41 protein-coding genes (2 of these 41 cut by a window edge) are annotated in these 57,671 nt (G+C 65.6%); 15 read left to right on the top strand and 26 right to left on the bottom strand.

Features of this window, described 5'->3' with window-relative positions:
• The 4 genes from ACMGT0_RS22620 to acnA form a co-directional block, all read right to left on the bottom strand.
• On the bottom strand, window positions 1-1,327 hold the 5' portion of the coding sequence (locus tag ACMGT0_RS22620) for a hypothetical protein (protein WP_416769866.1). The gene continues 32 nt to the left of window position 1, outside the view; the window shows 1,327 of its 1,359 coding nt (coding positions 1-1,327); the start codon lies at window positions 1,325-1,327; its stop codon lies beyond the left edge, outside the window.
• Between the two features lie 834 nt (window positions 1,328-2,161).
• The gene (locus tag ACMGT0_RS22615; protein WP_054060390.1) at window positions 2,162-3,727 is read right to left on the bottom strand and encodes a methyl-accepting chemotaxis protein; all 1,566 of its coding nucleotides are present in this window, start codon (window positions 3,725-3,727) and stop codon (window positions 2,162-2,164) included.
• Window positions 3,728-3,941: 214 nt separating this feature from the next.
• A complete protein-coding gene (locus ACMGT0_RS22610; protein WP_416769865.1) occupies window positions 3,942-4,730 on the bottom strand; it encodes a CPBP family intramembrane glutamic endopeptidase in 789 nt (262 codons plus the stop codon).
• 119 nt (window positions 4,731-4,849) lie between these two features.
• Window positions 4,850-7,591, bottom strand: coding sequence for an aconitate hydratase AcnA (gene acnA, locus ACMGT0_RS22605; RefSeq protein ID WP_416769864.1), 2,742 nt, complete (start codon window positions 7,589-7,591; stop codon window positions 4,850-4,852).
• A gap of 220 nt (window positions 7,592-7,811) precedes the next feature.
• On the opposite strand from acnA, the gene rlmM reads away from it, so the two are divergent.
• Window positions 7,812-8,879: a 23S rRNA (cytidine(2498)-2'-O)-methyltransferase RlmM gene (gene rlmM, locus ACMGT0_RS22600; protein WP_273825440.1), complete on the top strand. Its 1,068-nt coding sequence runs from the start codon at window positions 7,812-7,814 to the stop codon at window positions 8,877-8,879.
• Between the two features lie 26 nt (window positions 8,880-8,905).
• A complete protein-coding gene (gene tusA / locus ACMGT0_RS22595) occupies window positions 8,906-9,157 on the top strand; it encodes a sulfurtransferase TusA (RefSeq protein WP_017905604.1) in 252 nt (83 codons plus the stop codon).
• 169 nt (window positions 9,158-9,326) lie between these two features.
• On the opposite strand, the gene ACMGT0_RS22590 is transcribed toward tusA, so the two are convergent.
• Window positions 9,327-10,721 (bottom strand): MATE family efflux transporter, encoded by a 1,395-nt coding sequence (locus ACMGT0_RS22590; protein WP_416769862.1) that lies wholly within the window; start codon window positions 10,719-10,721, stop codon window positions 9,327-9,329.
• Between the two features lie 192 nt (window positions 10,722-10,913).
• Here ACMGT0_RS22590 and pdxB point away from each other — a divergent pair, with 192 nt between their 5' ends.
• Window positions 10,914-12,056, top strand: a complete 1,143-nt coding sequence (pdxB, locus tag ACMGT0_RS22585) for a 4-phosphoerythronate dehydrogenase PdxB (protein ID WP_416769861.1) — start codon at window positions 10,914-10,916, stop codon at window positions 12,054-12,056.
• Between the two features lie 95 nt (window positions 12,057-12,151).
• Here the strand turns inward: pdxB and ACMGT0_RS22580 are convergent, their stop codons facing one another.
• Window positions 12,152-12,328, bottom strand: a complete 177-nt coding sequence (locus ACMGT0_RS22580; protein ID WP_054060385.1) for a PA1571 family protein — start codon at window positions 12,326-12,328, stop codon at window positions 12,152-12,154.
• Window positions 12,329-12,567: 239 nt separating this feature from the next.
• On the opposite strand from ACMGT0_RS22580, the gene ACMGT0_RS22575 reads away from it, so the two are divergent.
• A complete protein-coding gene (locus tag ACMGT0_RS22575; RefSeq protein ID WP_416773538.1) occupies window positions 12,568-14,361 on the top strand; it encodes an ABC transporter transmembrane domain-containing protein in 1,794 nt (597 codons plus the stop codon).
• A gap of 59 nt (window positions 14,362-14,420) precedes the next feature.
• Here ACMGT0_RS22575 and ACMGT0_RS22570 read toward each other — a convergent pair whose 3' ends face one another.
• The 8 genes from ACMGT0_RS22570 to ACMGT0_RS22535 all read right to left on the bottom strand — a co-directional run bounded on the left by ACMGT0_RS22570 (window position 14,421) and on the right by ACMGT0_RS22535 (window position 24,048).
• Window positions 14,421-14,702: a pyrimidine/purine nucleoside phosphorylase gene (locus ACMGT0_RS22570; protein WP_054058295.1), complete on the bottom strand. Its 282-nt coding sequence runs from the start codon at window positions 14,700-14,702 to the stop codon at window positions 14,421-14,423.
• A 234-nt stretch (window positions 14,703-14,936) separates the two neighbouring features.
• Entirely contained in the window at window positions 14,937-15,479 is a 543-nt protein-coding gene (locus ACMGT0_RS22565) for an exonuclease domain-containing protein (RefSeq protein ID WP_054058296.1), read from the bottom strand.
• A gap of 69 nt (window positions 15,480-15,548) precedes the next feature.
• Window positions 15,549-17,510 carry an acetyl/propionyl/methylcrotonyl-CoA carboxylase subunit alpha gene (locus tag ACMGT0_RS22560; protein ID WP_273825415.1) on the bottom strand — a complete coding sequence of 654 codons (1,962 nt, stop codon included), beginning with the start codon at window positions 17,508-17,510 and terminating at the stop codon, window positions 15,549-15,551.
• Between the two features lie 134 nt (window positions 17,511-17,644).
• On the bottom strand, window positions 17,645-18,436 hold the full coding sequence (locus ACMGT0_RS22555; protein ID WP_054062876.1) for an enoyl-CoA hydratase/isomerase family protein: 792 nt from the start codon (window positions 18,434-18,436) through the stop codon (window positions 17,645-17,647).
• The gene (gene atuD / locus ACMGT0_RS22550; RefSeq protein ID WP_054061497.1) at window positions 18,433-19,590 is read right to left on the bottom strand and encodes a citronellyl-CoA dehydrogenase; all 1,158 of its coding nucleotides are present in this window, start codon (window positions 19,588-19,590) and stop codon (window positions 18,433-18,435) included. Before atuD ends, ACMGT0_RS22555 begins: the two co-directional genes overlap by 4 nt.
• A 165-nt stretch (window positions 19,591-19,755) precedes the next feature.
• Window positions 19,756-21,372, bottom strand: coding sequence for a geranyl-CoA carboxylase subunit beta (gene atuC, locus ACMGT0_RS22545; protein WP_416769858.1), 1,617 nt, complete (start codon window positions 21,370-21,372; stop codon window positions 19,756-19,758).
• 3 nt (window positions 21,373-21,375) lie between these two features.
• The gene (locus ACMGT0_RS22540; protein ID WP_054063116.1) at window positions 21,376-22,245 is read right to left on the bottom strand and encodes an SDR family oxidoreductase; all 870 of its coding nucleotides are present in this window, start codon (window positions 22,243-22,245) and stop codon (window positions 21,376-21,378) included.
• A 12-nt stretch (window positions 22,246-22,257) separates the two neighbouring features.
• Window positions 22,258-24,048 carry an acyclic terpene utilization AtuA family protein gene (locus ACMGT0_RS22535; protein ID WP_416769856.1) on the bottom strand — a complete coding sequence of 597 codons (1,791 nt, stop codon included), beginning with the start codon at window positions 24,046-24,048 and terminating at the stop codon, window positions 22,258-22,260.
• Between the two features lie 166 nt (window positions 24,049-24,214).
• Here ACMGT0_RS22535 and ACMGT0_RS22530 point away from each other — a divergent pair, with 166 nt between their 5' ends.
• The gene (locus ACMGT0_RS22530) at window positions 24,215-24,838 is read left to right on the top strand and encodes a TetR/AcrR family transcriptional regulator (protein ID WP_054057585.1); all 624 of its coding nucleotides are present in this window, start codon (window positions 24,215-24,217) and stop codon (window positions 24,836-24,838) included.
• 163 nt (window positions 24,839-25,001) lie between these two features.
• The gene (locus tag ACMGT0_RS22525) at window positions 25,002-25,754 is read left to right on the top strand and encodes a substrate-binding periplasmic protein (protein WP_192842677.1); all 753 of its coding nucleotides are present in this window, start codon (window positions 25,002-25,004) and stop codon (window positions 25,752-25,754) included.
• A gap of 33 nt (window positions 25,755-25,787) precedes the next feature.
• Here the strand turns inward: ACMGT0_RS22525 and ACMGT0_RS22520 are convergent, their stop codons facing one another.
• Window positions 25,788-26,336, bottom strand: a complete 549-nt coding sequence (locus tag ACMGT0_RS22520; RefSeq protein ID WP_054057587.1) for an RNA polymerase factor sigma-70 — start codon at window positions 26,334-26,336, stop codon at window positions 25,788-25,790.
• 306 nt (window positions 26,337-26,642) lie between these two features.
• On the opposite strand from ACMGT0_RS22520, the gene ACMGT0_RS22515 reads away from it, so the two are divergent.
• The gene (locus ACMGT0_RS22515) at window positions 26,643-27,401 is read left to right on the top strand and encodes a thioesterase II family protein (protein ID WP_054062873.1); all 759 of its coding nucleotides are present in this window, start codon (window positions 26,643-26,645) and stop codon (window positions 27,399-27,401) included.
• 211 nt (window positions 27,402-27,612) lie between these two features.
• Window positions 27,613-40,626 carry a non-ribosomal peptide synthetase gene (locus ACMGT0_RS22510; protein ID WP_416769853.1) on the top strand — a complete coding sequence of 4,338 codons (13,014 nt, stop codon included), beginning with the start codon at window positions 27,613-27,615 and terminating at the stop codon, window positions 40,624-40,626.
• A gap of 209 nt (window positions 40,627-40,835) precedes the next feature.
• Here ACMGT0_RS22510 and dsbG read toward each other — a convergent pair whose 3' ends face one another.
• From dsbG to dsbD, 3 genes are read right to left on the bottom strand one after another with little or no spacing between them, the layout of a single operon-like run.
• Complete coding sequence (gene dsbG, locus ACMGT0_RS22505; protein ID WP_054060501.1) at window positions 40,836-41,612, bottom strand: thiol:disulfide interchange protein DsbG; 777 nt, start codon at window positions 41,610-41,612, stop codon at window positions 40,836-40,838.
• Window positions 41,588-42,457, bottom strand: coding sequence for a TlpA disulfide reductase family protein (locus tag ACMGT0_RS22500; protein WP_054062870.1), 870 nt, complete (start codon window positions 42,455-42,457; stop codon window positions 41,588-41,590). Before ACMGT0_RS22500 ends, dsbG begins: the two co-directional genes overlap by 25 nt.
• A complete protein-coding gene (gene dsbD / locus ACMGT0_RS22495; protein WP_416769851.1) occupies window positions 42,457-44,208 on the bottom strand; it encodes a protein-disulfide reductase DsbD in 1,752 nt (583 codons plus the stop codon). The genes ACMGT0_RS22500 and dsbD overlap by 1 nt, the downstream gene beginning before the upstream one ends.
• 180 nt (window positions 44,209-44,388) lie before the next feature.
• On the opposite strand from dsbD, the gene ACMGT0_RS22490 reads away from it, so the two are divergent.
• From ACMGT0_RS22490 to ACMGT0_RS22470, 5 genes are all read left to right on the top strand, one after another.
• Window positions 44,389-45,063: a response regulator transcription factor gene (locus tag ACMGT0_RS22490; protein WP_054060514.1), complete on the top strand. Its 675-nt coding sequence runs from the start codon at window positions 44,389-44,391 to the stop codon at window positions 45,061-45,063.
• The gene (locus ACMGT0_RS22485; RefSeq protein WP_192842781.1) at window positions 45,060-46,385 is read left to right on the top strand and encodes a sensor histidine kinase; all 1,326 of its coding nucleotides are present in this window, start codon (window positions 45,060-45,062) and stop codon (window positions 46,383-46,385) included. Before ACMGT0_RS22490 ends, ACMGT0_RS22485 begins: the two co-directional genes overlap by 4 nt.
• A 98-nt stretch (window positions 46,386-46,483) precedes the next feature.
• Window positions 46,484-46,960: a GNAT family N-acetyltransferase gene (locus ACMGT0_RS22480; RefSeq protein WP_054060512.1), complete on the top strand. Its 477-nt coding sequence runs from the start codon at window positions 46,484-46,486 to the stop codon at window positions 46,958-46,960.
• 212 nt (window positions 46,961-47,172) lie between these two features.
• Window positions 47,173-48,585, top strand: coding sequence for an aspartate aminotransferase family protein (locus tag ACMGT0_RS22475; protein ID WP_054060511.1), 1,413 nt, complete (start codon window positions 47,173-47,175; stop codon window positions 48,583-48,585).
• An 83-nt stretch (window positions 48,586-48,668) separates the two neighbouring features.
• On the top strand, window positions 48,669-48,887 hold the full coding sequence (locus ACMGT0_RS22470; protein ID WP_017905458.1) for an MbtH family protein: 219 nt from the start codon (window positions 48,669-48,671) through the stop codon (window positions 48,885-48,887).
• A 201-nt stretch (window positions 48,888-49,088) separates the two neighbouring features.
• Here the strand turns inward: ACMGT0_RS22470 and ACMGT0_RS22465 are convergent, their stop codons facing one another.
• The 8 genes from ACMGT0_RS22465 to ACMGT0_RS22430 are packed head-to-tail and all read right to left on the bottom strand — an operon-like array spanning window position 49,089 to window position 55,337.
• Complete coding sequence (locus ACMGT0_RS22465) at window positions 49,089-50,051, bottom strand: metal ABC transporter substrate-binding protein (RefSeq protein WP_054060510.1); 963 nt, start codon at window positions 50,049-50,051, stop codon at window positions 49,089-49,091.
• Entirely contained in the window at window positions 50,052-50,951 is a 900-nt protein-coding gene (locus ACMGT0_RS22460; protein WP_054060509.1) for a metal ABC transporter permease, read from the bottom strand.
• Window positions 50,948-51,700 (bottom strand): metal ABC transporter ATP-binding protein, encoded by a 753-nt coding sequence (locus tag ACMGT0_RS22455; protein ID WP_416769847.1) that lies wholly within the window; start codon window positions 51,698-51,700, stop codon window positions 50,948-50,950. Before ACMGT0_RS22455 ends, ACMGT0_RS22460 begins: the two co-directional genes overlap by 4 nt.
• Entirely contained in the window at window positions 51,697-52,626 is a 930-nt protein-coding gene (locus ACMGT0_RS22450; protein ID WP_054060507.1) for a metal ABC transporter substrate-binding protein, read from the bottom strand. The genes ACMGT0_RS22455 and ACMGT0_RS22450 overlap by 4 nt, the downstream gene beginning before the upstream one ends.
• A gap of 41 nt (window positions 52,627-52,667) precedes the next feature.
• Window positions 52,668-53,243, bottom strand: coding sequence for a DUF6162 family protein (locus ACMGT0_RS22445; RefSeq protein WP_054060506.1), 576 nt, complete (start codon window positions 53,241-53,243; stop codon window positions 52,668-52,670).
• Window positions 53,240-53,596, bottom strand: a complete 357-nt coding sequence (locus ACMGT0_RS22440) for a hypothetical protein (RefSeq protein WP_054060505.1) — start codon at window positions 53,594-53,596, stop codon at window positions 53,240-53,242. The genes ACMGT0_RS22445 and ACMGT0_RS22440 overlap by 4 nt, the downstream gene beginning before the upstream one ends.
• Window positions 53,593-54,132, bottom strand: a complete 540-nt coding sequence (locus ACMGT0_RS22435; protein ID WP_054060504.1) for a hypothetical protein — start codon at window positions 54,130-54,132, stop codon at window positions 53,593-53,595. Before ACMGT0_RS22435 ends, ACMGT0_RS22440 begins: the two co-directional genes overlap by 4 nt.
• Entirely contained in the window at window positions 54,129-55,337 is a 1,209-nt protein-coding gene (locus tag ACMGT0_RS22430) for a PepSY-associated TM helix domain-containing protein (protein WP_416769844.1), read from the bottom strand. Before ACMGT0_RS22430 ends, ACMGT0_RS22435 begins: the two co-directional genes overlap by 4 nt.
• A 288-nt stretch (window positions 55,338-55,625) precedes the next feature.
• Between ACMGT0_RS22430 and ACMGT0_RS22425 the strand changes: the two genes are divergently transcribed.
• Both ACMGT0_RS22425 and ACMGT0_RS22420 read left to right on the top strand, forming a co-directional pair.
• On the top strand, window positions 55,626-56,609 hold the full coding sequence (locus ACMGT0_RS22425) for a TauD/TfdA family dioxygenase (protein WP_416769842.1): 984 nt from the start codon (window positions 55,626-55,628) through the stop codon (window positions 56,607-56,609).
• Window positions 56,610-56,776: 167 nt separating this feature from the next.
• Window positions 56,777-57,671 carry the 5' end (the start) of an amino acid adenylation domain-containing protein gene (locus ACMGT0_RS22420; protein WP_416769840.1) on the top strand. Its footprint extends 2,519 nt past the window's final position, so only the first 895 of its 3,414 coding nucleotides appear in the window; its start codon is at window positions 56,777-56,779; its stop codon lies beyond the right edge, outside the window.

Raw genomic sequence — 57,671 nt, 5'->3', positions numbered from 1 at the left:
TATACACATCAGCCGGCAACGAGGTGGCTCGTCCCAGGCTGTTGCTCACCTCGTAATGGGCCCGGCCACGGCCGTGCTCCACGGCCATCAGGCGTGCCAGCGGCACCCGGAAGCGATAGCCGTAGCGCAGGTCGCGGCCGGTGACCACGTGTTCGCTGGTGTAGGTGGCCTTGTCGATCGGATTACCGCCCGTCAGGGCATCGAAACCGCAGAAACGCAGGAGGATACGGTCACCTTCCTTCATGTTGCGGTAGGGTGCGACGTGTACCACGGTGCCTTCCGGATCCTTGCGCGGGTCGACCACATTCAACACGCTGGCACCGCTGAACACCGGTTCCATCAGCCCCTCCTCACCGCCCGGCAACTGGATCTGGAAGATCACCGCCACCAACTGCTTGGGGGAATAGGAGGTATTCGGGTTGCCCTCGCGGGTCACGGTGTATTGCACACGGATATCCACCCCGCAGCCCTGCTCGACGATCAGGCTGTTCGGCACGTTGATCACCAGGTAGCAGCCGCTGTTGACGTCCTGCTGGGTGATGGGGCGAACCAGCGGATGTTCCGCCTTGCCCCAGAACAGGTTGATCCGGTCACCGGCCCGGAAGGCGTCGCGCCAGGCGATGACGACGTCGGCGGCCAAGTGTGCACTGTCTTCGTCCAGGTAGTTGTCCAGGGTCTGGGCGTCCGGATTCTTGCTCTTGACCACCGGTGCGGCCAGTGCCTCGTTGACCAGGGTCTTGGGCGTCGGGTCCTGGGGGCCGGGCAGTTGCAAAAAAACCTTGAGCTCCAGGTCCGGGGAGACGAAGGTCTCGCCATTGCGGCAGACCTGGTAGGTCACCCTGGCCGGACCATCGCCGTGGCGGGAAATGGACAGGTAGGTGACCATGACGTTGAGCAGCAACGGCTTGCCCAGCTCATGGACGCTGATTATCCGCTTGCCGCCGACCGGTTCGCCATTCCACAGCACGCGGATTTCGTCGCCGATGGCGACATGGTCATAGGTCGGCACGCCGATCTTCACCCCCAGGCGCGCATGCAGGTCGTGAATCTGGCCGTCCTCGATCTTCAGCGGTATGGGGGCCGCCAGGTTGGCCGGCAACTCTTGCAGTTGCAGCTTGAGCAGCGCCGATTGCGAACGTACCGAAACGTTCCCGGCCCGGTCGCGAACGCTGTAGCTGATGGCGAACTCGCCGTTGCCCAGTTGCTCGAGGAAGTTTCGCTCGACGGTGAGTTGAACTTTTCCGCTACCGAGTTCCTCGGGCTGGACCGTGTGGCTGGGACCGGCATGTTCGCCCCAATAGCTGTGTATGACATCTCCCCATTTCATATCGAAGTAGCCCGGGACAGTGGCGGTGAGTTGGTCGCCAAGTTCGATCAGTTCGCTGTTGGTCAAGCCATCGAGAGCGATACTGGGTAGGATGACTGATGCAAGAAGTTCACCTCCGGGCGGTGTGCGGTCTATAAGGATCGGAGTGATATGAGAGTCACTTGATAGCTCGCTATAAATATCATACGCCCTATACTGAAGCTCGTTTCTACCCTCTTCGGACAGGTATTCACTTGGTAATGCCAAGGTGAGTTTGTCGCCTGTCTGGTAACCGGGCAGAGGGGTAGGGGTTCCAACCAGCACCCCGTTCCAGATCAATTGGCAGGTTTCGTCGGCACTGACATCGTTCCAGAGAGTCACCGTGACCGCCAGCGGTTTGTCCAGGTCCGTTGCCTGCAAGAGTCCGTCTTCGGGGGCCGCGGCTCCCACGTATGGAGCTTGCAGAAAAATGGGTGAGCTTTGAGTCTCCAAGTCCTTCATTAGGATATTCCTTTTATCTGATTGAGTGTTGTCAGGCATTTCCCACGATCAGACGCGTTACAGATTGTTTTGAGAGTTCTGCGCCGATACGTGTGCTTTTGGCAAATAATGCATTCAGGTCTGAAACGCTATCAGTTGGTTATGCGATATAGTGCCAGGTACTCAACGAATATTAAGTCTTGGGTGTTGTCAAGGGTTTTGAATTTTTTGTTTGATATGTAGTTTTTCTGTAAGTGCCAAGTTTGTTTCTTTGAGGAAATTTCTTACTTATAAAAGAGAACTATTTAATGTTATTGCGGGCAATAAAAAACCCGATGCCTTTCGGTCATCGGGTCTTCTCTATTTTACTTGAAACTATCGGTTGAAACGCTCCACCAGCGAATATTGCGTATGGGCCGTGTGGGTCAGTTCCTCGCTCAGTTGCGCCGAGTTGTGCGCCTGCTCCGAAGTCTGGTCCGCCAGTTGCGCGATGGTGCTGATGTTGCGGCTGATCTCCTCGGCCACCGAGCTCTGCTCCTCGGTCGCGGCGGCGATCTGGGTGGTCATGTCGGTGATATTGGCCACCGCTTCGCTGATCCCCACCAGTGCCTCGTCAGCTTCCAGTACCCGTGCCACGCCTTCCTGGGCCTGGCGATGGCCGGCGTCCATGGTCTGCACGGCGGTGTTGGCGGTCTGTTGCAGCTTGGCGATCAGGGCGTGGATCTGCCCGGTGGATTCGCTGGTGCGTTGCGCCAGTTGGCGCACCTCGTCGGCCACCACCGCGAAACCGCGGCCCATCTCGCCGGCACGGGCCGCTTCGATGGCAGCGTTCAGTGCCAGCAGGTTGGTCTGGTCGGCGATGCCCTTGATCACGTCGACCACGCCGCCGATTTCATCGCTGTCCTTGGCCAGTTGGGTCACGGTACCGCCGGTTTCACCGACCACCACCGACAACCGCTCGATGGCTTCGCGGGTTTCTCCGGCGATATCGCGGCCGCGACTGGTCAGGCGGTTGGCTTCCTGGGTGGCGTCGGCCGTGCGCTGGACGTGGCTGGCGACTTCCTGGGTAGTGGCCGCCATCTGGTTGACGGCGGTCGCCACCTGCTCGGTTTCCTGGCGCTGGCGATCGAGGCCGCTGGAGCTCTTCTGGGCCAGGTCGTCGGACTGCCTGGCCTGGGCGTTGAGGTGCTCGGCGGTGTCCTGCAGGCGGGTCAGGCAGGTTTTCAGACGCGCTTCCTGGCTGAGGATCGACATTTCCAGGCGAGCCTGGGCGCCGCGGCTGTCGGTGTACATCTGGGCGATCAGCGGGTCCGAGGTGGTCTGCTCGGCCAGGCGCAGCAGGCGCTTGAGGCCGCGTTGCTGCCAGCTCAGGCCCAGCAGGCCGAGCGGTACCGAGAGCGCGGCGGCAAGAGCGAAGCCCCAGTGGGAGTTGAGCCACACGCCGATCAGGAAGCTGACCTGGCTGACCAGGATGAAGGGCAGCCAGTCCTGGACGATCGGCAGCCACTTGTCCCGGCGTGGAATCGCCGACTTGCCCTGGTTGATGCGCAGGTACAGCGCTTCGGCCCGGCGGACCTGTTCGGCGGTGGGCTTGACCCGCACCGATTCGTAGCCAACCACCTGGTTGCCTTCGAAGACGGGGGTCACATAGGCGTTGACCCAGTAATGGTCACCGCTCTTGCAGCGATTCTTGACAATGCCCATCCATGGCAGGCCTTGTTTCAGAGTGTTCCACATGTGCTCGAACACCGCCGTCGGAACATCCGGGTGCCGCACCAGGTTGTGCGGGGCGCCGATCAGTTCGTCACGGGAGAACCCACTGATTTCGACGAACGCGTCGTTGCAGTAGGTGATCACGCCTTTGGCATTGGTAGTGGAAATCAACCGTTGCTGAGCGGGAAAGGTGCGTTCACGTTGGGTAATGGGTTGGTTATTCCGCATGGTTTTTCAATCCGCAAGGCTTTGACAGGTTGTCGGCATGACAGGGGAAATATTAAATATATTTTTCAACTTTCATGACCGTTTCACAATTTGGCTCTTGCGTACTCGCACTCGTCCTTGAATACGAGTCGAACACGCTGGAAATTAACGAGTTCAGCCGTTCATCCGGCTTTTCATAGAACGAAAGTACCAGTTGGTACTTTCGTTCTTGTTATCACGGTTGCAACATCGGATAAGTAAAGAATACGAAGTGCACGCTATTAAGCGCGACATGGGCCAGGACGGCTGCGGCCAGGCCCCCATAGCGATAGGCCAGACCATAGCCGATGCCAGCCAGTGTCGCCAGCAGCACCCATTGCCAGCCCGCACCGGCGTGCGCCAGCCCGAAAATCAGCGCAGCCCCCAGTAAGGCCAGGGTTTCGCCCCGTGGAAAGGATTTGAAACAGCGGCTCAGCCCGCCCTGAATATAGCCACGAAACAGGATTTCCTCGACCAGGCTCACCAGCAGCAGGTTGTTCAGCAGCCACCAGCCACCTTGCTCGGGCCATTTCGGCGCCCAGTTGACGATGCCCAACAGGCAGGCGCACCCCAGGGCGAGCAGCGAGGTCATGGCCCAGGCGCTGGTCGCACTGAGCAGCACGCGTCCCGGCGTACGGCGATTGACCAGCCAGGGACAGACCAGCAGCCAGAAGCCGATCAGCGGTTTATCCAGATTGAGGTAGAGGGTGAACGGCACGGCCTCCGGGGTCAGGCGCAGGGCGTTGATCACCCGGCCGTTCTGGAAGCCCGGCAGCCAGTGCAGGGCCAGCGCGACGGCCAGCAGCACGAACAGGCCATGTCCCAGATAACCGGCCACGCGGCTGCGGGTCTGCAGGACGGCCGCGCCGCTGATGAGCAGCAGGGCGAAGGTGAACAGGCTGGGCAGGCCCAACTGGCCGACGCTCAAGGCCAGTGCATAACCCAGGGAAAGCAGGGCCAGATAAGGCCAGGGCAGGACGGACATGCAACTCCTTGTATGTCAGGCGGGCAGGGCGGGTCATGATAACCCGTGCCCCGCCCCTCCTGACCAATGAAAAAACACTGGCCAGGCCAGTGTTTTTCCAAGTGTTGCCTTCGCAGTCCTCAGGCGGCGATCAACTGCCGCAGAACGTAATGCAGGATGCCTCCCGACTTGAAGTATTCGACTTCATTGAGCGTGTCGATGCGGCACAGCACTTCGATCTCGCGCGACCGGCCATCTTCACCCTTGATGACCAGCCTGAGGTTCATGCGCGGTTGCAACGGGGCGCCGCCCAGGCCTTCGATACTCAGGGTTTCCTTGCCGGTCAGTTGCAAGGTCTTGCGGTTTTGCCCGGCCGGAAACTGCAGCGGCAGCACACCCATGCCCACCAGGTTGGAACGGTGGATGCGTTCGAAGCTCTCGGCGATCACTGCCTTGACCCCCAGCAGGTTGGTGCCCTTGGCCGCCCAGTCGCGGCTGGAGCCGGTGCCGTATTCCTGGCCGGCGATCACCACCAGCGGCGTACCCTCGGCCTGGTAGCGCATGGCGGCATCGTAGATCGCCAGCTTTTCCCCCGAAGGGATATGCAAGGTATTGCCGCCTTCCTCGCCGCCCAGCATCTCGTTGCGAATACGGATGTTGGCGAAGGTGCCACGCATCATCACCTCATGGTTGCCGCGCCGTGAGCCGTAGGAGTTGAAGTCCCGCGGCTCCACGCCCTGATCGCGCAGGTAGCGTCCGGCCGGGCTGTCGACCTTGATGTTGCCGGCGGGGGAGATGTGGTCGGTGGTCACCGAATCCCCCAGCAATGCCAGCACCCGGGCGTCCCGGATGTCCTCGATCAGCGGCAGCGGGCCGTCGATGCCGTCGAAGAACGGCGGGTGCTGGATATAGGTCGAATCGGCCTGCCAGGCATAGGTGGCGGCCTGCGGCACCTCGATGGCCTGCCACTGGGCGTCACCGGCGAACACTTCGGCGTATTCCTTGTGAAACATGTCGGTGTCGACCCGGGCCACGGCATCGGCGATTTCCTTCTGGCTCGGCCAGATATCGCGCAGGTACACCGGCTGGCCATCGCTGCCGGTGCCCAGCGGCTCACGGCTGAGATCGATGCGCACGCTGCCGGCCAGGGCGTAGGCCACCACCAGCGGTGGCGAGGCCAGCCAGTTGGTCTTGACCAGCGGATGCACCCGGCCCTCGAAGTTGCGGTTGCCCGAGAGCACCGAGGCGACGGTCAGGTCCGATTGCTGGATGGCCTTCTCGATCGGGTCCGGCAGCGGCCCGGAGTTGCCGATGCAGGTGGTGCAGCCGTAGCCGACCAGCGCGAAGCCCAGCTCATCGAGGTAGCGGCTCAGGCCGGCGGCCTGGTAGTAGTCGGTCACCACCTTGGAGCCGGGCGCCAGGGAACTCTTGACCCAGGGTTGGCGCTTGAGGCCCTTTTCCACGGCTTTTTTCGCCAGCAACCCGGCGGCCATCATCACGCTGGGGTTGGAGGTGTTGGTACAGGAGGTGATGGCGGCGATCACCACGGCACCGTCCTTGAGGCGATGGGTCCGGCCTTCGTAGCTGTAGTCCACGCCGCCGACCAGGTCGGCATTGCCGACCGCCACGCCACCGCCGCCCTCGCTTTCCAGGCGGCCCTCCTCCTTGCTGGCCGGCTTGAGCTGCAGGCCGATGAAGTCGCTGAAGGCCTGTGCCACCTTGGGCAGCGGTACCCGGTCCTGCGGGCGCTTGGGCCCGGCCAGGCTGGCTTCGACGCTGCCCATGTCCAGTTCCAGGCTGTCGCTGAACTGCGGTTCCTGACCCGGCAGGCGCCACAGCCCCTGGGCCTTGCTGTAGGCCTCCACCAGATCGACGGTGGCGGCGGGGCGGCCGGACAGGCGCAGGTACTCCAGGGTGACCTCGTCGACCGGGAAGAAACCGCAGGTGGCCCCGTATTCCGGGGCCATGTTGGCGATGGTCGCCCGGTCCGCCAGAGGCAGTTCGGTCAGGCCGTCGCCGTAGAATTCGACGAACTTGCCGACCACGCCCTTCTTGCGCAGCATCTGGGTGACGGTCAATACCAGGTCGGTGGCGGTGATACCTTCCTTGAGCTTGCCGGTCAGCTTGAAGCCGATCACCTCGGGAATCAGCATCGACACCGGCTGGCCGAGCATCGCCGCCTCCGCCTCGATGCCACCCACGCCCCAGCCGAGTACACCGAGGCCGTTGATCATGGTGGTGTGGGAGTCGGTGCCGACCAGGGTGTCGGGGAAGGCATAGGTGCGGCCGTCCTCGTCACGGGTCCAGACCGTGCGGCCGAGGTATTCGAGGTTCACCTGGTGGCAGATCCCGGTGCCCGGCGGCACCACGCTGAAATTGTCGAAGGCGTTCTGGCCCCAGCGCAGGAAGGCGTAACGCTCGCCGTTGCGCTGCATCTCGATATCGACGTTCTCGCCGAAGGCCGCGGGGCTGGCGAACCGGTCGACCATCACCGAGTGGTCGATCACCAGGTCGACCGGCGACAGCGGGTTGATCCGCTGCGGATCGCCGCCGGCCTTGGCCACGGCGGCGCGCATGGCGGCCAGGTCGACCACTGCTGGCACGCCGGTGAAGTCCTGCATCAGCACCCGGGCCGGGCGGTACTGGATTTCCCGATCGGAACCGCGCGTCTGCAGCCAGGCGGCGAGGGCCTTGATGTCTGTGTCGGTGACGGTCTTGCCGTCCTCCCAGCGCAGCAGGTTTTCCAGCAGGACCTTGAGCGACATCGGCAGCCTGTCCAGGTCGCCCAGTGCGCGGGCGGCCTCCGGCAGGCTGAAATAGTGGTAGGTCTTGGCGCCCACCTGCAGGGTTCTAAGGGTTTTCAGGCTATCGAGAGATGACATGAATGACTCCTTGAGGCCCGCACGGCACGGGCCGGGTGGTACAAGCAGAGCCTTGAATCTAGCCCTGTTCGAGTGATCTGGCTAATCACTGGACTGTCGGGGGGAGTCCAAGGTTCCGAACTCGGCTATCATGCGCGGGTTTGCAGGCGCCGTCGTGCGGCATCCGGGCCTGCCGATCGCCAGGCCTCCTCGTTACAGTTGTCCAGCTCAGGAATTTTTTGTGAACACCCTCTTCATGCACTGCCGGCCCGGCTTCGAGGGCGAAGTCTGTTCCGAGATCGCCGAACAGGCCGCGCGCCTCGATGTGGCCGGTTATGCCAAGGCCAAGCCGAACAGCGCCTGCGCCGAATTCGTCTGCGCCGACGCCGCCGGCGCGGCCCGGCTGATGGCCGGCCTGCGCTTTGCCGAACTGATCTTCCCGCGCCAGTGGGCCCGTGGCCGTTTCCTCGATCTGCCGGAAACCGACCGGATCAGCGTGATTCTGGAAAACCTGGCGGACTATCCGGTGTGTGGCAGCCTTTGGCTGGAAGTGCTCGATACCAACGACGGCAAGGAGTTGTCGAATTTCTGCAAGAAGTTCGAGGCACCGCTGCGCAAGGCCCTGCTCAAGGCCGGCCGGTTGCTGGAGGACGCCGGCAAGCCGCGCCTGCTGCTGACCTTCAAGAGTGGTCGGGAAGTCTTCCTCGGCATGGCCGACGCCGGCAATTCGGCGATGTGGCCCATGGGCATTCCGCGCCTGAAGTTCCCCAAGGATGCGCCAAGCCGCTCGACCCTAAAGCTGGAGGAGGCCTGGCACCACTTCATTCCCCGTGACCAGTGGGAAGAGCGCCTCAACGGCGACATGACCGGCGTCGACCTCGGTGCGGCGCCTGGCGGCTGGACCTGGCAACTGGTCAACCGCGGCATGCTGGTGACCGCCATCGACAACGGCCCGATGGCCGAAAGCCTGATGGACACCGGCCTGGTCCAGCACCTGATGGCCGACGGTTTCACCTACAAGCCGAAGCAGCCGGTGGACTGGATGGTCTGCGACATCGTCGAGAAACCGGCGCGTACCGCGGCCATGCTGGAAAGCTGGGTCGGCGAGGGGCACTGCCGGGAAGCGGTGGTCAACCTCAAGCTGCCGATGAAGCAGCGTTATGCCGAGGTCCGTCGCCTGCTGGACCGCATCGACGAAGGCTTCAGGGCCCGCGGGATCAAGGTGGCGGTCGGTTGCAAGCAGCTCTATCACGACCGCGAGGAAGTGACCTGCCATCTGCGTCGACTGGACGTGAAAAAGCCGCGATAATGCCGCATCGGTTTCAGGAGTGAAGAATGACCCAGCCTTACGACCCCAACGTTGACGGCACCCTCGACGCCACCGGGCTCAACTGCCCCGAGCCGGTGATGATGCTGCACCAGCATATCCGCGACCTGCAGCCGGGCGGCCTGCTCAAGGTGATCGCCACCGACCCGTCGACCCGCCGCGACATCCCCAAGTTCTGTGTGTTTCTCGACCATGAGCTGGTGGAACAGCGGGAAGAGGCGGGCACCTACCTGTACTGGATTCGCAAGAAGGCCGAATGACCCCTGGCCGCTGTGCAGGCGTGAAACCTGCGCAGACCCTTGTAGGAGCCTGGCTTGCCAGCGAAGCCTTCAGCGCCCTTGAGGCCGCGTTCGCTGGCAAGCCAGGCTCCTACAAGGACCGCGCCAGACCGTTGGCTCCCCGTCACAGGCCCTGTCGCGGCCCCGGCAGCTACGCCCGGCTCATCCTGATCCGCTTGCGCGAACTGCGCGCCAGGCGAATCGACAGCATCACTGCCGCACACGACAGCCCGACGATCAGGCCTTCCCACAACCCGCTCGGGCCACTCGGCGCGCCGAACCAGTCGGTCAATCCCAGTGCATAACCCACCGGCAGGCCGATGCCCCAGTAGGCGAACAGGGTCAGGATCATCGTCACCCGGGTGTCCTGGTAGCCGCGCAACGCCCCGGCCGCCGTGACCTGGATCACGTCGGAGAACTGGAACAGCGCCGAATACACGATCAGCATGGTCGCCACCTGGATCACCACCGGGTCGCGGGTATAGATGGTCGCGATATGCTCGCGAAACAGCAGCATCAGGCTCGCGGACACGCAGCCATAGGCCAATGCCGTCGCCACCCCGACCCCGGCGGTGAAGCGCGCCGCGCGCGGTTGCTCGCGGCCCAGGGCCTGGCCGACGCGAACGGTGATCGCCATGCCCAGGGAGTAGGGGACCATGAACACCAGCGAACTGATGTTCAGGGCGATCTGGTGTCCGGCCACTACATGGGCACCGAGGCTGCCGATCAGCAGGGCGATCACCGCGAAGATGCTCGATTCGGCGAACACCGCGATACCGATCGGCAGGCCGATGCCCAGCAGGCGCTTGATCACCGTCCAATCCGGCCAGTCGAAACGGCTGAACACCTGGCTCGGTTGATAGACCTTGGCCCAGCGCACCCAGCCGGCCATGCCCAGCAGCATCACCCACATCACGATCGCCGTGGCCCAGCCGCAGCCGGGACCGCCGAGGGCCGGTACGCCGAGATGGCCGTAGATGAACACGTAGTTCAGCGGAATGTTCAGCGCCAGCCCGCACAGGCCCAGGACCATGCTCGGCCGGGTGCGACCCATGCCGTCGCTGCAGCAGCGCAGCACATGGTAGAGCGCCACCGTCGGCAGGCCGGTGCCGATGCCGCGCAGGTAGTCCATGCACGGCCCGATCAGTTCCGGGTCGACCTTCATCAGGTGCAGGATCGGCTCGGCGTTGTACAGGACCGCCCCGGCGCCGAGGCCGACCACCACGGCCAGCCACAGCGCCTGGCGCACGATCGGGCCGATCTGCTCCGGCGTCCCGGCGCCATGGCGCTGGGCGACCTTGGGCGTGGTGGCGAGCAGGATGCCGGTCATCAGCAGGAACACCGGTACCCAGATCGAGTTGCCCAGCGCCACCGCGGCCAGGTCCCGCGGGCCGACGCGGCCGGCCATCACCGCATCGACGAAGCCCATGGCGGTGTGGGCCAGTTGGGCAATGATGATCGGCAGGGCCAGTCCCAGCAGATTGCGCATTTCCAGCAGGGCTTGTGCCGGGCGGCCGAGGGCAGGGGTATCGGTAACGGTGCTCACCAGTGATGTATCCAAGTATTGCGGGGAAAGCTGCGGAGTTTACGCCTTGACGCAACGGTCAGGAAATTTCCTCTGTAGGGCATTTGTAATGACGCTGGCCGTAAGCCGGGATTTTCTCTGCCGATGATCGCCCGCCGACTGGTGGCGGCGGGCGATCTGCGCCAAACTGCCGGCCTGCCAAAGGAGCCCGCCATGCTGATTGTTGCCGACGAGAATATTCCCCTGATCGATGCGTTCTTTGCCGGTTTCGGCGAGATCCGCCGTTATCCGGGGCGCGCCATCGACCGCGCGGCGGTGGCCGAGGCCGATGTACTGCTGGTGCGTTCGGTGACGCCGGTCAGCCGCGAACTGCTCGAAGGCAGCCGGGTGCGCTTCGTCGGTACCTGCACCATCGGCACCGACCACCTGGACCTGGCGTACTTCGACGAGGCCGGCATTCACTGGTCCAGTGCGCCCGGTTGCAACGCCCGCGGGGTGGTCGACTACGTGTTGGGCAGCCTGCTGACCCTGGCGGAAATCGAGGGTCTTCCTTTGGCCAGCCGCACCTATGGCGTCATCGGCGCCGGCGAGGTCGGTGGGCGCCTGGTCAAGGTGCTGCGTGGCCTGGGCTGGAAGGTGCTGGTCTGCGACCCGCCACGCCAGGCGGCCGAAGGTGGCGATTATGTCGACCTGGAGCAGATCCTCGAACACTGCGACGTGATCAGCCTGCACACCCCGCTGACCCGTACCGGTGATCTGGCGACCTGGCACCTGCTCGACCGGGAACGCCTGCAGCGACTGCGCCAGGGGGCCTGGCTGATCAACGCCGCCCGCGGTCCGGTGGTGGACAATGAGGCCCTGCGCGAGGTGCTGCTGGACCGCGAGGACCTGCAGGCGGTCCTCGACGTGTGGGAGGCCGAGCCGCAGGTGGATATCGAGCTGGCCGCGCTCTGCGTGCTCGGTTCGCCGCATATCGGCGGCTACAGCCTGGATGGCAAGCAGCGTGGCACGGCGCAGATCTACCAGGCCTACTGCGCCTTCAGCGGCCAGCCGCCGGTGGTTCGCCTGGAGGACCTGCTGCCCGCACCGGACCTGGCGCAAGTCACCCTCAACGCCGGCAGCGACCCGGCCTGGGCCATGGCGATGATCTGTCGGGCGGTGTACGACCCGCGCCGCGACGACGCGGATTTCCGCCGCAGCCTGGTCGGCAGCGTCGCCGAACAGCGGGCGGCGTTCGACCTGTTGCGCAAGCATTACCCGCAGCGTCGCGAGATCGAGGGGCTGGCGGTCAGGATCAACGGCGAATCCGAGGAACTGCGGCGCATGGTGCTGGCGCTGGGCGCCGTGCTCGTCTGATCTTGCCCACGACCCTGGAGCGCGGTGCATCTCACCGCCAGGCAGGCAGAAAAAACCCGGCATCAGGGCCGGGTCGATAAAAAGAGTTCGGGCTATCAGTCTTGCTGCGCAGGCTTGACCAATCGCTGTTCCAGTTCGCGGCAGGCGTTCTGGATCATTTCCTCGGTGATCGGGACTTCACGTCCGGCAGCGTCGATAATCGCACAGCCCAGTGCCTCGGGCTTGGGATGACGAATCACCGGGATCTGGTTAGTGCTGTGTTGCAAGTCCATGGCCTGTCTCCTCATCAGGTGCCTATCGAGTTTATATCCGCGGCATGACCAGGCTGTGACACCGTCGACAACAGCGGGCCGCGTGATTTCAGTGCAACAGAAACCACAGGTTCCCGCCAGCCGCACGTTAGACCGATCGTCTCTAGGCCCTAGTATTCCCGGTCATAATTAACCTGACTGATTGCGTTTCACGAAAGTTCACTCGAACTTGGGTGTAGGCTCTGTGTATCGCACAACGGATTCCCATCATGCTTTCTGCTCGTCAACGCCGGGCCATGCGCCTGGCCAGCCAGTTCGTCGCCCCCTATCGCTGGCAGACGGTGGCGGCGCTGCTGGCGCTGATCGTCACCGCCGGCATCACCCTGTCCATGGGCCAGGGCATCCGCCTGTTGGTGGACAAGGGCTTCATGACCCAGTCGCCGCACCTGCTCAATCAGTCCATCGGGCTGTTCCTGTTGCTGGTGCTGGGGCTGGCGGTGGGCACCTTCACCCGGTTCTACCTGGTGTCGTGGATCGGCGAGCGGGTGGTCGCCGATATTCGCCGCCAGGTGTTCAACCACCTGATCTACCTGCATCCGGGCTTCTACGAGAACAACCGCAGTTCGGAGATCCAGTCGCGGCTGACCGCCGACACCACCCTGCTGCAATCGGTGATCGGCTCCTCCCTGTCGCTGTTCCTGCGCAATGCGTTGATGGTGATCGGCGGCGTGGTGCTGCTGTTCGTCACCAACCCCAAGCTGACGAGCATCGTGGTGATCGCCCTGCCGCTGGTGCTGGCACCGATCCTGATCTTCGGCCGGCGGGTGCGCAGCCTGTCACGCCAGAGCCAGGACCGCATCGCCGATGTCGGCAGCTATGTGGCCGAGACCCTCGGCCAGATCAAGACCGTGCAGGCCTACAACCACCAGGCGCAGGATGAACAGCGCTTCGCCGCGACCGTCGAACAGGCCTTCCAGACCGCCCGCAGGCGTATCGTCCAGCGCGCCTGGCTGATCACCCTGGTGATCGTGCTGGTGCTCGGCGCGGTGGGGGTGATGCTCTGGGTGGGCGGCATGGACGTGATCGCCGGGAAGATTTCCGGTGGTGAACTGGCGGCCTTCGTGTTCTACAGCCTGATCGTCGGCAGTGCCTTCGGCACCCTCAGCGAGGTCATCGGCGAACTGCAACGGGCGGCGGGCGCCGCCGAGCGGATTGCCGAACTGCTGCAGTCGAGCAATGCCATCACGGCCCCCGCCGACGGCGGCGTACGCCTGGCCGAGCGGGTCGCCGGCAACCTGGTGCTGGAAAACCTGCGCTTCAGCTACCCGTCGCGTCCGGACAGCCATGCCATCGACGGCCTCGATCTGAGCGTCAGGGCTGGCGAAACCCTGGCGCTGGTCGGGCCGTCGGGGGCAGGCAAGTCGACCCTGTTCGACCTGCTGCTGCGCTTCTACGACCCGCAACAGGGCCGCCTGCTGCTCGACGGCCAGCCGCTGATCCAACTCGACCCGCTGGACCTGCGCCGCTGTTTCGCCCTGGTGTCGCAGAGCCCGGCGCTGTTCTTCGGCAGCGTCGAGGAGAACATCCGCTACGGCAACCCGACGGCCAGCGACGGGCAGGTCCGCGAGGCGGCGCGGATCGCCCATGCCCACGACTTCATCATGCAGATGCCCCAGGGCTACCAGACCCATCTGGGTGATGCCGGGCTCGGCCTGTCCGGCGGCCAGCGCCAGCGCCTGGCGATCGCCCGGGCGTTGCTGGTGGATGCGCCGATCCTGCTGCTGGACGAGGCCACCAGTGCCCTCGACGCCCAGAGCGAACACCTGATCCAGCAGGCGCTGCCGAGCCTGATGCAGGGCCGCACCACCCTGGTGATCGCCCATCGCCTGGCCACGGTGCAGAACGCCGATCGTATCGCGGTGATGGATCAGGGCCGGCTGGTGGCGATCGGTACCCATGCCGAACTGATTGCCAGCAACCCGCTGTATGCGCGGCTGGCGGCGTTGCAGTTCAATGCCCGGGGCACTGAGCCGGGCGTGGTGACCACGCCGTAGCTGAAACCTCCATGAAAAACGGCGCCCTTGGGCGCCGTTTGGGTATTACCCGCTAGAACTCAGCGGTATTCGCACAGGTAGGCGGTTTCCACGGCGACCTTCAGCTGGAACTTGCTGTTGGCCGGCACATTGAACTGGCTGCCGCTGGCGAAGGTTTCCCACTCGTTGCTGTCGGGCAGCTTGACGGTCAGGGCGCCGGAGACCACGTGCATGATTTCGCGCTGGGCGGTGCCGAACTCGTATTCGCCCGGAGCCATGACGCCGATGGTGGCCGCGCCTTCGGCTTGTGCGAAGGCAATCGACTTGACGGTGCCGTCGAAGTACTCGTTGACTTTAAACATGGGCGATTCCTCGAAATGAGCTGAAAAATGGGGCCGGCCAGTATGCCCAAGCCGCCTGCTCCCGTCACCTGCTGCCGATCCGATTGAGCCCTGCGAGCAGGGCTTGTCGGGGCGCCGAACCGCCTGCTCCTACAGGGTGTGTCGTGCGTGAAATGTATATACGCCGCCACCCTGTAGGAGCAGGCGGTGCGGCGACCCGACTTGCCGGCGAACCGCCAACGGCGGCCATTCTCCTCAAACCGGCAGAATCAATGGCAGCAACCGCGCAGTATTACGCGCATCCTCCAGCGCCCGATGCTGTTGCCCGCTGAACTGCAGCCCCGCCAGTTGCAAGGCACCGTTGAGCCCCAGTGGTTTCTGCAACTTGCGCGCCTTGGCGAAACGCTGCTTGAGGTTGGCATGGGGCACCTGGCTCAACAGGCTGGTCAGCCGCAGTTGCTGCCAGTCCTGTTCCAACTGCCGCCGATCGTAGTCGCCCCAACTGGCCCAACCCTCCAGTCGCGCCTGATGCTGGCCGAGCCAGCGCTCGAAGGCCTCCCAGACCTCCGCCAGCGGCGCGGCGGTGTCGATACTGGCCTGGCTGATATGCGTCAGTTCGCGGCAGAAGGGGGTCAGCAGCGGCCGGCGCAACGGCCGTACAAAGCGCTGGAAGTGGTCCAGCTCCCGGCCCTCGCGGTTGACCAGGGTGGCACCGATTTCGATGATTTCCATCTCCGCCAGTGGCCAGCCCCCATCATCCGTCGTGGCTTCCAGATCAATCACCAGCCAGTGGGGCATCTCGAGCTCCGAAGACAGCATCCTAGTCCGCCTCAAGCGTAGCCAATGCCAGCCAATCCGCCTAGCCGCTCATTCGACCACCAGCAGAACCTGCCGGCTTTTCACCTGGTCTCCCCGGTTGGCCTGGACCCGCCGCACCACGCCGTCTATAGCGGCCTTCAGCGGATGCTCCATCTTCATCGCCTCCAGCACCATCAGCAATTGGCCCTTGCTGACCGTGCTGCCTTCGCTGACCAGCACGTCGACGATCGCCCCGTCCATCGGTGCCTTCACGGTGCCCGAGCTTGCCGCGGCCTGGCCTTGCGTGACCGCCAGGCTCAGGTCGCGCAGCAGCAGGTTGCCTGGGCGGGTGAACAGCCAGAGCTGTTCGCCGTCCAGCCGATACGCGTAGCGTCGCCTCACGCCGTCGAGTTCGGCCGTGACCCAGCGACCGTCGCATTCCAGCAGCCGGACTTCGACCTGCTGCCCGGCGTGGCTGACCAGCAGCGGTGCGTCGTGCCGGGCGAGCAGTTGCAGGTCGATTGCGGTCTCGCCCAGCGCCAGGCGATAGCGTCGTGGGACACCGGCATTGTTGCGCCAGCCGCCGAGCCCGGCGCCATGTGGCATAGCCCCGGCCTGGTAGAACAGCGCGGTGGCCAGCGCCAGTTCACGGCTCGACGGCTGATAGGCTTGCAGGCTCGGGTCGGCATCCAAGTGCTCGGCGATGAACGCGGTGCTGAAGTCGCCGGCGGCGAACGATGGATGGCGCAGCAGGGCCGCCAGCAGCCGCTGATTGCTCGCAAGCCCCAGCAGCACGCAGTCCTCGACCGCACGCAGCAGCCGGCGCCGGGCTTCCTCGCGGGTTGCGCCATGGGCGATCAGCTTGGCCAGCAACGGGTCGTAGAACGGGCTGACGGCCTGGCCCTCGAGCAGGCCATGATCGACCCGCACGCCTTCCGAGCGGGGCGGCTCCCAGCCCAGCACCTGGCCGGTCTGCGGCAGGAAGCCATGGGTCGGGTCTTCGGCGTACAGGCGCACCTCGATGGCATGGCCCTGGAGCGTGACCTGTTCCTGGCGCAGGGGCAGCGGCAGCCCTGCCGCGACGTCGAGCTGCCAGGCCACCAGGTCCAGCCCGGTGACCAGCTCGGTGACCGGATGTTCCACCTGCAGGCGGGTGTTCATCTCCAGGAAGTAGAAGCGCCCGGAGGTATCGAGCAGGAACTCGACGGTCCCGGCGCCGACGTAGTTCACCGCCCGCCCGGCCTGCAACGCCGCCTCGCCCATGGCCTGGCGCAGTTCGGCGGTCATGACCGGGCAGGGCGCTTCTTCGACGATCTTCTGGTGACGGCGCTGGATCGAGCAGTCGCGTTCGCCGAGGTACAACAGGTTGCCATGGCTGTCGCCGAACAGCTGGATCTCCACATGGCGCGGTTCGATCAGTGCCTGTTCGAGAATCAGCTCGTCGCTGCCAAAGGCGTGTAGCGCTTCGGAACGGGCGGTGCGCAGTTGTTCGGCCAGTTGTTCGGGCCCGTGGACCAGGCGCATGCCGCGGCCACCCCCACCGGCGCTGGCCTTGATCATCAGCGGGTAGCCGATCCGTTGCGCCTCGCGGGTGAGCGTCGCTTCATCCTGGGCGGCACCCTGGTAGCCGTCGATACAGGGTACGCCGGCGGCGAGCATGGCGATTTTCGACTGGCGCTTGCTGCCCATCAGCTCGATGGCCGCGGCGTCGGGACCGATGAAGACGATTCCGGCCTGCTGGCAGGCGCGGGCGAAATCGGCGTTTTCCGAGAGAAAGCCGTAACCGGGGTGGATCGCATCGGCACCGCAGCGGTGGGCGGCGTCGAGCAGGGCCTGGCTGTTGAGGTAGGACTCGGACACCTGCGGCGCGCCGATGCACAAGGCTTCATCGGCCAGTTGCACGTGGCGGGCAGCGGCGTCGGCCTGGCTGTAGACGGCGACGGTGCGATAGCCCTGGGCCTGGGCGGTGCGGATGATCCGGCAGGCGATTTCGCCGCGATTGGCGATCAGGATCTTGTTGAAGGCGGGCATGGCGGCGGTCCTTTGGTTAGGTGTTGAACATTCGGGCCTTTTCGCGGGCAAGCCCTGCTCCTACAGGAGTGGAGTTGCCCATGACTTTCGGGTACACCCAGACCTCGTAGGAGCAGGGCTTGCCCGCGAAAGCGTCAACCGGCCCACCGCGGCTCGCGCTTCTGCACGAAGGCCAATGTCCCCTCGACGCCTTCCGCCCCGGTCACCGCCTCGGCGAACCAGTGCGCCGCCTGGTCGAGCGACGCCCCCAGCGGCTGTTCATCCAGCAGCAGCGCCTTGGTCGCCGCGTTGGCCCCCGGCGCGCAGCGCAGCACCTGGGCCAGCACTTCAGCAAGGCGCTCCTCCAGCCCCTGGGCATCGCGCTCGACAACATGCACCAGCCCCAACCGCGCCGCCTCGTTACCGTCGAAACGCGCCGCGGTCAGTGCCAGGCGCCGGGCCTGGGTCAGGCCGATGCGCCGCACCACGAACGGCGCGATCTGCGCCGGCAGCAGGCCGAGGCTGGTCTCCGGCAGGCCGAAGCGGGCGTCATGGGTGGCCAGTGCGATATCGCTGACACAGGCCAGGCCAAGGCCACCCCCCAGTACCGCGCCCTCCAGCAGCGCGATCACCACCTGTGGCTGGCGCTGGGTTTCTTCCAGCAACGCCCCGAAGGCCCGGTTCAGTTCCGCGTAGGCCTGCGCCCCCTGGGCCCGGGCCTCGGCCATGTCCCGGATATCGCCACCGGAACAGAAATGGCCGCCGGCCCCGCGCAGCACCAGGGCGCGTACGCCGCGGTCCTCGCGCACCGCAGCCAGCACGCGGCGCAACTCGGCGACCATCCGCAGGCTCATTGCATTGCGACTGTCCGGGCGGTCGAGGGTGATCTGCAGCACGCCGCCACGAACCTCCAGGCGCAGGGTCTGGCAGTCGGGCAGGGTACTCATGATTTTTTCCCTGGCAGGATGCCCATCAGCTTGCAGATGATGCCCAGCATGATCTCGTCGGCACCGCCACCGATCGACACCAGGCGCACGTCGCGATAGGCGCGGGCCACCGGGTTGTCCCACATGAAACCCATGCCGCCCCAGTACTGCAGGCAACTGTCGGTGACTTCCCGGCCCAGCCGCCCGGCCTTGAGCTTGGCCATCGACGCCAGGCGGGTGACGTCGCGCCCCTTGATGTACTGCTCGGTGGCCTGGTAGACCAGCGCCCGCAGGCACTCGATCTCGGTGGACAGTTCGGCGAGACGGAAATGGATCACCTGGTTGTCGATCAGCGGGCTGCCGAAGGTCCGGCGCTCCCTGCAATAGGCGATGGTGCTGTCGACGCAGTACTCCAGGCCCTTGATCATGTTCGCCGCGCCGAACAGCCGTTCCTCCTGGAACTGCAGCATCTGCATCATGAACCCGGCGCCTTCCTGGCCGATGCGGTTGCGTTGCGGCACGCGCACGTCGTCGAAGAACACCTGGGCGGTTTCCGAGCTGCGCATGCCGAGCTTGTCCAGATGCGGGCTGAGGCTGATACCGGGGCTGTTCATCGGTACCATGATCAGCGACTTGTTCACATGCGGCTTGTCGTCCGAGGTGTTGGCCAGCAGGCAGATGAAGTCGGCGCTCGGCGAGTTGGTGATCCACATCTTGCTGCCGTTGATCACGTAGTCGTCGCCGTCCTTGCGCGCCTGGGTCTTGAGCCCGGCGACGTCGGAGCCGGCGCCGACCTCGGAGACGCCGATGCAGCCGACCTGCTCGCCGCTGATGGCCGGGCGCAGGAATTCCTCGCGCAGTTCATCGGAGCCGAAGCGGGCCAGGGCCGGGGTGCACATGTCGGTCTGTACGCCGATGGACATGGGAATGCCACCGCAATGCACGGTGCCGAACTCTTCGGCGGCGACGATCGAATAGCTGTAGTCCAGGCCCATGCCGCCGAACTTCTCCGGCTTGGAAATGCCCAGCAGGCCGAGTCCGCCGGCCTTGTGAAAGATCTCGTGGATCGGAAAGCGCCCGGCCTTTTCCCATTCCTCGACGTGGGGGTTGATCTCATGGTCGACGAACTGGCGAACGGTACGGCGCAACGCTTCATGTTCCTGGGTAAAGATCATGGTTGTCGTTCTCCTGTGAGCGTTAGGCTATGTACGAAATCGCTTGAAACTTGGTTATGCGGCGTTAAAAACCGGCTCGGAATGCTCATTGACAACCAGTCAACTGCGCTTCCTCGCCGGTTTTTGCCTTGCCTAACCTGCGTTTCAAACAATTTCGTACACAGCCTAGAAGCGCGCCACGCCAAAGCTGTTGGCCTGCAACGGCCTGACCTCGGCCTCGTGGCAGATATCCAGCAGATAGCCCAGCAGTGTGCGGCTGTCGCGTGGGTCGATCAGGCCGTCGTCCCACAGGTTGGCGGTGCCATAGAGGGCGGTGGACTGGCTGTCGAGTTTCTGGGCGGTCATCTGTTCGAGCATGTCGAGCATCTTTCCCTCGACGGCCTGGCCTTCCTTGAGCTGCCGGGCCTCGGTGACGATTCGCAGCACCTTGCCGGCCTGGGCTGCGCCCATCACCGCGGTGCGGCTGTTGGGCCAGGCGAAGATGAAGCGCGGGTCGAGGCCGCGGCCGCACATGGCATAGTTGCCGGCGCCATAGGAGCCGCCGACGACGAGGGTGAGCTTGGGCACCCGGGCATTGGCCACCGCCTGGATCATCTTCGCGCCATGCTTGATCACGCCCTGCTGCTCGGATTCGGTGCCGACCATGAAACCGGTGGTGTTGTGCAGGAACAGCAAGGGCGTGTGGCTCTGGTCGCATAGCTGGATGAACTGCGCCGCCTTGGCCGCGCCCTGTGGGGTGATCGGGCCGTTGTTGCCGATCACCCCACAGGGGCGGCCGTGGATCTGCAGGTGGCCGCAGACGGTCTGCGCATCGAACTCGCCCTTGAATTCCAGGAACCGCGAGCCATCGGCCAGGCGGGCGAGAATCTCGCGCACGTCATAGGGCTTTTTCGGGTCATCGGGAATCAGCCCCAGCAGGTCGTCGATCGGGTAGAGCGGTTCGGCGAAAGCCGGTGCGGGCGCCTGCGGCAGCCGCGCATTCCACGGCAGCGCGGCGACGATCTCGCGGGCCAGGCGAATGCCGTCGGCATCGTCCTCGGCCAGGTATTCGGCCGTGCCGGCCAACTGGGCATGCATCTGGGCGCCACCCAGCTGCTCGTCGGTGGCGATTTCGCCGGTGGCGGCCTTGAGCAGTGGCGGCCCGGCGAGGAACAGCCTGGCCTTGCCGCGCACCACCACCACGTAGTCCGACAGCCCCGGCTGGTAGGCGCCGCCAGCGGTCGCCGAGCCGTGGACCACGGTGATCTGCGGCAGGCCCATGGCCGACATCCGGGCCTGGTTGGCGAAGCAGCGCGCACCCTCGACGAAAATCTCCGCCGCATAGTTCAGGTTGGCACCGCCGCTTTCGGCCAGGGTGATCACCGGCAGCCGGTTTTCCATGGCGATCTGTTGCAGGCGCAGGGTCTTCTTCAGGCCGCTGGGGGAAATGGTCCCGCCCTTGATCGCACTGTTGTTGGCCACCACCAGCAGGCGTACGCCGCAGACGTAGCCGATCCCGGCGATCAGGCCACCACCGGCCTGGCTGCCGTCCTTGTCGTCATGCAGTTTGTAGCCGGCCAGGCTGGCCAGTTCGAGGAACGGCGCACCGGGGTCGAGCAGCAGGTTCAGGCGTTCACGCGGCAGCAACTGCCCGCGGCCGGCGAACTTGTCGCGGGCCTGTTCGGCCTTGTCCAGCAGCTTGCGCTCCAGTTGGCGGAGCTGTTCGAGGCTGGCAAGCAGGGCGTCGCGGTGGCGGGCGAAATCGGCGCTGTGACGGTCGAGCTGGGATTCGATCACCGGCATGGTTCACTCCTTGTCCTTGAGCACATCCGGCAGGTAGGCCCGATGGAAACCGTTGTACGACTCGCTGTTGCGCGCCGGTGACAAGGGCCAGGCACGGCTGCCGAGGCTGGCGGCGCCGTCGATGCGCAGGGTGGTGCCGCTGATGAAGGCGGCCGCCGGGCTGAGCAGGAAGACGATCGCCGCGCTGACTTCCGATTCGGTGCCGATGCGCTTGAGTGGCACATGCTCGCGCAGGGTCGGGATGATCTGCCTGAACGCTCCCTCGTAGGTGTCCATGCCGCTGGAGGCGATCCAGCCCGGCGCGACGGCATTGACCCGCACCCCGGCGTGGCCCCACTCGAAGGCGGCGGTCTTGGTGAAATTGTCCATGCCGGCGCGGGCGGCACCGGAGTGGCCCATGCCGGGCATGCCGCCCCACATGTCGGCGAGCATGTTCACAATGCTGCCACCCTGGCGGCTCATGGACTGGTTGAAGACCTCCCGGGCCACCAGGAAGCCGCCGACCAGGTTGGTGCGCAGCACGGTCTCGAAGCCTTTCTGGTTGATCGAGGCCAGGGGGGCCGGGTATTGGCCGCCGGCATTGTTGACCAGCCCATGGATCGGGCCATGTTCGGAAATCAGTTCGGCGACCAACCGCTTCACGGCGTCCTCGTCACGGATATCACAGTTTTGCCAGGCCGCGCTGCCGCCATCTTCGACGATCTCGGCGGCGACCTGTTGCAGTTTTTCCGCCTTGCGCCCCACCAGCAGTACGCGGGCGCCGAGGGCCGCCAGTTCGTGGGCGGTGCAGCGGCCGATACCGCTGCCGCCACCGGTGACCAGGATCGTCTGGCCGTTGAATAGATCGGGTTTGAACACGGAAGCATAGGCCACGGTCACGGTCCCTCAGGCAAGTTGGTCGGCAAGCTGTTGCGGTACGGCGATCGGGTATTCCAGCAGTTGCTGGGCAAAGGCCTTGCCCTGCGGGTCGATGCGCAGGCTGGCGACTCCGCCACCGCCCAGGGCGTTTTCCAGGAGGAAATTCAGGCTGTGGCTGCCGGGCAGGTACCAGCGTTCGACGCGCCCGAGCAGAGGGTCGAGCACGTGGCCCATCCAGTCGACGACCGCGGCCGGGGTCAGCGCCGCGGCAATCCACGGCAGGTATTCCGGGCGCCGGGCCATGACGCCGATGTTGCTGTGATTGCCCTTGTCGCCGGAGCGGGCCACCGCCAGCCGGACCAGTGGCACGCTGGCCTCGGCCGGGCCTTGCGGCAGGGGCGGCGGGAGATCTTCGGCAATTCCGGACGGCTCGAAGGCCGGCAGCACGGGCAGGGCGCACGGGTGCGTCTGTTCACCGATACGCACGCCCAGCTCGCAGATCTGCTTGTCGACCAGGAACGAAAACAGCCGGATCAGCGGGTACACCGTCGGCCGGCCACCGACGATCCCGGTCAGGCCCGGCGCCATGCCCGTGGCAGCCTGGGCGATTTCCCGGGAGAACAGGATCAGCGCCTGCTTGCTCGGATGGCGCACGGCGAGCTTGATCACCACTTCGCGGCTGTCCTGGCGTCGGCCATGGGGGCCGTAGCTGGCCTCGCTGCCCAGCAGTTCGATGTTCACCTCGCTGTAGGGGGCCCAACCGCGTAGCTGGAACATCTGCGAGGTCTTGTCGATGATTGCCTGGCTGACGCGGCGGGCCTTGTCCACGGCATCGATGCCGGCGATCAGGCAACTGGCGGTGCAGCGGAAACCATCGGCCCAGGTGGCGCTGACCTTGTACTGCCCGGTGGGCGGCAGGCCCCTGGCACCCTGTACGGCGACGACGTTCTCGGCCCGCTGGACCAGGCTCACCCGGGTGAAGTCGCAGATCACATCCGGCAGCCGGTAGGCCCGTGGGTCGCCGATTTCGTACAGCAGTTGCTCGCCGACGCTCAGCGGTGAAACCAGTCCGCCGGAGCCCTCCGGCTTGCTCACCAGAAAGTCGCCATCGGCACCGACCTCGACGATCGGGAAACCGATATGTTCGTAGTCCGGCACGTCGCGCCAGTCGGTGAAGTTGCCGCCGGTACATTGGGCGCCGCATTCGATGATATGCCCGGCCAGCGCCGCCTGGGCCAGCTTGTCGTAGTCGTCCCAGGCCCAGCCGAATTCATGCACCAGAGCCGCGCTGACCACTGCGCTGTCCACCACCCGTCCGGTGATCACGATGTCCGCGCCCAGGCGCAGGGCCTCGACGATGCCCGGTGCGCCCAGGTAGGCGTTGATGGAGACGCACATCGCTGGCAGGGGCGCGCCGCTGAACATTTCGGTGATGCCATCGGCGGCCAGTTGCCGGGATTTCGTTTGCAGGTCGTCACCCAGCAGCACGGCGATCTTCAAGGGCACACCGGCCTTGTCGCAGGCCTGCTGCAACGCGGCGGCGCAGGCCTGCGGGTTGACCCCGCCAGCGTTGCTGATGACGCGGATCCCCTGTCGGGCGATATCCCCGAGCAGCGGTTCGAGCACCTCGACGAAGTCCGTGGCGTAACCGGCCTGGGGATCCTTCATGCGTGCCCCGGCCAGGATCGACATGGTGATCTCCGCCAGGTAGTCGAACACCAGGTAGTCCAGCCTGCCGTGCTCCACCAGCGGCCGCGCGGCGGTGGAGGTATCGCCCCAGAAGGCACTGGCACAACCGACACGAACCGTCCTGTTCATTCGCACGATCTCCGCAAGAGTTGGAACGAGGCTACCAAGCAAGCGCTTGGTTTGTAAACCCCGTTCGCCAGTTTGCCCCAAGCGCTTGCTTGGGCGCCTCTGTCGGCTTAAATTGCGCGCGCAACCTCCCGGTTTCCGGGCGTGTACCAGAATTGAGGAGAATGCCGTGAACGAGCAACAAGCCCAGCAGGTCATGGGGGATCTGGTGCAGGCGGGGCAACTGACCGATCCGGACAGCGCCCGTGGCAAGCTGCTGCAAACCGCCGCGCATCTGTTTCGCAACAAGGGTTACGAGCGCACCACGGTGCGTGATCTGGCCAGTGCCATCGGTATCCAGTCCGGCAGCATCTTTCATCACTTCAAGAGCAAGGACGAGATCCTGCGGGCGGTGATGGAGGAAACCATCCTCTACAACACCGCGCTGATGCGGGCGTCCCTGGCCGAGGCCGACACCGTGCGCGAGCGGGTCCTGGCGCTGATCCGCTGCGAGTTGCAGTCGATCATGGGCGGTACCGGCGAGGCCATGGCGGTGCTGGTCTACGAGTGGCGCTCACTCTCGCCGCTGGCCCAGGCCAAGGTCCTGGCGCTGCGCGATATCTATGAGCAGATCTGGCTGCAGGTGCTCGGCGAGGCCCGCGATGCCGGCTATATCAAGGGTGATGTGTTCATTGTCCGGCGCTTTCTGACCGGCGCCCTGTCCTGGACCACCACCTGGTTTCGCCCCCAGGGCAGCCTGACCCTGGACCAGCTGGCCGATGAGGCCTTGGCATTGATTCTCAAGGACAGCTAAGTGCGTGTTGTGCAAGTGATTAATTCACCGGCGTGAAGTTGTCTAAGTGAACAAAAGCGCCTAGCTTAGTGATAACAACGATATTTATCCGAGGTGGTTGGTCTTGAAGCTTTCGCCAGTACGGACGGCGTTCCGGGTTCTAGGGTTGGCGCTGGGCTTGCTGATGGTCCAGCCGGTCTCGGCGGCGCAGGAAGTCAGGATCGGCGCCGCCCACTTCCCTCCCTATACCATTCGACCTGAGCAGGGCGTCGATACTGGCGCGCTGCCACTTCTGGCCGAAGCCCTCAATGCCCTGCAGAGTGACTATCACTTCGTGCTGGTGCCGACCTCGATTCCCCGGCGCTTTCGCGATTTCGAGGATGGCCGCACCGACATGGCGATCTTCGAGAATCCGGAGTGGGGCTGGAAGGACATCGCCCATGTCAATGTCGACATGGGGCTGGAGGATGCCGAGGTGTTCGTCGCCCAGCGCAGGCCGGATCGCGGCCAGGGCTATTTCGCCGATCTCAAGGGCAAGCGGCTGGCGTTGTTCAGTGGCTATCACTACGAGTTCGCGCAGTTCAATGCCGATCCCAAGTACCTGGCCGAGACCTACAATGCGACGTTGACCTACTCGCACGACAGCAACCTGTTGATGGTGTTGCGCGGGCGCGCGGACATCGCACTGGTGACGCGCTCGTATCTGTTCGACTACCTGAGCCGCAATCCGGGCACGGCCAAGGAGTTGCTGATTTCCGACCGGATCGATCAGGTCTACCACCACTATGCGTTGTTGCGGCCGAAGGCGCCGATCAGTGGAGAGGCGTTCAGCCAGTTGCTGGAACGCCTGCGCGGCAATGGGGAGTTGCTGAAGATCTTCCAGCCCTATCGGATCGAGGTGATGCCCACGACCAATGCGGTCAATCGCCACCTCTGATGAGGTGGGACTCCCGGGCCGTGGTGGCGCGGGTCAGCGCCGGGCGAGGTGGTCGCTGCGGTGGGCCGAGACCTTGCGGCAATGCACCAGCGCATCGCGAATCATGAAGTTCACCAGGGTTGGCGAGACGCCCAGTTCCTTGGCGATGTCCTTCTGCGGCACGCCGTGCAGGCGATACATCTCGAACGCGTAGCGGGTGCGCTGCGGCAGCTCGGTCAGCGCGTCGGCGATGTGTTCCAGCGTCGAGAAGTTGATGTGCGAGGTTTCTGGCGAAGCACCGTGGATGACCACGTTCAAGCCTTCCTCTTCCGGGCCTGCATACTTCAGTTCCAGAGCCTGCTTGCGATAGTGGTCGATCGCCAGGTTGCGCACGATCTGGAACAGGTAGCTGAGCTGGGCCTTGAACGACGACGTGATCTGCGGTGCGGACTGCAGGCGGAAAAACGCGTCCTGTACCACGTCTTCGGCGCGCGACCGGCAGCCGGTGATGCGCGCGGCGATCTTGACCAGAATCAGGCGGTTGTCGACAAACGCCTGGAGTAACGGTGAATCACACCTGCTTGTGGATACTTGTTCCGTCATGGAAATCACCTTGTTTCGAATAGGTCGTAGGCCGAGCGCCTGTAGGCGTCTGGCTACACATCGAGCGACAAATTATGCTTAATGATAATGATTGTCAATTGAGAAGTAGAACTAATGATGCCTCGTAGTGCGTTACTGGATCATGACGCACCTTTTCGGCCCTGACGTACTCGTCGTCGGCGCAACGCCGGGGACTAATTATTTGCCATTGCCATCCGTTCTCAGTTGACAGGCCGGGCGAGCGACCCGGTCAAGGATCGAGACCCGTGAGGAGGGCGCAATGGTTAATCGCAACGGTGGCTGGGCATGAGCACCTCCCTGAGCCTTCGCCTGTTCTGTCTGCCTTATTCCGGCGCCAGTGCCATGGTCTACAGCCGCTGGCGCCGTCATATGCCGCAGTGGCTGCAGATACGGCCGCTGGAGTTGCCCGGTCGCGGCATGCGCATGAACGAACCGCTGCAGAGCGACATCGTCCGGCTGGCCAACCAGTTGGCGGATGAAATCGCCGCGGAACTGGAGGGTCCCTATGCGTTGTTCGGCCATAGCCTGGGCGGCCTGCTGGCCTTCGAACTGGCTCACGTGCTGCGTTCACGTGGGTTGCCGGCGCCACTGGCGCTGTTCACTTCGGCCACGGCCGGGCCCTCGCGGCGCGATGTCAGCGAATACGCCCAGGCCAGGACCGACGAGCAACTGATGGCGCGCTTGCGCGAGCTCAAGGGGACGACCGAAGAGACGCTGGCCAACCACGACCTGATGCAACTGATGCTGCCGATCCTGCGCGCCGACTTCCTGTTGTGCGGCAGTTTCCGGTACGGCACCCGCGAACCGCTGGCGATGCCGATCCACGTGTTCGGCGGCAGGCAGGACAGTGTGCGGACCGACGAACTGCTCGACTGGCAGGTGGAAACCACCACCGGTTTTTCCCTGGACATGTTCGAGGGGCACCACTTCTACCTGATCGATCAGGAAACCGCCCTGTTGCGTCACTTGCGCCGCTATGCCGATGGGCACCTGTCGCGCTGGCGCAACAGTGCGGCCCGCCAGTTGGCCCAGGCCGCCAGCTGACGCCCCTGCTGCGCCGCGGGCGCAGCCTTTTCCACGAATCCCATTTGCTAGGGCCTGTGGGAAATGTTTTCGAGTGAAGGCCAGGCAAGGCGAAAACCGGCGAGCGCAATTGACTGGAGTCAATGAACACTCCGAGCCGGTTTTCAACGCAGCCTGGGTGAGCGCAGATACATTTCGTACAGAGCCTGGCCGACTCCAGGCAGGAATCCCCATGATTGACGCGTTCGAACTCCCCAACACCCTGGCCCAGGCCCTTCAGCGCCGTGCACTGCAGACCCCGGACCGACTGGCGCTGCGGTTTCTCGCCGAAGACAAGGAGCAGGGCGCGGTCCTCAGTTACCGCGACCTCGACCTGCGGGCACGGACCATCGCCGCCGCCCTGCAGGCCAATGCGCAACTGGGGGATCGGGCGGTCCTGTTGTTTCCCAGCGGCCCGGACTATGTCGCGGCGTTCTTCGGTTGCCTGTACGCCGGAGTGATCGCCGTGCCGGCCTATCCGCCGGAGTCGAGCCGTCGTCATCACCAGGAGCGGCTGCTGTCGATCATCGCCGATGCCGAGCCGCGCCTGGTGCTGACCAGCGCCGACCTGCGCGAACCGTTGCTGCAGATGGACGAGCTGTCGGCCGCCGATGCGCCGCGACTGCTGTGCGTCGACACCCTCGACAGCGCGCTGGCCGACAACTGGCGTGACGCCGGCGTGCAGCCGGACGACATCGCTTTCCTGCAGTACACCTCCGGTTCCACCGCGATGCCCAAGGGCGTGCAGGTCAGCCACGGCAACCTGGTCGCCAACGAGGTGCTGATCCGCCATGGCTTCGGCATCGACCTCAATCCCGACGACGTGATCGTCAGCTGGCTGCCGCTGTATCACGACATGGGCCTGATTGGCGGGCTGCTGCAGCCGATCTTCAGCGGCGTGCCGTGCGTATTGATGTCGCCGGCCTACTTCCTCGGTCGACCGCTGCGCTGGCTGGAGGCGATCAGTGAATACGGCGGCACCATCAGCGGCGGCCCGGACTTCGCCTACCGCCTGTGCAGCGAGCGGGTCAGCGAAACCGCGCTGGCGCGGCTCGACCTCAGCGGCTGGCGGGTGGCCTATTCCGGGTCCGAGCCGATCCGCCTCGATACCCTGGAGCGTTTCGCCGAGAAGTTCGCCCCCTGTGGTTTCAGCGAGCAGAGCTACTTCGCTTCCTACGGCCTGGCCGAAGCCACCCTGTTCGTCGCCGGTGGCCAGCGTGGCCAGGGCATTCCCGCGCTGCGGGTCGATGAAGCGGCGCTGGCGCAGAACCGTGCGCAGCCGGGCGATGGCAGCCCGATCATGAGTTGCGGCACCAGCCAGCCCGAGCATGCGGTGCGGGTGGTCGAACCGGCCAGCCTGCAGGTGCTCGGCGAAAACGCCGTCGGCGAAGTCTGGGCCGCCGGCCCGAGTATCGCCCACGGCTACTGGCGCAACCCCGAGGCCTCGGCCAAGACCTTCGTCCAGCACGAGGGGCGGACCTGGCTGCGCACCGGTGACCTTGGCTTCATGCGCGAGGGCGAGCTGTTCATCACCGGACGCCTGAAGGACATGCTGATCGTGCGTGGGCACAACCTGTACCCGCAGGACATCGAGCAGACCATCGAACGTGAGGTGGACGTGGTGCGCAAGGGCCGCGTCGCCGCCTTTGCCGTGACCCGCGATGGCCAGGACGGCATCGGCATCGCCGCGGAAATCAGCCGCAGCGTGCAGAAGATCCTGCCCGCCGACGCGTTGATCAAGCTCATCCGTCAGGCGGTGGCCGAGGCCTACCAGGAAGCGCCGAGTGTGGTGGTCCTGCTCAATCCGGGCGCCTTGCCGAAAACCTCCAGTGGCAAGCTACAGCGTTCGGCCTGCCGCAACCGGCTGGCTGACGGCAGCCTCGACAGCTACGCACTGTTTCCCGACCAGACTGCTGCGTCGGATGAAGTTTCCGAGACCGTGGTCGATGAGCTGCAGGCGCTCATCGGGCGGATCTGGCAGGAACAGCTGCAAGTGGACAAGGTCGCGGCCGACGACCATTTCTTCCTGCTGGGCGGCAACTCGATCCTCGCCACCCAGGTGGTCGCTCGCCTGCGTGAAGCGCTGGGCATCGAGCTGAACCTGCGCCTGCTGTTCGAGGCGCCGACCCTGGGGGCCTTTGCCGCCCAGGTGGCCCGCCAGCAACAGGATGGCGGCGCGGCCCAAGGTACCATCGTGCAACTGTCGCGCAGCCAGGAGCTGCCGCAGTCCCTGGCGCAGAACCGCCTGTGGTTCCTCTGGCAACTGGACCCGCAGAGCAGCGCCTACACCATTCCCGGTGCCCTGCGCCTGCGTGGCGAGCTGGATGAGGCGGCGCTGCGCAACAGCTTCGAACGCCTGATCGAGCGCCATGAATCCCTGCGTACCCGCTTCTACGAGCGCGATGGCCAGGCCATGCAGCGCATCGACGCCAGCGCCGCGTTCGACCTGCAACTGATCGACCTCGGCGACCTGCCGACGGACCAGCGCGAGGCCCGCGCCCGGCAGATCCGCGAGGATGCGGCGCGTACCCAATTCGACCTGGAGAAGGGCCCGCTGTTGTGGGTGACCCTGGTTCGCCTGGACGACCAGGAGCACCAGTTGCTGGTGACGATGCACCACATCATCGCCGACGGCTGGTCGCTGAATATCCTGATTGACGAATTTGCCCGACTGTACGCGGCCGCTGCCCAGGGCCAGGTGGCCGAACTGGCCCCGTTGCCGTTGCAATACGCCGACTATGGCAGTTGGCAGCGCCAGTGGCTGGCCCAGGGCGAAAGCCGGCGGCAACTGGCGTACTGGAAAGAGCAACTGGACGGTGAGTTGCCGCGCCTCGACCTGGCTACCGACCACCCGCGTTCGGCACAGAAGCGTCACAGTGCAGCGCGCCTGAACCTGCGCCTGGATGCCGCCCTCAGCGCGGCGGTGCGCCAGACCGCCCAGGCCTGCGAGTCGACGCCGTTCATGCTGCTGCTGTCGGCGTTCCAGAGCCTGCTGTTCCGCTACAGCGGCCAGCGCGACATCCGCATCGGTGTGCCGAGCGCCAACCGTCCGCGCCTGGAAACCCAGGGCCTGATCGGTTTCTTCATCAATACCCTGGTACTGCGCGCCGGGCTGGAGGCGCGGTTGCCGTTCGTCGAACTGCTGGCGCAGACCCGCCAGGCCACCCTCGACGCCCAGGCCAACCAGGACCTGCCGTTCGAGCAACTGCTCGAAGCCTTCCCCGAGGCGCGCGAGCAGGGCCTGTTCCAGGTCATGTTCAACCACCAGCAGCGCGACCTGGGCGCCTTGCGTCGGTTGCCGGGGCTGCTCGCCGACGAGTTGCCGTGGCACAGCCGCGAAGCCAAGTTCGACCTGCAACTGCACAGCGAGGAAGATCGCAGCGGCCGCCTGAGCCTGGCCTTCGACTACGCCGACGAGTTGTTCGACGAGGCGACCATCGCCCGTCTGGCCGAGCATTTTGTCAGCCTGCTGCAACAGGTCACCCGCCAGCCGGAGCAGGCTATCGGTGACCTGCAACTGTTGACCGCCACTGAGCGTGAGCAGCAGGCCGCGTGGGGTGTCGCTCCCTGCACCCCGGCCGGCGAGTGGCTGCCGGAACTGCTCAACCGCCAGGCACAACTGACCCCGCAGCGTACCGCCCTGGTCTGGGACGGAGGCCGCCTCGACTTCGCCGAACTGCATGCCCAGGCCAACCGGCTGGCCCACTACCTTCGCGACAAGGGCGTCGGCCCGGATGTGCGGGTGGCCATCGCCGCCGAGCGTTCGCCGCAACTGCTGATCGGCCTGCTGGCGATCATCAAGGCCGGCGGAGCCTATGTGCCGCTGGACCCGGACTACCCGCGCGAGCGCCTGGCCTACATGCTCGTCGACAGCGGCGCCGAACTGCTGCTGACCCAGAGCCACCTGCTTGACAGCCTGCCGGTGGCGGCGGGTGTCAGCGCGGTGGCGATGGACCTGCTCAAGCTCGACAACTGGCCGAGCCAGGCGCCGGGCCTGCACCTGCACGGCGACAACCTCGCCTACGTGATCTACACCTCCGGTTCCACCGGCCAGCCCAAGGGCGTCGGCAATACCCACGCGGCATTGGCCGAGCGCCTGCAATGGATGCAGGCGACCTACGCCCTGGACGCCGGCGACGTGCTGATGCAGAAGGCGCCGATCAGTTTCGACGTCTCGGTCTGGGAGTGCTTCTGGCCGCTGATCACCGGTTGCCAACTGGTCATCGCCGGCCCGGGCGAACATCGCGATCCCTATCGCATCGCGCAACTGGTGCAGACCTTCGGCGTAACCACGCTGCACTTCGTGCCGCCGCTGCTGCAACTGTTCATCAACGAGCCGCAGGTGGCCCGGTGCGCCAGCCTGCGCCGGCTGTTCTGCGGTGGCGAGGCGCTGCCGGCCGAGCTGCGCAACCGGGTACTGGAGCAGTTGCCACAGGTTCAACTGCACAACCGCTATGGCCCGACCGAAACCGCGATCAACGTCACTCACTGGCACTGCCAGGCGAGCGATGGCGAGCGTTCGCCGATCGGCCGGCCGCTGGGCAACGTGACCTGCCGGGTGCTCGATGCCGAACTGAATCCGCTGCCCAACGGTGTGCCGGGAGAACTGTGCATCGGCGGGATCGGCCTGGCCCGTGGCTACCTGGGTCGCGCCGGGCTGACCGCCGAGCGTTTCGTCGCCGACCCGCTGGGCGCTGCCGGCGAACGCCTGTACCGCACCGGCGACCGCGCGCGCTGGGCCGCCGATGGCGTGCTGGAATACCTCGGCCGCCTCGACCAGCAGGTCAAGCTGCGCGGTTTCCGTGTCGAGCCCGAGGAAATCGAGGCGCGCCTGCTGGCGCTGGAAGGCGTGACCCAGGCCGTGGTGCTGGTACGCGACACGCTGGCCGGTGCCCAACTGATCGGCTACTACACCAGCCCGGGCAGCAGGGTGGCTGAACAGCAGCAGAGTGCTGCGCTCAAGGCTGCCCTGGCCGCCGAACTGCCGGAGTACATGGTGCCGGCGCAACTGCTGCGCCTGGATGAAATGCCCCTGAGCCCCAGCGGCAAGCTGGACCGCAAGGCCCTGCCGGAACCGCAGTGGCAGGTGCGCGAACACATCGAACCGGTGACTGCGCTGCAGCAGCAGATCGCTGCGATCTGGCGCGAAGTGCTGGGCCAGCCGCAGGTCGGTCTGGGCGACGATTTTTTTGCCCTTGGCGGTCATTCGCTACTGGCCACCCAGATCATTTCCCGTACCCGCCAGGCCTGCGATGTCGAGCTGCCGCTGCGGGTGCTGTTCGAGGCACCGGAGTTGGGCGCGTTCGCCGAGCAGGTGCAACAGCTCCAGGCATCCGGCCGCCGCAACCAGCAGGCGGCCATCGGCCTGGTCGATCGCAGCCAGACGGTGCCGCTGTCCTACTCCCAGCAACGCATGTGGTTCCTCTGGCAGATGGAGCCGGACAGCCCGGCCTACAACGTTGGCGGCATGGCGCGCTTCACCGGCGTGCTCAATGTTGCCTGCTTCGAGGCCGCGTTGCAGGCGCTGATCCAGCGCCATGAAACCCTGCGCACCACCTTCCCGAGCCGCAACGGTGTGGCCCACCAGCAGGTTTCGGCCGAAACCGCGGTACGCCTGGCCTGGAAGGACTTCTCCGCCCTCGACCGTGAAGCGCGTGAGCAACGCCTGCAACAGCTGGCCGACAGCGAGGCGCATCAGCCGTTCAACCTGGAGACCGGGCCGCTGCTGCGGGCCTGCCTGGTCAAGGCCGCAGAGCAGGAGCACTACTTCGTCCTGACCCTGCACCATATCGTCACCGAAGGCTGGGCGATGGACATCTTCGCCCGTGAACTGAGCGCGCTCTACGAGGCCTTCATCGACCAACGCCCGTCGCCGCTGCCACCGTTGCCGGTGCAGTACCTGGACTACAGCGTCTGGCAACGGCAGTGGCTGGAGTCCGGCGAGCGCCAGCGTCAGCTGGACTACTGGACTGCGCAACTGGGCAACGAACACCCGCTGCTCGAACTGCCGAGCGACCGCCCACGGCCGCCAGTGCAAAGCCACCGTGGCGAGCTGTACCGCTTCGACCTCAGCGACGAGCTGGCCGCCCGGGTACGTGCCTTCAACACGCAGCAGGGTCTGACCCTGTTCATGACCATGACCGCTGCGCTGTCGGTGCTGCTCTACCGCTACAGCGGCCAGACTGACCTGCGCATCGGCGCGCCGGTGGCCAACCGCATCCGTCCGGAAAGCGAAGGGCTGATCGGCGCCTTCCTCAACACCCAGGTGCTGCGCTGCCAGCTCGACGGGCAGATGAGCGTCGGCGAGTTGCTCGAACAGGTCCGGCACACCGTGATCGAAGGCCAGTCCCACCAGGACCTGCCGTTCGACCACCTGGTGGAGGCCCTGCAGCCGCCGCGCAGTGCCGCCTACAACCCGCTGTTCCAGGTGATGTGCAACGTCCAGCGCTGGGAGTTCCAGCAGAGCCGGACCCTGGGCGAGATGCGCGTCGAGTACCTGGTCAACGATGCCCGGGCGACCAAGTTCGACCTCAACCTGGAAGTCACCGACCTCGACCATCGCCTGGGCTGCTGCCTGACCTACAGCACCGACCTGTTCGACGAGCCGCGCATTGCCCGCATGGCCGCCCACTGGCGCAACCTGCTGGAGGCGCTGATCGGTGACCCGCAGCAGCGCCTGAGCGAGTTGCCGCTGTTGCAGGCCGACGAGCAGCAGGCGCTGTTCGCCAGCCTGGGGGCGGAAGCCGGCGAGCAGCGGCTCGACCAGTGCATCCATCAGTTGTTCCGGCAACAGGCCGAGGCTCGTCCCGACGCGCCGGCACTGACTTTTGCCGGCCAGACCCTCAGCTATGCCGAGCTCAATGCCCAGGCCAACCGCCTGGCCTGGCGCCTGCGTGAGCAAGGCGTAGGCCCACAGGTGCGGGTCGGCCTGGCGCTGGAGCGCTCGCTGGAGATGGTGGTCGGCCTGCTGGCGATCCTCAAGGCCGGTGGCGCCTATGTGCCGCTGGACCCGGAATACCCGCTGGACCGCCTGCACTACATGATCGCGGACAGCGGCGTCGGCCTGCTGTTGAGCCACCGTGCGCTGCTGGAGGCCCTGGGGCCGCTGCCGGCCGGTGTCGCGCAGTGGTGCCTGGAGCAGGATGGCCCGGCGTTGGCCGGCTATCCGGCCGAGGAACCACCGTTCATCAGCCTGCCGCAGCACCAGGCCTACCTGATCTACACCTCCGGCTCCACCGGCAAGCCCAAGGGCGTGGTGGTATCCCATGGCGAAATCGCCATGCACTGCCAGGCGGTGATTCGTCGTTTCGACATGCAACCGGACGACTGCGAACTGCATTTCTATTCGATCAACTTCGACGCCGCCACCGAGCGCCTGCTGGTGCCGCTGCTCAGTGGCGCCCGGGTGGTGCTGCGGGCCCAGGGCCAGTGGGATGCCGAGGAAATCTGCCAACTGATCCGCCAGCAGCAGGTCAACATCCTCGGTTTCACCCCGAGCTACGGCAGCCAACTGGCCCAGTGGCTGGCGACCCAGGGGCAGATCCTGCCGGTACGCATGTGCATCACCGGCGGCGAGGCGCTGACCGGCGAACACCTGCAACGCATTCGCGCGGCGTTCCAGCCGAGCCTGTTTTTCAACGCCTACGGGCCGACCGAGACCGTGGTCATGCCACTGGCCAGTCTGGCACCGCAGCAGTTGGAAGAGGGCGCGGGCAGCGTGCCGATCGGTACGGTGGTCGGTGCGCGGGTGGCGTACATCCTCGACGCCGACCTGGCCCTGGTCCCGCAGGGGGCCACCGGTGAACTGTATGTGGGCGGGGCCGGCCTGGCCGTCGGTTATCACCAGCGTCCGGCGATCACCGCCGAGCGTTTCGTCGCCGATCCGTTCGGTGCCGAGGGCGCGCGCCTGTATCGCACCGGTGACCTGGTGCGCCAGCGGGCCGATGGCCTGGTGGAATACATGGGCCGGATCGACCATCAGGTGAAGATCCGTGGTTTCCGTATCGAGCTGGGGGAAATCGAAAACCGCCTGCTGGAGCACGCGGCGATTCGCGAGGCGGTGGTGCTGGCGCTGGACGCGCCGGGCGGCAGGCAACTGGCCGCCTACCTGGTCAGCGACGTTGCGGCGCTGGATGATGCGCAACAGCTGCAACTGCGCGAAGCGCTCAAGGCGCACCTCAAGAGCCAGTTGCCGGACTACATGGTGCCGACGCACCTGATCCTGCTGGAAAGCATGCCGCTGACCGCCAACGGCAAGCTCGACCGTCGGGCACTGCCAGCACCGGACCCCGAGCTGAACCGCCAGCAGTACGTGGCGCCGAGCAACGAGCTGGAGCAACACCTGGCCGGCATCTGGCGCGAGGTGCTGAACGTCGGCCAGGTCGGCCTGAACGACAACTTCTTCGAACTGGGCGGCGACTCGATCCTGTCGATCCAGGTGGTCAGCCGTGCGCGGCAACTGGGCATTCACTTCAGCCCACGCGATCTGTTCCAGCACCAGACCGTGCAAAGCCTGGCGGCGGTGGCGACCTACAGCGAGCGCATCACGGCCGAACAGGGCCTGCTCGGCGGCGAGTCGAGCCTGACGCCGATCCAGCACTGGTTCCTCGACAGCGACATCCCCGAACGCCAGCACTGGAACCAGGCGCTGGTGCTGGAGCCGGTCCGTGCCCTCGAACCCCGTGCCCTGGAGCAGGCCCTGGCGGCCCTGCTGGAGCATCATGACGCGCTGCGCCTGGGCTTCACCGTCGAGGCGGGCCAATGGCGTGCCGAATACCGCGTGCCGGACCAGGCCACTCTGCTGCAACAGGTGCAGGTCACGGCGCTGAGTCAGTGCACGGCACTGTTCACCGAGGCACAACGCAGTCTCGATCTGCAACACGGGCCGCTGCTGCGCGCGTTGCTGGTGGATGGCCCGCAGGGCAAGCAACGTCTGCTCCTGGCGATTCACCACCTGGTGGTCGACGGTGTGTCCTGGCGCGTGCTGCTGGAAGACCTGCAGAACGCCTACCGCCAGGTACTGGCTGGCGAAGCGGTGCAACTGCCGGCGAAAACCAGCTCCCTGCGCGACTGGGCGAACCGCCTGCAGGCTTATGCCGGCAGTGAATCGCTGCGTGAGGAGTTGGCGCTGTGGCAGGCGCAATTGGCCGGTCCGGCCCTCGACCTGCCGTGCGAACGCCCTGAGGGCGGCCGGCAGAATCGACATGCCGAAACCGTCAGCGTGCGTCTCGATGCGACGCGCACCCGGGCCCTGCTGCAACAGGCACCGAGCGCCTACCGTACCCAGGTCAACGACCTGCTGCTGACCGCCCTGGCGCGGGTGATCTGCCGCTGGACCGGCCAGCCGTCGGCCCTGGTACAACTGGAAGGCCACGGCCGCGAGACCCTGTTCGACGAGATCGATCTGACCCGCACCGTCGGCTGGTTCACCAGCGCCTACCCGGTGCGCCTGACGCCGCTGAACATCGAGGAAGCGGCCGGGCAGGGCGACTCGATCAAGGCGATCAAGGAGCAACTGCGCGGCGTGCCGCACAAGGGCCTGGGCTACGGCGTGCTACGCTACCTGGCCGAGCCGTCGCTGCGTGAGGCGATGGCGAGCCTGCCGCTGGCGCCAGTCACTTTCAACTACCTGGGACAGTTCGACCAGAGTTTTGGCGACGAGGCGCTGTTCCGGCCGCTGGAAGAGTCGGCGGGCGAAGCCCATGGCGCCGAGGCACCCCTGCCCAACGAACTGAGCATCGACAGCCAGGTCTACGGCGGTGAGCTGGTGCTGCGCTGGACCTTCAGCCGCGAGCGCTTCGACAATACGACCATCGCCGAACTGGCCGAGGCCTACCTGGGCGAACTGGGCAGCCTGGTCGAACACTGCCTGCGCGACGACGCCGGCGGCCTGACTCCGTCCGACTTCCCGCTGGCCCGCCTGACCCAGGCGCAGTTGGATACGCTGCCGGTGGCCGCCGCGCAGATCGAGGACGTCTACCCGCTGACGCCGATGCAGGAAGGCCTGCTGCTGCACACCCTGCTGGAGCCGGGGACCGGCCTGTACTACATGCAGGACCGCTACCGGATCAACAGCGAACTCGACCCGCAGCGTTTCGCCCAGGCCTGGCAGGCGGTGATCGCCCGCCATGAAGCCTTGCGTGCGTCGTTCTGCTGGAACGTCGGCGAGGACATGCTGCAGGTTATCCACAAGCCCGGCGGCACGCCGTTCGAATACCTGGACTGGAGTGCCGAGGCCGAGGAGCAACAGGAACCTCGTCTGCAACATCTGCTCAAGACCGAACGCGAGGCCGGTTTCGATCTGCTGCGCGAGGCGCCGTTCCACCTGCGCCTGATCAAGGTCGGGGAGGCGCGCTACTGGTTCATGATGAGCAACCACCATATCCTGATCGATGCCTGGTGCCGTTCGCTGCTGATGAACGACTTCTTCGAGATCTATACCGCCCTGGGCGAAGGTCGTGAAGCGCAGTTGGCACCGCCGCCGCGCTACCGCGACTACATCGGCTGGCTGCAGCGCCGCGACCTGGCCGAGGCCCGGCGCTGGTGGAAAGGCAACCTGCAGGGCTTCGAGCGTGCCACCCCGATCCCGAGCGACCGACCGTTCCTGCGTGAACACGCCGGCGACAGCGGCGGCATGGTGGTGGGCGACCGCTACACCCGTCTCGACCCGCGTGACGGTGCGCGCCTGCGGGAACTGGCGCAGCAGCACCAGTTGACAGTCAACACCTTCGCCCAGGCGGCCTGGGCCCTGGTCCTGCGCCGGTTCAGCGGCGATCGCGACGTACTGTTCGGCGTCACCGTGGCCGGGCGTCCGGTGGAGATGCCGCAGATGCAGCGCACCGTCGGCCTGTTCATCAACAGCATCGCGCTGCGGGTGAAGTTGCCGGAGGAGGGTGCCGGCTGCAGCGTGCGCGACTGGTTGCACGGACTGCTGGAGCGCAACATGGAGTTGCGCGAGTACGAGTACCTGCCGCTGGTGACCATCCAGGAGCAGAGCGAGCTGCCCAAGGGCCAGCCGCTGTTCGACAGCCTGTTCGTGTTCGAGAACGCGCCGGTGGAAGTCTCGGTGCTGGACCGGGCGCAGAGCCTCAACGCCACCTCGGACTCGGGGCGTACCCACACCAACTTCCCGTTGACCGCGGTCTGCTACCCGGGCGACGACCTGGGGCTGCACCTGTCCTACGACCAGCGTTACTTCGAAGCCGAAAGCGTCGAACGCCTGCTGGGCGAGTTCAAGCGCCTGCTGCTGGCGCTGGTGGAGGGTTTCCATGGCGACATGGACGAGTTGCCGCTGGTGGGGGCCGAGGAGCGCGAGTTCCTGCTCGAGGGTTGCAACCAGAGTGCCCGTGAGTACCCGTTGGAGCACAGCTATGTGGCGTTGTTCGAGGCGCAGGTCGCCGCGCACCCGCAACGCATTGCCGCGACCTGTCTCGACCGGCAGCTCAGCTACGAGCAGTTGAACCAGGCCGCCAACCGCCTGGGCCATGCCCTGGTGGCCGCCGGGGTCGTGGTCGACCAGCCGGTGGCGCTGCTGGCCGAGCGCGGTCTGGATCTGCTGGGAATGATCGTCGGCAGCTTCAAGGCCGGCGCCGGCTACCTGCCGCTGGACCCGGGCCTGCCGAGCCAGCGCCTGAGCCGGATCATCGGGCTGAGCCGCACGCCGTTGCTGGTCTGCACGGCAGCCTGCCGTGCCCAGGCCGAGGCGCTGCTACAGGAACTGAACGGCGAACGGCCACGACTGCTGGTCTGGGAAGACGTGCAGCAGGGTGCGTACCCGCTGGTCAACCCGGGCATCCACAGTGGGCCGGACAACCTCGCCTACGTGATCTACACCTCGGGTTCGACCGGCCTGCCCAAGGGCGTGATGGTCGAGCAGCGTGGCATGCTCAACAACCAGTTGAGCAAGGTGCCGTACCTGCAACTGGCCCCGTCGGACGTGATTGCCCAGACCGCTTCGCAGAGTTTCGACATCTCGGTCTGGCAGTTCCTCGCCGCACCGCTGTTCGGGGCGCGGGTGGACATCGTGCCGAATGCGATTGCCCATGATCCGCAAGGGTTGCTCGAGCATGTCCGGCAGCAACGGATCACCGTGCTGGAAAGCGTGCCGTCACTGATCCAGGGCATGCTGGCCCTGGACCACATCAGCCTCGACGGCCTGCGCTGGATGCTGCCGACCGGCGAAGCGATGCCGCCGGAACTGGCGCACCAGTGGCTGCTGCGTTATCCACAGGTCGGGCTGGTCAATGCCTACGGCCCGGCGGAGTGTTCGGACGACGTGGCGTTCTTCCGCGTCGATCTGGCCTCGACCCGTGGCAGCTACCTGCCGATCGGCACGCCGACCGACAACAACCGCCTGTACCTGCTCGACGGTGCCGATGAACTGGTACCGCTGGGGGCGGTGGGTGAGTTGTGCGTGGCCGGCACCGGTGTCGGTCGCGGTTATGTCGGCGATCCGCTGCGCACGGCCCAGGCGTTCATCCCGAACCCGTTCGGTGCGCCGGGCGAGCGGCTGTACCGCACCGGCGACCTGGCACGTCGGCGTAGCGATGGCGTGCTGGAGTACGTCGGCCGGATCGACCATCAGGTGAAGATCCGTGGTTATCGGATCGAGCTGGGGGAAATAGAGGCGCGTCTGCACGAGCAGCCGGAAGTTCGCGAAGCGGCGGTGGGTGTCCAGGAGGGCGTCAACGGCAAGCATCTGGTCGGCTACCTGGTGGCGACCGACTCGGCGCTGGGCCAGGCCGACTGCCTGGACCGGATCCGGCAGCGCCTGCGCGCCGAACTGCCGGAATACATGGTGCCGCTGCACTGGCTATGGTTGGAGCGCCTGCCGCTCAACGCCAACGGCAAGCTCGACCGCAGGTTGTTGCCGGCGCTGGAGATCGGCCAGTTGCAGGGCCAGGACTACCTGGCACCGCGCAACGAGCTGGAGCAGACGCTGGCGGCGATCTGGGCCGAGGTGCTGAAGGTCGAACGGGTCGGTGTGCGGGACAACTTCTTCGAGCTGGGCGGGCATTCGCTGCTGGCCACGCAGATCGCGTCGCGGGTGCAAAAGACCCTGCAGCGCAATGTGCCGTTGCGGGCGATGTTCGAGTGCAGCACGGTGGAGGAGTTGGCCGGCTATATCGACGGTTTGCAGGCCGATGGGATCAGCGAGGAGAAGGTCGATCGGCTGAGCGACCTGATGGCGGAGCTGGAGGGGTTGTAAAACCCTGAGACACTTGCCGATCGCTCCCATGCTCTGCGTGGGAGCGTCAACTGACTGCATTCCCGAACGATCGATACTACTGGTTCGGGCACCCCGCGTGCCTGTAGGAGCGTGGCTTGCCCGCGAAAGGGCCCTCGAGGCCGCCAAGAGCTTCGCGGGCAAGCCCTGCTCCTACAGGTGTGGGGCCGTGGCCGATATCGCCGGCAGGGTTACTTCGGCCCGAGAATCTTCACCAGCTTGTCCGGCGACGGCGCGCCCTGTTGCTGTTGCAGGTCGCCATTGGCGTCGAGGTAGAAGATCGACGGCGTGGCCGACAATTCCAGCTCATCCATCAGCTTCGTGTTGGCATCGAGCTTGGCCTGGATATCCGCCGGAATCTTCGCCAGCGGCTTGAGCGAACTGCCCTTGCCGGCCTTCTCATGGTCGTGCAGGGCCTGTTGCGGGTCCTTGGCGGCGAACAGCGCGGCGGCCTTGGCCGGGCTGTCTTCACGGATGATTCCGACCATGATGTGCCGCAACTGCACCTTGCCGGACTCGACCCAGGGCCGGGCCTGCTCCCAGAACATGTTGCAGTAGGGGCAGTTCGGGTCGCTGAACAGATAGACGATGCGCGGTGCATCCGGCTTGCCGTCCTCGATCCAGTTGCTCTTTTCCATCTGGCCCCAGACCTGCCTGGACATCGGCCCGTACACCAGTTTCTGCAGCGGCGCCTGGCTCAGGTCCTTGCCGTCGGCGTCATACAGGTTGCCGGCGATCACATGCTTGCCATCGGCCGTCAGGTACAGGGCCATGCCACGGTTCTGGTACTGGGCGGCATAGCCGCGCAGGCCGGCGGGTGCATCGAAGCTGCCGACGATTTTGGCGCCCTTGGCTTCAATGCTCCTGATCGGCGCGGGCAGTTCCTCGGCCCGGACGGGCGCCTGCAGCAGCAGGGCGCCGATGGCGCTGCCCAGGGTCAGGTTCAGCAGATGGCGGTGGAAGGGCATAGCGGGTTCCTTGCTGTGGCCGGAACGGCCTTGTTGGGGTGTGGCGGACCGAAGTTCTCCAGGGCGCGTGCCAGGCTGGCCTCGGACAATTCGCCCAGGTGGCTGCCGAGCAGTTGGCCTTCGGCGTTGTACATGAGGGTGGTGGGCAGGGCCATGGAGCCGACGCTTTGTGCCAGTTGGCCGGTGCCATCGAACAGTACGTTGTCGAGGTTCAGGCCCTGGGTCATGAGGAAGGTGGTCACGCTTTGCATGCTCTCGGCCTGGTTGACGAACAGGAAGGTCACGTCCTGGCGCTCGCGCTGGGCCTTTTGCAATACCGGCATTTCCCGGCGGCAGGGTGGGCACCAGGTGGCCCAGAGGTTGATCACCAGCGGCCCGCCCTGGTAGTCGCTCAAACGCACCGTCTGGCCGTCGGCATTGAGCAGGGTAATGGCCGGCAGGCGGGAGCCTTGCTCGTAGAATGTCGTGGAGAAGCTCGCCAGCAGCCAGAACGCCAGGCCGCTACCCAGGCCGAAGCCCAGCGGCTTGCGCAGCGCCGGCCGGCGCCAGGCCCAGGCCACGGCGCCGAGCACGATCGCCAGCAGGCCGGGCCAGGGCAGGAAACCGCCGTCACGGATATCGAGGACCTGCAGCGGATCGTTGCGGAAGTAGCTCCAGTAGGCGATCACGAAACTGCCACGGGCAGCCAGCAGGCCCAGGATGAACAGGCTGAACAGCACCGACTCCGGGTTGTCGCCACCGCGTTTGGCCACCCACCAGCCAACCAGCGTCGCCAGGGCGAGGGCCAGCAGCAACAGCAGATGGTTGATCGACAGGGCGAAGGTTCCGAGGGTCAGGGTCAGCATTAGCGGGCATCCCGTGTGCTATTCCAGTTCTGCAGGAAACCGCCGGCGTCGATTTCGCCGGTGATGCGGCTGGCCCGGCGCTCGCTGCCATCGGGGGCGATCCACAACAGGGTCGGCGGGCCGGGCACTTCGAAGCGGCCCAGCAGTGCCTGGCTGGCGGCGTTGTCGTGGGTCACGTCCAGGCGCACCAGGTGCACATCGCGCAGGGCCGCGATCACCTCGGGCTTGCCGAACACCTGTTTCTCCATGACCTTGCACGACACGCACCAGTCGGCGTAGTAATCCACCAGCGTCCACCGTCCGCCGGCCTTGGCCGCGTCCAGTTCACGCTGCAGCGCTGCCGGCTCGCTGACGGTGACGAAGCTGGCAGGGTTCACCGCGCTCTGGCCGCTACTCCCGGTGTAGACCTGCAGCGGACGCCACAGGTCAGTGCCGCCACCGGCGGCGCCGATCACCAGCAGGCTGCCCCACAGGCCCAGCAGCAGGCTGAGGCAGGCAGCCGACAGCGCCAGGCGCCCGGGCTGCCGTGCCAGTACCCAGAGCGAGCGGGCCACCACCAGCGCCAATGCACCCCACAGGCCGAGCCACAGCGATTCGTGCACCACCGGCCGAATCATCACGATCGCGGTGCCGAGGAACAGGAAGCCGAACAGCGCCTTGACCCGGTCCATCCACAGTCCCGGCTTGGGCAGAAAGCGATTGCCCACGGTCACCAGCAGCAACAGTGGCAGGCCCATGCCGATGCCCAGGCTGAACAGCACCAGGCCGCCGAGCAGGACGTTGCCGCTCTGGGCGATGTACAGCAGGGCGCCGGCCAGCGGCGCGGTCATGCACGGACCGACCAGCAGCGCCGACAGCGCGCCGATGATCCCGGCACCGACCAGGCTGCCGCCGCGACGACCCTGGCCGGCGCGTTCCAGGCGGTCGCGCACGGCCCCGGGCAACTGCAGTTCGAAGAAACCGAACATCGGCAAGGCCAGCACCACGAACAGGGTGGCAAAGCTGCCCAGCAACCAGGGCTGTTGCAGGAAGGCCTGCAGGTTGCCGCCGAGCACCGCGGCGAGCACGCCCAGGCCGGAGTAGACCAGCGCCATGCTCAGCACATAGCTGCCGGCGAGGGCGAAACCGCGCCGTGGGCTGGCGCCGCTGCCGACCACGATGCCGGCGAGAATCGGCAACATCGGCAGGGTGCAGGGGGTAAAGGCCAGCAGCAGGCCGAGGCCGAAGAAGGCCAGCAGGCTCCAGCCCAGCGTCTGCTGGCTCAGGCTGCTGGCCAGGGACTGGTCCCGGGCTTGTGCCGGCTGGCTGGACGTTGCCGCTTTCTGTGGTGTTGTCGCCAGGTCGCCGAGATCGACCACCTGGGTCTGGGGCGGGTAACACAGCCCGGCATCGGCGCAACCCTGCCAGCCGACGTTGACCTTGCCACGGGCATCGGCCGGGATCAGCACTTCCAGTTCGGTGCGATACACCGGCTGGTCGCCAAAGAATTCATCGCTGTGCGCCAGGGCCTCGGGCAGCGCGGGGCGGTGCCCCGGGTCCAGGCCGTCGAATTTCAGGCGCTTCTGATACAGGTAGTAACCCTCGCTGATCTGCCAGTACAGGCGGGTCTGACCGGAGGCCAATTTCTCCGAATTGAAGACGAAAACCTGATTGGCCGGGGGGAACTCCGGCTTTTTCACCGCGAACGGATCGTTGCCGGCCTGGGCCAGGCTGGCGAAGATCAGGAAAAAAAGGGGCAACACCCAACGCATAAAAAAGTCCTTGGTGCACAAGCTTGTCCGGCCAAGAGTGCTGGCCAGCGATTAACCGATCATTAACCCGCCCCAGCGGTCGCTGTGGTGGGCGCGAACGTTACTATCTTTACGGAGTCACGGCATAATCGCCGCTTAATCCGTCCGGGTTTCAATGGACATATTTGCACAGGTAACCCCATGCACGTACTGGTTTGCGAAGACGATGAGTTGATTGCCAGCGGCATCGTCGCCGGCCTTGCCGCCCAGGGCATGACCGTGGAGCATGTCGCCACGGCGGCCGCGGCGCGGGCGATGCTGCGTGCGGCGCAGTTCGACGTGATGGTGCTCGATCTCGGCCTGCCCGACGAGGACGGCCTGCGGCTGCTGACCCAGTTGCGCAGCAAGGGGCTGGAACTGCCGGTGCTGATCCTCACTGCCCGCGATTCGGTGACCGACCGGGTCGACGGACTGCAGGCCGGTGCCGACGACTACCTGCTCAAGCCGTTCGACCTGCGTGAACTGTTCGCCCGGCTGCAGACCCTGCTGCGCCGGGTCGCCGGGCGCAGCGTCAACCTCATCGAGCACGGCCCGCTCAGCTACGACCCGAGCAGCCGGGTGACCACATTGAATGGCCAGTCGGTGGACCTCTCGCGCCGCGAGCAGGCGCTGTTGCAGGCGCTGTTGCACAACCGTGGCCGCGTGCTGTCCAGCGAGCAGCTCAAGGACAGCGTCTATGGTTTCAGCGACGAGCTGGAAAGCAACGCTCTCAACGTGCATATCCATCATCTGCGCCGCAAGCTGGGCAACGGCATCGTCGAGACCGTACGCGGCCTGGGCTACCGCCTCGGGCCGGCGGGTGACGGAGAAGCATGATGAGCCTGCGGCTGCGCCTGAGCCTGACCATCGGTTCGGCGTTCATCCTGATCTGGGCCCTGGCCGCGACCTGGATGCTCAGCGACCTGCGCCACCAGATGATGTTTTCCCTCGACCAGCGCCTGGTGGCTTCGGCACGGATGGTGGCCGGGCTGATGGAGCAGTTGCCGATGATGTCGGGCAGGGGCGATGTCACGCATTTCAGCTCCGAGCAGCTCAATATCACCGGCGGCATGGCCTGCCAGGTCAGTTCCCTGCGGGGGGAAGTGCTGGCCCGCAGCCATAACAACCCCGAGCAGGCCCTGGAGGCCCACAGTGTCGGCTTCCATGACCAGATGATCGATGGCGCGCCATGGCGTACCTTCACCCTGGTACGGGGCGATATCCACATCACCACCGCCGACCGTCAGGTCGAGCGCGAGGCTCTGAACCTGTCGGTGCTGCTGGCGGCCTCGGTCCCGGTGGGTGTTGCGCTGCTGGTCTGCCTGTTCCTGCTCTGGCTGGGGCTCGGCCAGGGGCTGGCGCCGCTCAAGCGCATGCGCGACGCGCTGAAGCGACGCAGCCCGGATTCCCTCGAGCCGTTGCAGATCCATCCGTTGCCCAGCGAGTTGAAACCCCTGCTGGAAACCCAGAACCAGCTGTTGCAGCGCATCGGCAAGGCCATCGAGCGCGAACGCCGGCTGACCGGCGATGCCGCCCATGAGCTGCGCAGTCCGCTGACGGCGATCAAGACCCACCTGCAGGTGGCGCGCATGACCGAAGGCGCGGCCCGCGACCAATCCCTGGCCCATGCCGAGGCGGGGGCCGACCGCCTGCATCGGACCCTGGAACAGTTGCTGCTGCTGGCCCGGGTCGAAGGCAGCCTGTCGTTCGACGACGGCGTGCAATGCACCGCCGAACAGGTGGCGCGCCTGGCGATCCAGGATTCGGCCAACGGCGACCGGCAGCGTATCGAGTTGCACCTGCAGGAGCCTTGTTCCTCGGCACCGCTGGAAATGCCGTCGACCCTGTCGATTGCCGCCTTGCGCAACCTGCTGGACAACGCCCTGCGCCACACGCCGGGGGATGCGCCGGTGGAGTTGAACGTGGAAACCACCGGCAATCGCGTGCGCTTCCAGGTGCGCGACCATGGTCCGGGTATCGCCGAGGATGACCTGCAGCACCTGACCCAGCGCTTCTGGCGTAACGGCAAGAGCACCGGTTGTGGCCTGGGCCTGGCGATCGTCCAGGCGATCGTCCAGCGCTGCGGTTGCGTGCTGCATTTCGACAGCCGGCCGGACGGCCTGCGGGTCGAACTGACCATGCCCCTGCAGGCCACATAGTGGCCTGAAAAATCCTGTCACCGCGCCCGGCTCGCCCGGGCGTGGCCCGTGGCAGTATCGTCTGACGCCTGTCGCTCAACGGATTGAGGTCATGCGCCATGGACACTGCTATCGACATTCGCCCGGCCGTCGCCGCCGATGCCGGGATCATCAGCCGGATACTCCTGCGCTCGATCCGGATCGGCTGTTCGCTTGACCATCGCAACGAGCCCGCGCGGGTCGAGGCCTGGACCCGCAGCCGCGGTATCGGGCATGTGCGGCCCTGGCTGGCCGATCCACGCCTGTACCTGAACCTGGCCCATCTGCGGGGCAAGCCGGCGGGCGTGGGCATGGCGCGTGACGATGGGCGCATCCTGTTGTGCTACGTGCAGCCGGAATGGTTTCGGCGTGGCGTCGGACGGGCGCTGGTGGCCGGGCTCGAAGCCTGGCTGGCGACGACAGGGCATGGCACGGCATGGCTCAACAGCACCCTGACCGCCGAGGGTTTCTACCGGCAACTGGGGTATCGGCAGACGGAGCGGGCGTTCAGTGCCATGGGGCTGACCGCGATTCCCATGTGCAAGCCGCTGGTTTGAGGGGCCTGTTCGCGGATTTATTCGAGAACAGGCCAGCAGCAACCCGAGGCAGGATATCTCCCCCAGACGCTGCTTCGACCCACTCAAAAATCCCCCGGCAGGTGTAAATCCCTGCCTCGCTGGTGCGTTTCCAGAACATGCAATCCGCGCGCACGTGTCCGCGCGCGGATCAAGGTTTTGGCCACCCCACCCGCGTATTGAGGGATCGAGAGATGTCAGTCGCTACCAGCCTTATCGAAAAGCCGCCGGTCCATGCCGACCAGCCCACGGCGGAAACACTCTACCAGTTCGACGAATCGCCGCTGCTGGCCCGGCAGAGCCGCCAGGAGTCCAATGCGCGCAGCTACCCGCGGCGCATTCCCCTGGCACTCAAGCGGGCCAAGGGCCTGTATGTCGAGGATGTCGAAGGCCGTCGTTTCATCGATTGCCTGGCGGGTGCCGGCACCCTGGCGCTGGGGCACAACCATCCGGTGGTGATCGAGGCGATCCAGCAGGTGCTGGCCGATGAACTGCCCCTGCACACCCTCGACCTCACCACGCCGGTCAAGGACCAGTTCGTCCAGGACCTGTTCGGCCTGCTGCCCGAAGCCCTGGCCAGGGAAGCGAAGATCCAGTTCTGCGGTCCGACCGGTACCGATGCGGTGGAAGCCGCCCTCAAGCTGGTACGTACCGCCACCGGGCGCAGTACCGTGCTGTCGTTCCAGGGCGCCTACCACGGCATGAGCCAGGGCGCGCTGAGCCTGATGGGCAGCCTGGGCCCGAAGAAACCGCTGGGTGCGCTGCTGGGTAACGGTGTGCAGTTCCTGCCTTATCCGTACGACTACCGCTGTCCGTTCGGCCTCGGTGGTGCGGCCGGGGTCAAGGTCAACCTGCATTACCTGGAGAACCTGCTGAACGATCCCGAGGGTGGCGTGCAACTGCCGGCGGCGATCATCGTCGAAGCGGTGCAGGGCGAGGGTGGCATGATCCCGGCGGACCTCGACTGGCTGCGCGGCCTGCGTCGGATCACCGAGAAGGCCGGCGTGGCGCTGATCGTCGACGAGATCCAGAGCGGATTCGGACGTACCGGCAAGATGTTCGCCTTCGAACATGCCGGTATCGTTCCGGACGTGGTAGTGATGTCCAAGGCCATCGGCGGTAGCCTGCCGCTGGCGGTGATGGTCTACCGTGACTGGCTCGACACCTGGGCACCCGGTGCCCATGCCGGGACGTTCCGTGGCAACCAGATGGCCATGGCCGCAGGTTCCGCGGTGATGCGTTATCTCAAGGAGCATGATCTGCCGGCTCACGCGGCGGCCATGGGTGAGCGCCTGGGCGAGCATCTGCGCCTGTTGCAGCGCGATTTCCCGCACCTGGGGGATATTCGTGGACGCGGGCTGATGATGGGGGTCGAACTGGTCGATCCGGATGGCACCCCGGATGCCCAGGGGCACCCACCGGCCTTGCCGCGCCTGGCGCCGTTGCTTCAGCGTGAGTGCCTCAGGCGTGGCCTGATTCTCGAACTGGGCGGGCGGCATGGCGGGGTGGTGCGTTTCCTGCCGCCGCTGGTGATCACTGCCGCGCAGGTCGACGAAGTGGCCCGGATCTTCGGGCAGGCCCTGGAGGCCGCTCTGCTCCAGCTCTAATTTTTTACCGGGGCCGAACGTCTTCAACTACACGAGTGCCACGCAACTGGCGCGGCCTCAACCCACTCTCATGGAGAACCGCAATGACTTCAGTATTCGACCGCGATGACATCGTCTTTCAGGTGGTGGTCAACCACGAGGAGCAGTATTCGATCTGGCCGGACTACAAGGCGATCCCCAATGGCTGGCGAGCCGTGGGCAAGAGCGGCTTCAAGAAGGAGTGCCTGGCCTACATCGAGGAAGTCTGGACGGACATGCGGCCCTTGAGCCTGCGCCAGAAGATGGACGCCCAGGTGGCCTGATTGCCACCCTCGAAAAAGGAAAGGCACCGGTGAAGGTGCCTTTTTTGTTGGGTGCGTGAACTGGCCCATTCGCGGGCAAGCCCGGCTCCTACAGGTTTGTGTCGTACACAAAACTTACATACGCCACAAGTCTGTAGGAGCCGGGCTTGCCCGCGAATGGGCCCTGCCTCCCCCCAAAAAAAACTGACAGGCACCCACAGGCTAGATCGGCGCCAGGGTATCCAGCACCTGCCGGATCGAGTCTTCGAGCGCCGTCAGCGGGTCAACGCTTTCGGTTTCGAGCACCAGCAGGGTACTGCCGGCCCTGGCTATCGCCGCCTTCACCGTTTTCGGCGGCTGGCGGTGGTCCAGCACCAGCTTCACATCGGCATCCTTGAGGGTCTCGCTCAACTTCGCCAGTGCCTCGGGTGTCCACTGCTCGTCGCTGCGCGCATCGACCTGGATCAGCTCCAGGTTGAGCCCGCCCACCAGGTAGTTGAAGCGCTCGGAGAGGCTGAACACACTGAGGTTTTCGGCCTTGGCCAGGCGTGTCTCGCTGTCGGCGCTGAGCTTGAGCAGGCGCTGCTTGAAGGTCGCCAGGTTGCTCTCGATCCTTGGCTTGGCGGCGGGCGCCAGGCGCACCAGGTCGGCGGCGGTCACATCGGCCATGCGCCCCAGGTTGTTGCTCGACAGCCACGGCTGGCTGTTCAGACCGTCGGTGCCCTTGCCCGGCTGTACCGCGATGCCCGGCAGACCGCCGTCCACCGGACGTGCGGCGTCGACCTCGACAATGCGCACATTGCTGCGTCGGGCCATGATGTACAGCGGGTCGTCGGGCCATAGCGAGCGCAGGCCGATCACCGCGTCGGCCTGGTTGGCCAGCTTCTGCAGGGCCGGCGCGCCACGGCCGCTGAAGTAGGCGCTCTGGCGGCTGCCCGGCAGGTTGGCGTCGGCGGCACGCTGCAGCTCGACGCCACTGTCCTTGAGCAGGATCTCGCCCAGGCCATAGGTGACCGGCAGGCTGGCCAGAATGCGCACCGGCGGGTTTTCGCTACTGGCGTGCAGGGCTACCGTGCCCAGGCCGTGATTGGCGTTGATCGGCATCGGTGCCTGGCTGGAGAACGATACGCTGCTGTACAGGCCGCCCAGCAGCAGGGCCAGGGCGAGGGGGCGAAAATTCGGCATTTATCCAATATTCCCTTTGAGGCTGGGCACGGTGCCACGAGCGATCGCCGCCAGGGCGAAGGCGATACCGGCCATCAGGATGATCGCCGCGCCGGACGGCACGGGCAGGTCGAACAGGATCGGCAGCAGGATGCCGCTCAGGGTGCTGACGGTGGCGATCGCCACGGAAATCCAGAAGAAGCCCTTGAGCGATTGGCTGAGCAGGCGGGCGGCAGCGGCCGGAATCACCAGCAGGGCACCGACCAGGATCGCGCCGATGACCTTGACCGCGGCTACGGTGATCAGGGTCACCAGCACCACGAACAGGTAGTCGAGGGCCTTCACCGCGACGCCGCGCACCGCCGCCAGTTGCGGGTTGAAGCTGGCCAGCATGATGCGGTTGTACAGCGGCAGGCTCAGGCCCAGCACCAGCGCGCCGACCACCAGCAGCACCAGCAGGTCGTTGCCGTTGACCGTCAGCACCGAACCGAACAGCACGTTTTCCAGGATGTGCACGTTGATCTTGCCGGCCAGCACCAGCAGCAGGCTGGCGCCGAGGGCCAGGGACACCGAGAGGAACACTCCGATCAGCGTGTCCGGGGCCAGCCCGGTGCGGTTGCGCAGGTAGTTGAGCAACACGCCGAACAGCAGGCAGTAGCCGAACAGGCTGCCGTAGGGGCCGGTGTAGGGCTCGCCGAGCAGGATACCGATGGCCACACCGGTCAGCGCCGCGTGGCCCACCGACTCGGAGAAGAACGCGAAACGCTTGACCACCACCAGGGTGCCGAGGCCGCCCAGCACCGGGCCGATCAGCAGGCCGGCGAGCAGCGCGTTGATCACGAAACCGTAGGCCAGCGCGGCTGGCAGCAGGCCGTCGGTGGCCCAGCCCTGGATCATCAGGCGAAAGGCTTCATAGCTCATGGTCGGACACCCTCGCTGCGTGGATGGGTGGAGAACAGCGTCAGCAGGCGCTCCGGGGTCAGTGCCTCGGCAGGGGTGGCATCGAACAGGATGCGCCGGTTGAGGCCGGTGACCCGGTCGGCCAGGCGCTTGACCGCCTCCAGGTCGTGTTCGATCCACAGCACGGTGATGCCGGCGCGGCGCCAGTCACCGAGCAGGCGCTCGAACACCTGAATGCCGGCTTCGTCCAGCGCCGACATCGGCTCGTCGAGCACCAGCAGTTGTGGCGGCGGGATCAAGCCCTGGGCCAGCAGCACCCGCTGGCGCTCGCCACCGGACAGGGCGCCCATGCGCCGCTTGCGCTTGTCCTGCATGCCGACCTGCTCAAGTGCCTCGCCGATGGCCCCGGCGAAATGCCGGGACAGGCCAAGGAATGCCGGGCGACGCTGGCACATGGCAGCCATGAAGTCGTCGACGGTCATCGGCAGGCCGCGGTCGAATTCCAGGGCCTGGGGAACGTAGCCGATGGTGCCCGGTGCGCCTTGCCATTGCAGGCTCAGGCGACCCTGGTGCGGCATCTGCCCGAGCAGGGTCTTGATCAGCGAGCTCTTGCCGCCGCCGTTGGGGCCGACCAGGGCGTGCACGTGGCCGGGACGGACTAGGAAGCTGACGTTGTCGAGAATGGTGGTGCGGCCCAGGGTCAGGCCGATCGTGTCGAAGTCCAGGGTCGGCCCGCTGGCGACGCGCTCGATGCTCTCGGCGGCGGTCATGCGCCAGCCTCCTGGATCGCCCGGACCACGGTGTCGAGGTTGTTGCGCATTTCCTTCTCGTACTTGTCGGCGGTGTAGTCGCCATAGGAAATGTGCGACAGCGGGTAGAGCTTCACCCCGGACTCGCGCTGGATGGTCTCGACATAGGTGGACGGGAAGTCCAGTTCCGAGAAGATCACCTTCACATCCAGCTCGCGCAGTTGGTCGATGGTCTTCTTCAACTGGCTCGGGCTCGGCTCGATGCCATGGGCCGGCTCGACCACCGCGGTGACCTCCAGGCCGAACTCGCGCAGCAGGTAATCATAGGCCGCATGCACGGTGGCTACCCGCAGGTCGGCATTGGGCGCCTGGGTCAGCTTGGCCAGGGCGTCGGCGCGCAGCTGGCGCAGGCGCTTGCCGTAGGCGCGGGCGTTGGCGGTATAGAATTTGGCGTTGTCCGGATCGAGCTTGCCCAGCTCGCGGGCGATGTTGTTGACCTGGGCGATGGAGGCGCTGATGGACAGGAAGGTGTGCGGGTTGACCACCTTGCCGGCGCCGCGGGCGGCGATGCCGGTGGCGGCCAGCAACGGCACGTTCTCGTTGGCCTCGATCAGCGGGATCTGCGGTTTTTCACTGGCCTCGATCATGCGGTCGGCAAAGTCGTCGTGGCCGACTCCGTTGAGCACGATCACGTCCAGGGTACCGATACGCTTGATGTCCTCGGCCCGTGGCTCATAGGCATGGGGGTTGAAACCGGCTGGAATCAGCGGCACCACTTCGGCCTTGTCGCCGACGATGTTGGCGACGTAACTGTAGTAGGGATGCAGGGTGATGCCGATGCGCAGGCGCTTGGCGGTGTCGGCGTGGACCTGGAAGGTCGACAGGAGCGGTGCGAGCAGCAGGGCCAGGAGCAGGCGACGGCGGCTGAACAGGGCTGAAATGGACATGAGAGGACGATCTTCTCCGGGTTAACGGTCTTTGGAGCGGCTCAGTGCCGGTGCTGGCGGGTCACGCCGGCGTCGAATTGCGCGACCACCTGCTGCCAGCCGGCGGCGATCAGGGCGCTGTCGGTGAGGTCGCCGGGCGCGGCCGGGCCGTTGCCGCGGCTGAGCCAGATATCCGGCGCGGCGTTGGTGTCGTTGCCCACCCGCATCAGGAACGAGCCGGCCGTCGTCGTGACCTGGCTCAGGCCGAGGTAGGCATGCTGCTCCAGCAACTGCCAGGTGTGGCCGCCGCGGCTGACCGAACTGGCATCCTGGACGAAGGGCGCAAAACCTTCTTCGGCCAGTTGTGCGGGGGAGGGCAGTGCCTGCTGGTCCTGCTGCAACAGGCGGATCTCGTCGAGGGTGACCCGCAGGTCGGCGTAGATGCCCTGTTCGCCCGGCGTGAGGTCACGGCGGGCGTCCAGTTGATGGGGCGCGAGCGCGGCGACATCCGGTTTCTCGCCGTGCAGCGCCACCACGGAACCGGCGACCAGCAGCACGATCAGGCAGAACAGCAGCACATAGAGGGTTTCATGGCCGGCACCGGCGGGGCGCACGACCTGGGTGGTGGATGTACTCATGGGGTTTCGATGTCCGCCTTGTCCACTTCCACGACGTGGCCGGGGCCGGCGTCGAACAGCACGTAGAAGTCGCCATCGGGTTTCTTGAAGGTCCGCGTCGAGTCATCGCCCAGCTTGCCGGGCAGCAGCACGGTTTCGTCATAGCCGATCACGTCCAGGGTGACGCCAGCGGCGCCGCTGCCATCGGAAAAACCGCCCTTGCACTGGATCTGCTCGGCGTCGATCTGCTTGCACTCGCACATCGGGTTGTGGGCCCAGGCATTCAGGCTGAAAGCGGCGGCTGCCAGCAGTGCGCTACCGGCCAACGACTGGCGCAGGACGCGTGGGGAGAGGAAGCGAGGTCGTGGGCTCATGGGCGGGCACCTTGTTTTTTCAGCCAGGCAATGGTTTGTGGCGAAGCCTTGCTCAGGGGGACGGAGGCCTGGTGTACCGAGCCGTCCCAGCCTTCGAGGGTGACCCACAGCTCGGCGTCGTCGGCGGTGTTCTGCGGGATCGGCACGACGGCGCCCATGCGGTAGGGGGTGCCGAAGAAAATCACCCCGGCTGCCCGTAGGCTGCGGGGCTTGCCGACGCGCAGGTAGGTGGCCTTGACCTGCCCGACGCACTGGGCGCAGAGCGTGGCATTGAAACTCTTGAAGTAGCCGGCGGGACCATCGCGGCGCGGCGCTTCATCCCACAGCTCGGCCAGTTGCAGGCTCCAGGGCCCGGCCTGCAGCTCGTGGACGTGCTGGCCCAGTCCGGTGTCGCCACGAAACAGCGCCGCGTCCGAGAAGTAGCGCGGCATGAAGCCCAGCGGGATCAGCACCAGCAGAATGTTCAGGTGAAAGCGCCACTTGTGCCAGAGGCGGTTCAGGGGCGAGATCGGATGTGCTGCTTCAGCCTTGCTCACAGGTTGACCTCCGGAGTTTCGGTGCCGAGGGCGCTACGGGGCCTGGCCTTTTCGGCCCGTTCGGCCTTGTTGCCGCGTTTGAGGGCATTGAGCGTGGCCAGGGCGGTACGCTTGCTCCAGATCAGCAGGCCGCTGAGCACCATCATGCTCAGCAGCAGGCCGAAGAAGAACCAGATCAGCTTGACCCACAACCCGCCGAAGTCACCGGTGTGCAGCGGGCGCATCGACTCGGTGACGAACTCCAGGCCCGTACGGTCCGACAGCAGGCGCGACTGCTCGATCTTGCCGGTGTAGGGGTTCAGTTCCAGGGTCTGGTACATCAGCGGGTACCAGCTGCGGCCGCCGACCTCGAAGGCACTGTAGGCATTGCCCGGCAGGCTGATGAAACTGGCGTCCAGCCCGGGAACCCGCTCCTGGGCGATACGCAGGGCCTCGTCGGCACCGAGCCGGGGTGCCGGTCTGCCATCGGGCATCAGTGGCGCACTGTCGTGGGAGATGATGGCCGGGATGGGCCGGGTGGCGATGCTGATCTGGTTGTCGGCGAGAATGGCCTGGATCAGGAACCAGGTGCCGGTGATGGAGATTACCGCGATGAACCAGATCGACCAGATACCGCTCAACCGATGGAAGTCACCCCAGAAGATCCGGGCCCCATGGTTGAAGCGCAGGGTCGGCTTGAAAAAGCCTTTCCAGAAGCGTTTGTACACCACCAGGCCGGTGATCAACGAAGCCAGCATCGGTATCCCCAGCAGCGACACCAGGTACCAGCCCCAGCTGTAGCCGTCGGTGAACGGCACCAGCCACCAGCCGTGCAGGGCGCGGGTGAAGTTCTTGAAGTTGAACGGCGGGCTGATGCCCTGGATCACCCCGGTATAGGGGTTGACGTAGACCGTCACCGAACGTCCGTCCGGGTAGCCGATATCGGCCAGCAGGGCGAAGTGGCTTTCGTCCGGGCGCTGGATCGACTGCACGATCAACTCGGGCTCATTCTTCTTGATGGCGGCCAGTACCTGGTCGTAACTGAGCAAGGGCGCGTCATCGCTAGGCTTGCTGGCGCGGATATCCGGGTTGGCCAGCCAGACGATCTCCTGGCTGACCACGGCCAGGGTGCCGGTGACGCAGACGATCAGGACAAAGAACCAGATGGGTAGCGCCAGCCAGCTATGGACCAGGAACCAGATTTTCGAACGTGACTTCTTGGACATGGAAAGCGGATTCTCGACATCGGAGGAGGGTGCGGGGCCTGAGAGGGAGCCGCGCACCCGAAAAAACCGGTCGTGGCTTTTGCCTACGCGAACGGCTGCATCTTGATGAGACGAATGAGCGGGCAAAAAACGCAGGGCTATATGAAAGTAAATGTTTCAGCGGCCGACAGCCGGCGTCCGGTACCGGCTAATTTTCCCCCTCGACCATCCGTTCCCTCCTGTGAAACCCGCTGTATCCCGCGTTCGGGCGTTGGGGCGGCGGCCGAGGATCAAGGGAGAAGAGTCGTCATGAACAATGCGTTGAGTTTGGATATCCGGCCGTTGCTGACCGGTTCGGGCACCTTGCCCATGCTGATCCAGGCGCCTGAGCCCGGGCTTGACCTGCACGAGGCATTCGCCGAGTGCAAGGTGCTGATCGACCAGCACCTGTATCGGGCTGGTGGTGTGCTGCTGCGCGGTTTCGAGGTCGGCGGCGCCGAGGCCTTCCGCGAGTTCGCCGCGGCTTTCGGTCACCCGCTGCTCAACTATGAGTTCGGCTCGACTCCGCGCAGCAACGTGACCAAGGGGGTGTACACCTCCACCGAATACCCGGCGCACCAGAGCATCCCGCTGCACAACGAGCAGGCCTACACCCTCGAGTGGCCGATGAAGATCTGGTTCTACAGCATGATCGCGGCCCAGACCGGTGGCGAAACGCCGATCTGTGACAGTCGGGAAGTCTATCGCCGGGTGCCGGCACGGATTCGCGAACGGCTGGTCAGCAAGGGCCTGATGTACGTGCGCAACTACGGCAACGGCCTGGACGTGGACTGGAGCCAGGTGTTCAACACCGAGGACGAGGCGGTGGTCGAGGCCTACTGCCGGGCCCACGCCATCGAATGCGAGTGGAAGGATGACGGCGAGTTGCGTACCCGCCAGCGGTGCCAGGTGGTGGCGCATCACCCGGTGACCCGGGAAATGGTCTGGTTCAACCAGGCGCACCTGTTCCATGTTTCCAACCTGCAGCCCGAGGTGCGCGAGACGCTGCTCGATGTGGTGGACGAGGAGGACCTGCCGCGCAACGTCTACTACGGTGACGGCTCGGCCATCGAGGTCGACCTGCTCGACGAGGTGCGTGGGGTGCTGGACGAATGCACCATCAGCTTCCCCTGGCAGGAAAACGACGTGCTGATGCTCGACAACATGCTCGCCGCCCACGCCCGTTCGCCATTCACCGGCAAGCGCAAGGTGGTGGTGGCGATGGCCGAAGGCTATTCGCAACCCGCCGGTTGACGCCGTTCGTCCCGATTGCCGCATCGATCCGCAGATTTCTACCACTCTCCTTCGCCCTACCCGAGAAACCGCCGGCCGGCACGCTAAATCCTCGGGTTGGCGGTTCGTCCTTGTTGATACGACCAGGCCCCACCGGCCGTGCCGCCGATCAGCAAGGACCCTCTCACATGAAGCCCCAAGACGCACAGAAACTCGCTCGCCGTTTCATCGAGCTGCCCCAGGACAAGCGCAGTCTCTTCCTGGCTGCCATGGATCGGGAGGGGGTCGACTTTTCGCTGCTGCCCATCGCCGCCTGCGAGGGTGTCGCCGAGCGGGACGGCCTGTCCTACGCCCAGCAGCGCATGTGGTTTCTCTGGCAGCTCGATCCCCGCAGCGCGGCCTACAACCTGCCGATGGCGGTGCGCTTGCAGGGGCCGCTGGACCTGGCGGCGCTGGAGCAGGCCTTCAGTGCCCTGATCGCCCGGCACGAATGCCTGCGCACCACCTTCGGCCAGGACGGTGAGCGGGCGTTCCAGCGGGTCGCCCCGGCGAGGGCGGCGACGGTACGGGTTGACGATCTGCAGCAACTGGACGAGGCGCAGCGTCGTGTCCGTGCCCGGCAGATCATGGCCGACGAGGCCGGACAGGCGTTCGACCTGCAGCAGGGACCCCTGCTGAGCATCCGCCTGCTGCGCCTGGCCGAACAGGAACAGGTGTTGTTGCTGACGCTGCACCACATCATCGCCGACGGCTGGTCGATGAACATCCTGATCGAGGAATTCAGCCGTTGCTACGACGCCTGCGTGGCCGGCTCCACGGCCGAGCTGTCGGCCCTGGCCGTGCACTACCGTGACTACGCACTGTGGCAGCGCAGCTGGCTCGAAGCCGGCGAGCAGGCGCGGCAACTGGCCTACTGGCGCGAGCACCTGGGGGAAGAGCATCCGGTGCTCGAACTGCCCACCGACCGGCCGCACCCGGCCCAGGCCAGCCATCGTGGTGCACGCCTGGAAGTACGGGTCGACAGCGACCTGCGCCAGCAGCTCAAGGCCCTGGCCCAGCGTCAGGGTGTGTCGCTGTTCGTGG

This window comes from Pseudomonas sp. RHF3.3-3, assembly GCF_048069595.1.
Taxonomy (GTDB): domain Bacteria; phylum Pseudomonadota; class Gammaproteobacteria; order Pseudomonadales; family Pseudomonadaceae; genus Aquipseudomonas; species Aquipseudomonas fuscovaginae_B.
The sequence above is the reverse complement of the archived record's forward strand: the minus strand, read 5'-3'. Positions and strand labels throughout refer to the sequence as shown.

Excerpts from the sequence above, each read along its gene's own strand:
- ACMGT0_RS22615 (WP_054060390.1), bottom strand. The coding sequence starts at position 3,727 with ATGCGGAATAACCAACCCATTACCCAACGTGAACGCACCTTTCCCGCT.
- ACMGT0_RS22610 (WP_416769865.1), bottom strand. The coding sequence starts at position 4,730 with ATGTCCGTCCTGCCCTGGCCTTATCTGGCCCTGCTTTCCCTGGGTTAT.
- acnA (WP_416769864.1), bottom strand. The coding sequence starts at position 7,591 with ATGTCATCTCTCGATAGCCTGAAAACCCTTAGAACCCTGCAGGTGGGC.
- tusA (WP_017905604.1), top strand. The coding sequence starts at position 8,906 with ATGACCCAGCCTTACGACCCCAACGTTGACGGCACCCTCGACGCCACC.
- pdxB (WP_416769861.1), top strand. The coding sequence starts at position 10,914 with ATGCTGATTGTTGCCGACGAGAATATTCCCCTGATCGATGCGTTCTTT.
- ACMGT0_RS22580 (WP_054060385.1), bottom strand. The coding sequence starts at position 12,328 with ATGGACTTGCAACACAGCACTAACCAGATCCCGGTGATTCGTCATCCC.
- ACMGT0_RS22570 (WP_054058295.1), bottom strand. The coding sequence starts at position 14,702 with ATGTTTAAAGTCAACGAGTACTTCGACGGCACCGTCAAGTCGATTGCC.
- ACMGT0_RS22565 (WP_054058296.1), bottom strand. The coding sequence starts at position 15,479 with ATGCCCCACTGGCTGGTGATTGATCTGGAAGCCACGACGGATGATGGG.
- ACMGT0_RS22560 (WP_273825415.1), bottom strand. The coding sequence starts at position 17,510 with ATGCCCGCCTTCAACAAGATCCTGATCGCCAATCGCGGCGAAATCGCC.
- ACMGT0_RS22555 (WP_054062876.1), bottom strand. The coding sequence starts at position 18,436 with ATGAGTACCCTGCCCGACTGCCAGACCCTGCGCCTGGAGGTTCGTGGC.
- atuD (WP_054061497.1), bottom strand. The coding sequence starts at position 19,590 with ATGATCTTTACCCAGGAACATGAAGCGTTGCGCCGTACCGTTCGCCAG.
- atuC (WP_416769858.1), bottom strand. The coding sequence starts at position 21,372 with ATGCCGGTGATCGAATCCCAGCTCGACCGTCACAGCGCCGATTTCGCC.
- ACMGT0_RS22535 (WP_416769856.1), bottom strand. The coding sequence starts at position 24,048 with ATGAACAGGACGGTTCGTGTCGGTTGTGCCAGTGCCTTCTGGGGCGAT.
- ACMGT0_RS22525 (WP_192842677.1), top strand. The coding sequence starts at position 25,002 with ATGGTCCAGCCGGTCTCGGCGGCGCAGGAAGTCAGGATCGGCGCCGCC.
- ACMGT0_RS22520 (WP_054057587.1), bottom strand. The coding sequence starts at position 26,336 with ATGACGGAACAAGTATCCACAAGCAGGTGTGATTCACCGTTACTCCAG.
- ACMGT0_RS22515 (WP_054062873.1), top strand. The coding sequence starts at position 26,643 with ATGAGCACCTCCCTGAGCCTTCGCCTGTTCTGTCTGCCTTATTCCGGC.
- ACMGT0_RS22510 (WP_416769853.1), top strand. The coding sequence starts at position 27,613 with ATGATTGACGCGTTCGAACTCCCCAACACCCTGGCCCAGGCCCTTCAG.
- dsbG (WP_054060501.1), bottom strand. The coding sequence starts at position 41,612 with ATGCCCTTCCACCGCCATCTGCTGAACCTGACCCTGGGCAGCGCCATC.
- ACMGT0_RS22500 (WP_054062870.1), bottom strand. The coding sequence starts at position 42,457 with ATGCTGACCCTGACCCTCGGAACCTTCGCCCTGTCGATCAACCATCTG.
- dsbD (WP_416769851.1), bottom strand. The coding sequence starts at position 44,208 with ATGCGTTGGGTGTTGCCCCTTTTTTTCCTGATCTTCGCCAGCCTGGCC.
- ACMGT0_RS22490 (WP_054060514.1), top strand. The coding sequence starts at position 44,389 with ATGCACGTACTGGTTTGCGAAGACGATGAGTTGATTGCCAGCGGCATC.
- ACMGT0_RS22485 (WP_192842781.1), top strand. The coding sequence starts at position 45,060 with ATGATGAGCCTGCGGCTGCGCCTGAGCCTGACCATCGGTTCGGCGTTC.
- ACMGT0_RS22480 (WP_054060512.1), top strand. The coding sequence starts at position 46,484 with ATGGACACTGCTATCGACATTCGCCCGGCCGTCGCCGCCGATGCCGGG.
- ACMGT0_RS22475 (WP_054060511.1), top strand. The coding sequence starts at position 47,173 with ATGTCAGTCGCTACCAGCCTTATCGAAAAGCCGCCGGTCCATGCCGAC.
- ACMGT0_RS22470 (WP_017905458.1), top strand. The coding sequence starts at position 48,669 with ATGACTTCAGTATTCGACCGCGATGACATCGTCTTTCAGGTGGTGGTC.
- ACMGT0_RS22465 (WP_054060510.1), bottom strand. The coding sequence starts at position 50,051 with ATGCCGAATTTTCGCCCCCTCGCCCTGGCCCTGCTGCTGGGCGGCCTG.
- ACMGT0_RS22460 (WP_054060509.1), bottom strand. The coding sequence starts at position 50,951 with ATGAGCTATGAAGCCTTTCGCCTGATGATCCAGGGCTGGGCCACCGAC.
- ACMGT0_RS22455 (WP_416769847.1), bottom strand. The coding sequence starts at position 51,700 with ATGACCGCCGCCGAGAGCATCGAGCGCGTCGCCAGCGGGCCGACCCTG.
- ACMGT0_RS22450 (WP_054060507.1), bottom strand. The coding sequence starts at position 52,626 with ATGTCCATTTCAGCCCTGTTCAGCCGCCGTCGCCTGCTCCTGGCCCTG.
- ACMGT0_RS22445 (WP_054060506.1), bottom strand. The coding sequence starts at position 53,243 with ATGAGTACATCCACCACCCAGGTCGTGCGCCCCGCCGGTGCCGGCCAT.
- ACMGT0_RS22440 (WP_054060505.1), bottom strand. The coding sequence starts at position 53,596 with ATGAGCCCACGACCTCGCTTCCTCTCCCCACGCGTCCTGCGCCAGTCG.
- ACMGT0_RS22430 (WP_416769844.1), bottom strand. The coding sequence starts at position 55,337 with ATGTCCAAGAAGTCACGTTCGAAAATCTGGTTCCTGGTCCATAGCTGG.
- ACMGT0_RS22425 (WP_416769842.1), top strand. The coding sequence starts at position 55,626 with ATGAACAATGCGTTGAGTTTGGATATCCGGCCGTTGCTGACCGGTTCG.